Genomic DNA, 56,867 nt, shown 5'->3' with positions numbered 1-56,867 from the left:
GTACGGCTTACATCTCGCGTCCGTTGGTATGGATAACCTGTTTTAACCACGCGTAGCTCTTCTTCGGCACGCGCTTCAGGTCTTTCAGGTCGTGGTTTTCACGGTTGACATAGACCACGCCGTAGCGCTTACGCATGTCGCCCTGAGAGCTGAGAATGTCGATCAACCCCCAGCCGAGGTAGCCGATCACCTCTGCCCCGTCCTCGAACATCGCCTCCTTCATGGCCTCGATATGCGCCCGGTGGTAGTCGATGCGGTAGGTGTCGTCGATCGGGTTTACGCCGTCCCAGGACTCAATCACCCCAATGCCGTTCTCGATCGGGAACACCGGCAGGCGCCAGTCGTTGGCGTAGCGGGTGATGATGGTGCGAAAGCCCAGCGGATCGATCTGCCAGTTCCACTCGGTGGCCTTCAGGTACGGGTTGTTTTTCTCGCCGTGCAGCAGGTAATCGTTCACCGGCGTGCCTTCCGGGATCGCATCGCTGTCCAGCGTTTTGCTGGCGTAGTAGCTGAAGGCCATATAGTCGTTTCTGGTGCGCGCCAGCAGCGCTAAATCCTCGGCGCGATAGATATCGCCAAAGCCCTCCTGCTCCACCACCGCCATCACCGCCGGGCTGTAGCCCTGCCCGGCGAAGACGCGCAGCAGGTTCTGGTTGAGGAATTCGTCGTACTGCTGGGCGCAGAAGATATCGCGCGGCTTGCAGGTGGCCGGGTAGACCAGCTGGTGCGCCAGCATGCCGCCCATCAGCTGGCCCGGTCTGGTCTGGTGCAAATACTCGGTCAGCGCCATGTGCGCCACCATCGTATGGTGCTGCAGCTCGTACAGCTCGCGCAGGGTTTTCTCGCCTTTCATATAGCCCGAAATACGGAACGCTTCCGGCATGTGGAAGATGTTCTGCTCGTTGAAGGTCAGCCAGTACTTCACGCGGTCGCCATAGCAGTCGATCATCTTTTTGCCGTAGCGGATAAAGGCCTCCATCACACGGCGGTCGTTGAAGCCGTTGTACTCCTGCGCCAGCGCCAGCGGCATATCGAAGTGGTAAAGACAAACCATCGGCTCGATGCCGCGGGCGATCAGATCGTCGATAAAATGGTCGTAAAACGCTATGCCTTCGTCGTTGAACGCGCCGTCGCCCTGCGGGCAGACGCGGCTCCATGAAATCTGGAATCGGTAGCAGTTCATGCCCAGATCCTGCATCAGGTCGAAATCTTCCCGGTAGCGGTGGTAGGAGTCGGTCGCGACTTTCCAGTCGGAGATATTCTCCCCGGCTTCGCGAATGTCGTACACCGACATGCCTTTCCCGCCCTCGTTCCAGGCCCCTTCCGTCTGCATGCTGGACACCGAGTTGCCCCATAAAAAATTGGCTGGCAGCTGATTGTTCATATTCACTCCCTATATGACTAGTCATTTAAAATCTCATGACTAGTCATATAGGCGAAGATGAAAGGACGATCAAAGAGGAGGATCGTTTTTTGTGAGATGGATTGAAATAATGACCAGGGAAGTAGCCCCGGCAAGCGAAGCGCCACCGGGGAAAGGAAGGTTATTGTTGTGCAAGCTGATTGCGGCGATATTCTCCCTGGCGCTCCAGCATCCAGCCGGGATACTCGCGAGGCAGCGCGCTCACCGCATCAAGCTGTTTAAGCTCGTCTTTGCTTAAGCGGATCCCGGTCGCGGCGATATTGTCGTCCAGCTGATCGACGCGTTTGGCCCCGATAATCACGCTGGTCACGGCCTTTTGATGCAGCAGCCACGCCAGCGCGATTTGCGCGACGGAGACGCCCTTGCTTTCGGCAATCACGCGCATCACGTCCACGCAGTCGAAGGCGCGATCTTTATCCACCGGCGGGAAGTCGAACGCCAGACGGCGGCCACCGGCTTCACTCTGCCCGTCGCGGCCATATTTTCCACTCAGCAGGCCGCCCGCCAGCGGGCTCCAGACCATCAGCCCGACGCCTTCGCTCTGCATCATCGGCACCAGCTCGCGCTCCAAATCGCGCCCGGCAATGGTGTAATACGCCTGCAGCGACGCGAAACGCGCCAGCCCAAGACGTTCAGAAATACCGAGCGCTTTGGCAATCTGCCACGCCGCCCAGTTCGAGACGCCGATGTAGCGCACGTGGCCGTGCTGCACCAGGTTATCCAGCGCGTAGAGCGTCTCTTCAATCGGCGTTGCGGGGTCAAAGCCGTGAAGCTGGTAGAGATCGATATGATCGAGCTGCAGGCGGCGCAGGCTCTCCTTCACGCTGCTGACGATGTGATAGCGCGAGCTGCCGCGCGAGTTCACCCCTGCCGTTCCCGTTTCGCCGAACGCTTTCGTGGCGACCACCACGCTCTCGCGCGGGATTTTCAGGTTTTTCAGCGCCTGACCGGTGATCTCCTCCGATCGCCCCTCCGAGTAAACGTCTGCGGTGTCGATAAAGTTGATCCCGGCATCCAGCGCGCGGCCCACCAGCTGCTCGGCCTCACTTTGCTGGAGCTGGCCAATCTTGCCCCACATGCCGCCCTCACCGCCGAAGGTCATGGTGCCGAGGCACAGTTCAGAAACGAACAGACCGGTGTTGCCCAGTTTTTGATAACGCATAAGTTATTCCTCGCATGTCGATTGGGTACCCGATAGTTATACCCGCCCCTCAGCCATCGCGAATGTGGCGTTCCTGTCCGTTTCTTGCCCAATCCTCTAAATATTTATCCGCGCGGGGCGTCGCCAAAGACGCTGTAGTCCGGTAATTGCACCTGCTGATACGGCTCCCACCCGCCGCCGAGCGCCTTGTAGAGCGCCACCAGATCGAGCGCGCTCTGCACCTGCGCCTGTGCGCGCTGCTGCTGGGCCTGCGCCAGCTGACGCTGGGCGTCCAGCACGTCGATAAAGCTGGCGATCCCCTGCCGGTAGCTGTCGCTTGCCAGGTCAAAGGCGTTTTGCAGGGCGTCGATCGTTTTTGCGAGACCCGCTTCACGCTGCTGGTCGGTGCGATAGCTCACCAGCGCGTTTTCAACATCGCCGAGCGCGGTCAGCACCGTCTGGCGATAGTCCAGCACCGCCGCACCCTGCTGCGCGCGCGCCACCTTCACGCTGGAGACCAGTCGACCGCCCTGGAAGATGGGAATAGAGACCTGCGGGCCGAAGCTGTAGAAGTGGCTGCTCCAGTCGGTCAGCCAGTTGCTTTCGCTGTTGCGCAGGCCAAACTGCCCGGAGAGCGTAAAGCTCGGGAACAGCTCCGCCACCGAGACGCCGATTTGCGCCGTGGCGGCATGAAGATTCGCCTCCGCTTCGCGCACGTCCGGACGGCGGCGCGCCAGCGTGGACGGAATGCCCGTTTGCACAATATCCGGCAGGGCAGGCATCGGCTGCACGCTTTGCAATTCCGCATCCAGCGCCCCCGGCGGCTTGCCGAGCAGGATCGCCAGGCCGTTCATCGCCTGCCGCTCCTGCGCCTGATATTGCGGAAGCTGTGCTTCAAGGTTGCCTAACTGCGCCCGGGCGTTTTCCACGTCCATCTGCGGCGACAGCCCGCCCCGCTGGCGGCTTTCGGTCAGATCCAGCGTCTGCTGCGCGCTTTTAATCTGGGTGTTCAGCGTGGCGATAATGCTCTGCGCCCCGCGCAGCTGTAGCCACGCGCGCGCCACTTCGGCTTCCAGCGACACCAGCGCGTCGTTACGCTGCTCGATAGCCGCTTTCTGCTGCGCTTCGGCGGCTTCCACCTGACGACGCACCTTGCCCCACAGGTCGATTTCCCACTGGGCGTCGAAGCTGCCCTGGTAGAGATTAACCGGCTGCGTCAGCGGCCCCAGCGCGCCTTTCAGGTTGGGATCGATGCTGTCCACCTGGTCGTAAACGCCGTGAGATTTCAGCTCCCCTTCCAGCCCAAGCTGCTGCCGCGTCGCCTGCAGATTGCCGTTCACCGACGGATAAAACGCCCCGCCCGCCTGGTTAATCTGTTCACGCGCCCCGGCGATGCGCAGCACCGTCTGCTGCAGCGTCAGGTTTCCGGCGATGGCGCGTTCAACCAGGCTGTCGAGCTGCGGCGAGCCGAACGTTTTCCACCAGCGCGGATTGGTCGCGGCGGAGGTGGTTTGCGACTTCACCGCGCTGTCGCCTTTATCGTTCCAGTGCGTGACGGAAGGTGGCGCGGGCTGCTGGTAGTCCGGCCCGACGGCGCAGCCCACCAGCAGCATCATTATCATCAGAGGGTGTAAACGTCTGTGTATCATCAATGTGCTCCTGCACTCCCCTCGCTCTTAACCGGCGAGAGCAACAAACAAAACGGAATCAGTAACAAGGCCACCGCGCTCAGGATGGTGAAGACGTCGATGTAGGCCAGAATGCGTGACTGCTCAATCATGGTCTGGTACATGCGCCCGGTGGCGATGCCGGTGGGATCGCCCACCTGCGTGGTGAAATTCTGGATTGCCTGCGCGCTTTCGCGTATCGCCTGCTGGAACTGCTCGTTAAACGGCGAGGCGTGGTACGCAAGGTGCGCGCTGTGCGCCTGCGCCCGTTCAGTGATGGCAGCCGTCGAGAGCGATATGCCAATCGAGCCCGCCACGTTACGGAACATGGTGAACAGCGCTGCCGCATCGGCGTTCAGCCGCCTCGGAATCGAAATAAAGGCAATGGTGGTCAGCGGCACAAACAGGAACCCCAGCCCAATCGACTGGGCGCTGCGGAACAGCACCAGCGTTTCGAAGTCGATATCCGGCGTCAGCGTGCGCGACCAGAAGAACGACACCGCCAGACAGGTAAAGCCAAAGGCAATAATCCAGCGCGTCTGCACCACCGGCATCAGCTTCAGCACCAGCGGAATAGTTAACACAATCAGCACCGCCCCGGGCGACAGCACCAGCCCGGACCAGGTGGCGGTATAGCCCAGGTCCTGCTGCGCCAGCTGCGGGATCACCACCGAGCTGCCGTAGAGGATCATCGCCATTCCCGCCATCAGCAGGCTGGAAACGGCGAAGTTGCGGTCCTTCATGCAGTGCAGATCCACCACCGGCTTTTTGGCATACATCAGCCAGTAAATCGCGCCGATAATGCCGATAAGCGTTAATACCGCGAAAGTGCGGGTAAAGTTCGAGTTAAACCAGTCTTCGTCTTCTCCCCGGTCGAGCATCACCTGCAGGCAGCCCAGTCCCAGCGCGATCAGGCCGATCCCCGTCCAGTCGATGCTCAGCTTCTCTTTCGATTTGCTCTCCCACGGCGGATCTTCCAGCAGCTGGTAGATCGCCAGCACCGTCACAATCCCCACCGGAATATTGATAAAGAACACCCAGCGCCACGAGTAGTTATCGGTGATCCAGCCGCCCAGAGTCGGGCCGAGTACCGGCGCAACGATAATCGCAATGGAGGACAGACCAAACGCTTTGCCCCTGTCCTCAGGCTTGAAGTAGTCGAGCAGCACCGACTGCTGCGTGGGCTGCAGCCCGCCGCCAAAAAAGCCCTGCATCACGCGGAACAGGATGATCTGCCACAGCTCGGTGGCGATGCCGCACAGGAACGAGCAGACGGTAAACATCACAATACAAATCAGGAAGAACTGCTTGCGGCCAAACACCCGGCTTAGAAACGCCGAGATGGGCAGCACGATGCCGTTCGCGACCAGATAGCTGGTTAACACCCAGGTGGATTCGTCATAGCTGGACGAGAGCGAACCCGCCACGTGGGGCAGCGCCACGTTGACGATGGTGGTGTCCAGAATTTCCATAAACACCGCCAGGGTGACGACAATCGCCACCGCCCACGGATTACTGGCAGGTTTCCAGCTGTCGTGGCTGTGATCCGTCATTCCACCGTCACCTTCGGTGCAACCGACAGCCCCAGCGGCAGCGGTTTGTTCGGATCGAGGCCTTTATCAATCACGATTTTGACCGGCACGCGCTGCACAATTTTGACGAAGTTACCGGTGGCATTTTCTGCCGGGAAGGCGGAGAAGCGTGAGCCGCTGCCCTGCTGGATACTGTCTACGTGGCCCTCAAGCTCCATATCCGGCCACGCGTCTACGGACACGGTGACCTTATCGCCCGGCTTCATGCGCTCAAGCTGCGACTCTTTAAAGTTCGCAACCACCCACACGTTCGGGGAAACCAGCGAGAACAGCGCCGTTCCCGCCTGCACCAGCGTGCCGGGCTGCACGTTGCGTTTGGTGACAACGCCGTCGAACGGGGCGCGGACTTCGGTATAAGAGAGGTTAAGGTTGGCGGTTTCCAGCTGCGCTTTAGCCTGATCGACCTGACGCTCGCGCGCTTCGACGTTGGTTTCCTGCTGGCGGATTTGCAGCTGTACCTGCTCCGCCACTTCCAGCTGCGCCTGGGCGCTCGCCAGCCCTGCCTGGGCGCTTCGCAGCTGAGCGTTCGCGGAATCAATACTTTGCTGGGTGGTCGCGCGCGGGTCAACGCCGCGCTGACGGCGGTACTCCGCCTGCGCGTTTGCCATATCGGCCTGCGCTTTCAGCACCTGCGCTTTGGCTTCGTCACGCTGGGCGGGATATTGCACCTTCGAGAGCGCCAGCTGCGCCTGCGCCTGATGCAGCTGAGCAAGCGCCAGTCCAAGCTGGGCCTGAGCCTGATCGCGCTGCGCGGTGGTATCACGCGGATCGATAACCACCAGCAGATCGCCCTTTTTTACGCGCTGGTTGTCGCGCACGCGCAGCTCGGTGACGTAGCCCGCCGTTTTGGGGGCAATGGTCACCACGTCGCCGTCGGTAAAGGCGTCGTCGGTCGTCTCTTCGTTACGGGTTAAAATCCACCAGACCAGCGCCACGACGACCATTACCACCACGACAATGCCGAGGATAATTAACGGTTTCTTGCCCGGGCGCTTACGCTCATTATTGTTTTTGGCCTGCTCGTCAGCAGGCGGGTTTTGATCTTCAGCCATAGGTCAGCAACGGTCCTGTCAGTGAGCGGCATCACACTATGCCGTTCACTAAAGCTAGGACGTTGCTATACGTTTGCCAGGAAAAACTGACAAATTGCGCACTATATGAGAAGGAATAGTCCGAAACCGATGGCCGCGGCCCAAACCAGCATTGGAATCGACCAGATGTGGAAACGCCACCAGATGCGACGGTCGTTGGCCATACGCAGGGCAATCAGGTTTGCCAGCGAACCGGGCAGCAGCCCGAACCCGCCGATGTTCACCGCCCAGGCCAGGAGCGTATCGGGCGGAACATAGTTGAGCAGGAGAATAGTGGACGGCACGTTGCTGATAAACTGCGACAGGCCAATCGCCGTCAGCCACAGTCCCGGCTGAGACAGCGTGCTGACGCTGTGCAGCACGTTTTGCAGCACCGGAAGCTGAATAAGAAGATGCACATCAATAAACATCGCCATAAAGACCAGCAGAAGCGTCCAGTCCACGCTCACCAGCACGCGACGCGCCAGGACGACAAACCCTGCGGCAACGAGCAGGACGCCCGCCAGCTCATACTTCAGCTCCAGCGCGAGCAGAAAGACGATGTATAACCCGAGACAGCTCCAGACCAGACGAGGCTGCCACTGCGGGCCGGTTGTTCCACTGTGGTACTGCAGCTTTTTATCCGGAAACGCAAACCAGCACACCGCCAGCAGCGACAGCATCATGACCAGCGCCAGAGGGGCCATCTGCCAGGTAAAGGCGGCGAACGACAGACCGGAACGTCCCCAAAGAAGGATATTTTGCGGATTGCCGATTGGCGTCAGAAGTGAGCCTGCATTGACGGCCAGCGCTTCAAAGATGATCAAGCGGCTTACCGGGATCTCGCACAGCTTACGCAGCGTAAGCGTGAGAGGCACGATGATAAACAGCGCCACATCGTTGGTCAGAAACGTCGACAGCACCGCGGCGGAGAACACCATAAACAGGGACAGCCTGCGTTCGGTGGCAAAGCGGCGCACCATTTTACGTCCCAGGACGTCAAAATAGCCGCTTAGCTCGACCCCTTTGGTGAGCATCATCAGGCCGCTCAGGGTAATGATGGTGCGCCAGTCAATCGCGGCGGGCCAGGCGTGTGGGGCAAACGGCACAAAGAGGCTTAACGCTGCGCCAATAAGTAATAAGAGATGGAAGAAACGATCGCGTGCCAGGGCCTGCAGTCCAGGGATTTTCATTCAGCGGAGGGACCATATTTCAGCGTAAATTCACGAAACTTCACCAGCGTCTCTTCGCTAACGTGGTGTTCCATTCCTTCCGCATCCCGGCGGGCGATCTCCGGGCTGACGCCCAGCACCAGTAAAAAATTCTCGACAAGCTGATGGCGCTCGCGGCTCTCCTGCGCGAGTTTCTCCCCTTCCGGCGTCAGAAAAACACCGCGCCAGGGGATCATTTCAATTAAGCCCACGGAGGCCAGGCGTTTTAACATTTTAGCGACAGTTGGCTGAGAAACCCCCAGCCTGGCGGCCATATCGACCTGACGCGCTTCCCCGACCTCGCGGATCAGATCGGAAATGAGTTCGACATAATCGTCAATCAGCTCACGCCGGTGCGCTTCACGGACCTGGCGAAAACCTTCGACATGTTCTTCAACATTCACCAGTTGCGTCGTTTTCCTCATTGTTGGCTTACCTGCGCGACGGTTCATTGTACTTCCTCAGTGGGGTGACGCTTCCAGCGCCCGGTATCGAGAGCGCACATTGTAAACCATCCCTTCACAAGCACAAAAAATTAACGAAATAGCCATAGCTATACAATATAGCCTGTGCTATATCTGTATGTAATGCAGTCACCCTTCACGGATCGAAGGGATCAAAAATCAGGAGGTCTTATGAACGAATTCAAGAGGTGCATGACCGTGTTTACCCACTCTCCCTTTAAAGTGCGCTTAATGCTGTTGAACATGCTGTGCGATATGTTTAACAACAAACCGCATCAGGACGACAAACCTTCCCACTAAGCGGCGTTGCGGTACGCCGCTTCATTTTCCCGTCACAATCTCGCTGTAAACTGGCTTCCAGCCGCCTTATTCCCGATCTTTTTTACGGATTTGCAATCCCCTTCGCAAAACATCTGCTTAGCAACTGTTGATATTATTTAGCGCTCGCACTATCTTCTTGCAGCCCTGCACAATTTGCGGCTCGCTGAAGCGGACCCTCATTCCCTCTCCACGCACTGTCAGGCAGGTTATGACCCTTGACGCCAGGGTGAGCACATGGCGTTTTCATCCATGATAGTGACCTATGAATGTAACCCTGATAGATACCGTTGTGACCCGCAGCCGGGCCTTAAGCCCGTGGACGGGTTTTTACTTTTTGCAGTCATTACTGATTAACTTTGCGCTGGGTTATCCCTTTAGTCTGCTCTACGCGGTGGCGTTCACCTGCGTTCTGCATGTGCTGTGGCGAGCCGCACCGCGCGCGCAAAAAGCGTTAATCGGGATCTGTTCGCTGGTTGCTGCACTCTATTTCCCGTTTGGTCAGGCTTACGGCGCACCAAACTTTAATACCCTGCTGGCGCTGCACTCGACCAATATGGAAGAGTCGACGGAGATCCTGACGATCTTCCCGTGGTACAGCTACGTGGTTGGGCTCTTTATCTTCGCGCTGGGCGTTATCGCCATCCGCCGTCAGTCTGGCGAGAAAAAATCCTGGGGTAAGATCGAAATACTCTGTCTGGTGTTCAGCATTGCCGTGGCCTTTGTCGCCCCCATCCAGAATATTCCTTGGGACGGTAAGCTCAGGCTCATCAATATCGGCTATCCGGTTTTCCGCTTCGTGAAAGACGTCGTTGTAAATAATAAAGAGGTGCTCGACGAACAGGCCCGCATGGCTGAGCTTTCCAATATGAAAGACACCTGGAACGTGCTGGCCGTTAAGCCGAAATATCACACCTATGTGGTGGTGATTGGCGAAAGTGCCCGTCGCGATGCAATGGGAGCCTTCGGCGGACACTGGGATAACACGCCGTTTGCCAATTCGGTCAAAGGCACGCTGTTTACCGATTATGTCGCGGCCAGCGGCTCGACGCAGAAATCGCTCGGCCTGACGCTTAACCGCGTCGTCGACGGCAAACCTCAGTATCAGGATAATTTTGTCACCCTGGCAAACCGCGCGGGTTATCAGACCTGGTGGTTCTCCAATCAGGGACAGATTGGCGAATACGATACGGCCATCGCCAGTATCGCCAGGCGTGCCGACGAAGTGCAGTTCCTGAAGAACGGCGACTTTGAAGCCGACAAAAACACCAAAGACGAAGCGCTGTTGAAAATGACGGCACAGGTCTTCGCCACCCCGCGCACCCAGCCTCAGCTGATCGTCCTGCACCTGATGGGGTCGCACCCGCAGGCCTGCGATCGGACCGGCGGGAAGTACGCGGAGTTCGTGCAGTCCAAAGAGACGTCTTGCTATCTCTACACCATGACGCAAACCGACGACCTGCTGAGCAAGCTGTACGATCAGCTACGCAATACGGGCGACAGCTTCTCCATGGTCTATTTCTCGGATCACGGGCTGGCGTTTAAAGAGCGTGGTAAAGAGGTGCAGTACCTGGCGCACGATGACAAGTTCCAGCAGAACTTCCAGGTGCCGTTTATGGTGCTGTCGAGTGATGATAAAACGCATCGCGTTATTAAAGCGCGTCGTTCAGCTAACGATTTCCTGCAGTTCTTCTCGCAGTGGACGGGGATTAAAACCGAGCAGATAAAAAATGCTTATCCGTTTGTCTCTAACAAGAAAGCTCCCCCAGTGTACGTTACCAACTTCAAGTTACAGAAAGTTGACTATAACCATCTGGGTACGGATATTTTTGATATTAAGAGTAAGTAGCGGTCTGATGCCCTCACCCTGACCCTCTCCCACGGGGAGAGGGAAAAAGATAAAAAAAATCCGCCACATTGGGCGGATTTTTTATTAGCTCACCGGAGTGATTAGAAGCGGTAACCTACGCCCGCGATCCAGGTGCCAACGTCAACGTTGCGGATACGGCTCTGCTCATAGGAGAAGTCCAGAGCAACGTCCTGGATTGGGTTGAACTGCAGGCCTGCGCCATAGGAGAAACCGTAGTCGCTGTTGCTTGCAGTGCGGTTCAGACCCTGGTTTTCGGTCTGCTGGAATTTACCGTAGCCAACACCTACAACACCGTAGATGCTTGCCCAGTCATTCAGACGGTAAGCTGGACCAGCAGTGATACCGTAGTACTGGCCTTTGTTGTATGCGCCGTTTTCAGAACGATCTTTCTCGGTGTAGGTGAAAGAACCGATCACGCCCAGTGGGTTGTTATCCTGCTCGTAGCGATACTTCAGGTTGAAACCGTTAGCTTTGTTCATCACGCCCTGATAGTCGCTCTGAGCGTAACCACCAGTAACAGTAGAAGTAGCAGCTACAGCGGTACCTGCGGAAACAGCCAGTACAGCGGCCAGTGCTGAAAGACATGCAATTTTTTTCATAACCACCTCAAATGTGCTTCAAGTAAGTCCGTAAGTCATAAATATATCAAAAAAAATTGCGAAACTCTTTGTGATTCGTGATGTCTAATGAAACCTTTCCTGTAACAGAACGTTTCCAGCGTCAGCTATCTCTTTCAAATCACATGCAATTTTCACTACTAAATGCGCATAGTGCGCGTACGCGCCGTTACATTCATCCAGATTATTCCTAATCTATCAGGCGATAAATCCACCAGCGCTTAACCATTTTACGGATTTCACGAGGTTTTTTTTCAACAGCGCCTCAACCGTTGCCGCTTATTTCCTTTACACTGCAACCTTTACCTCATTTGACATAAGCTGACAGGAGAAAGGATGCCTGGGTTATCCCGCACGTCGTCGGTCTGGCTGCCGGTCGCAGTCATACTCATTGCCATGTTGTCCATTCAAAGCGGTGCTTCGCTTGCAAAATCACTTTTTCCGCTGGTCGGTGCACCTGGGGTGACGGCCCTGCGTATCGTGCTGGGCACGGCGATACTGGTGGTCATTTTCAAACCCTGGCGTCTGCGCTTCAAAAAGGAGCAGCGTTTACCCCTGCTGTTTTATGGACTCTCCCTGGGGGCAATGAACTATCTGTTCTACCTCTCTATTCAGACGATACCGCTGGGGATCGCCGTCGCGCTGGAGTTTACCGGCCCGCTGGCGGTAGCGCTTTTCTCCTCGCGACGTCCGGTCGATTTTATCTGGGTCGTGCTAGCCGTTCTGGGGTTATGGTTCCTGCTTCCCCTGGGCCAGAATGTCGCTGAGATCGATCTGACGGGCGCAGCCCTGGCGCTGGGTGCAGGCGCCTGCTGGGCTGTCTATATACTCACGGGCCAGCGTGCGGGAGAAGAGCACGGTCCGGCGACCGTCGCGTTGGGGTCACTGATCGCAGCTATCGTCTTTGTGCCCATCGGCATGGCGCAGGCTACCGAATCTATATGGCAATGGTCCGTCATGCCCATCGGGCTGGCGGTCGCGATTCTCTCTACCGCACTCCCCTACTCTCTGGAGATGATTGCCCTTACGCGTCTGCCGACACGCATATTTGGCACCCTGATGAGCATGGAGCCTGCGCTAGCCGCCATTTCCGGGATGGTGTTTCTCGGCGAAACACTCACATTGACCCAGACCCTGGCGCTCTGCTCGATTATCGCGGCATCAATGGGCTCGACGCTCACCATGCGCCCTGAACCTAAAGTTGAGAAGGTTGATATCAGCTAAGGGCATATATTCTGCATGGCTTCCACGCCATGCAGAATAAAGGCCAGAACGACAGTCGTTATAATTTCTTACACACTTTACGCTATTTGCGAAATATCCCTCTGCGTTTACATCCCCATTCAGCAATTAAGATTGATCTGTATCAATTTCAAATTTATCCATTAATTTCAAGTAATTAAATTCTCAACCTCCTTCTCGCTATTAAACCGATAGGCACAGCCAAACCGCAGACAAAAAATCCGGTGCTATACTTAGTTCCGTAATTACCTGGGACATAAACATCAAGAGGATATGAGATTATGAGTACCGCTAAACTGGTGAAAACGAAAGCGTCTAATCTGCTTTATACCCGTAACGATGTATCGGATAGCGACAAAAAAGCGACCATTGAGTTGCTGAATCGCCAGGTGATCCAGTTCATCGATCTTTCGCTGATCACCAAACAGGCCCACTGGAATATGCGCGGTGCAAACTTTATTGCCGTTCATGAAATGCTGGATGGCTTCCGCACAGCACTGGTGACCCACCTCGATACGATGGCTGAACGTGCCGTTCAGTTAGGCGGCGTGGCGCTGGGCACCACGCAGGTGATCAACAGCAAAACGCCTCTGAAGAGTTATCCGCTGGATATCCATACCGTTCAGGATCACCTGAAAGAGCTGGCGGACCGCTACGCGATTGTGGCCAATGATGTTCGCAAAGCGATTGGCGAAGCCAAAGACGAGGATACCGCAGACATTTTCACCGCCGCATCCCGCGACCTGGATCAGTTCCTGTGGTTTATCGAATCTAACATCGAGTAATTACCCTCGCCATGACGCGATGCCGTTCACATAAGCGGAGCGGCACTGTGTTTCACTGAAAAAGGGTTTTTGATATCTTAACCGCCCGCGGCCGACATGGTCGGGGGCGTTTTATTATGAACAACGCTTCCAGATTTCCACGCAGATGTTCCAGCTTTTTCGAGATGGTTCCTGGTGACGCTCTATTTCCAGCACTAGCATGTCCGTCGCTATAAGCCAGGACGCGATCTTGAGCAAGGTGTTAACGTCGGGTCGAGGATAAAAAAACAGCAGAGCGCATAATCGCTCTGCCGCCAAACGCTAATGCTTAATTTTTCGGCGAAAAAAGAGAGCAAGACATATGATACAAATCATATTTTCAATGAATGTTAAAAAAGCAGCCTCGCTGTTGGCCCTTCACTCACCCGAACAGACGAGGAAGCTTGCTGCCCTTACTGTTCAACGATCGAAATAACATTCCCGGTTCGCAGATCTACCCGCGCAGAGACAGTCTCTTTGACTACGCCACCAAAGGCGTTGGTGCCACGGAATGTGGTATCTATCGTGGCATGCGGATCGTCGGTCAGAACCAGATGATACCGTGTGGAGAGGTGTTTGTAGGAGGAATCATCATGCATGTCGGCTTTGATCATGGCCTCTAACGGACGATAAGCCCCGTTCCAACCGCTAAAATTATCCTGGAATGTATCGAAGTTGATGCGTTTTGCCAGCATCTCAGGACTGGAACGATATTCAGTGAAACACCAGTTCGCTATCACGCCAAACGGGGTGTCACCCTGCGTGGTGTAGCTGTTCTGGCTGACGCAGGCATAAAACCCCTCTTCTGACGCGACGGGCACCTGACGATATGCCATATAAGCAGCCACAATCTTGTGTCGCGTATCCTTACGCTCCCTACGATACTCGGTAAGGGTTTTATCGGCATATTTGAAAGGCGGCGGGGAGACATCCGCATTCTGCGGCTGATCCTGTTTTTTCACGACGGCCGGACTGCGGTCGGCCGGTAGCAGGATGGCATTGATTACGCAGAGGCCCAGAAAACCGCCCAGATAAACGGCACTGGCTTGCTTACGACCGGGCATTTTGACCAGCGAAGGTTTAATCAGGCCAATAATAAAGGCCACAAACAGAATAAATGCGATTAAAGAAAGAAAAGTGCTCATCCTTATCCTTTTGACTGTATATATCCATTAAAAAACAACGTCATATTATCAGAAAATAAGATCTAATTAGGGAGTAATTCACTCTTATGCGCCAGCACCGGAAGAGACGTGGCGGTCGTCTTCATTCTGCCGGCAGGATTCTTCTTCGCATCCGCTCGCTGACCTCTCCGCGTCTGAAGCAGATCATCCGGTAAATACCGTGTACACAATCGCCTTTCAAGAAGTGCAGTTATCCCGGGTATGCAATATGATAGGTGATTCATTTTGCAGTGACTTCAATCCGATGCAGGCCAAATGCATCGGTCTTCTTAAAGGGAGTTTTTTGATGAAAGAAAATAAGCACGTCAGCAAATTCGAAGCAAACCATCTCAATCCTGGTGAAGCCGTTCTGCAGTGGGGAGAAGGCTATATCGGCAAAGTGATGGGACAGGGTAAGGACAAACAGCACAACGGTGTACTGATCGTTACGGGCCAGCGAGTGGCATTCTACCGTAAAGGTTTTCTCGGCGAGGTGATTGAGACTATCCCGTTAAAATCCATTACGTCGATTGAACGCAAGTCCACGCTGGGTCACCGGGTCATTCGGATCCATACTTCCCACGACGATCTGGAATTTAAGATGTTCAGCAAGGATGCAGAACTCGCCCTGATTGAGGCGATTGAAGCTGGCCGCGGAGTGAAGACGGAAACACCAATAGCCGAACCGGCTATGACCCATCAGGATCCCTATGAGCAGCTCAAAAAGCTTTCCGAACTCAAAGAGAGCGGGATCATTTCGGAAGAAGAATTCCAGGCCAAAAAAAGCAAATTAATGGAGCTGATTTAACGTTCCTTCCTCCGGGTTAACAGGGGAAATTATTGGATTCCGCAGCCAATTCACCGGAGAACGATTTTTGCTATCTTAATCGCCCTCGGCCTTGCTGGTCGGGGGCGTTTGTTGCCTCACGCCGTAATAGCGGTCCGCGGGAGCGATGTCAGCACCATTTTCTCCACGCCGTGCACCTCACAAGATATCCCTCGGACATATCAGTACTCTGGCAGTGAAGGTTTCTCTTTCCGTGCCTGTTTTGACACTTTCAGTTTCAGCTGCCTGTCCCCTGTGCCATTGGTGAGGGTTTTGCACATCTATGGTGCACAGTTTTTGTCTGCACACCTGCAAAAGTGAACGAAATGTAATAATCACTTCACACAACCGTTAACGGAAGATTGTTTTTTCGTCAGAATTTACGCTAAATATCTCCCCGTCAGTTGAGCCAAACGAAGCGCACCAAAACAGTGCTCCAATTTGGTGCAATAAAAGCTCATTGCCCCATTTATTGTGCAATGCATGACATCATCCCCTTTGCAAAACAATAGCTTGAAAAGTTGGCACGATTTTTTCATTGTGCCACCTGTTCTCGCAGGGGATCGCCCCGTGGATATAAAAGGAAATGCTATGAAGTCTGTATTAAAAGTTTCACTGGCTGCACTTACCCTGGCTTTTGCAGTGTCCTCTCAGGCTGCCGACAAACTGGTTGTGGCGACCGACACGGCGTTCGTGCCGTTTGAATTCAAACAGGGTGATAAATACGTTGGTTTTGATGTGGATCTGTGGGCCGCTGTCGCAAAAGAACTCAAGCTGGATTACACCCTGAAGCCGATGGACTTCAGCGGCATCATCCCGGCACTGCAAACCAAGAACGTTGATCTGGCGCTGGCAGGCATCACCATTACCGATGAACGTAAAAAAGCGATCGACTTCTCTGACGGCTACTACAAAAGCGGCCTGCTGGTCATGGTCAAAGCCGATAATAACGACGTAAAAAGCGTGAAAGATCTCGACGGCAAAGTGGTGGCAGTGAAGAGCGGCACCGGTTCTGTTGATTACGCGAAAGCAAATATCAAAACCAAAGACCTGCGTCAGTTCCCGAACATCGACAACGCGTACATGGAACTCGGCACCAACCGTGCTGACGCTGTTCTGCACGACACGCCTAACATCCTGTACTTCATCAAAACAGCGGGCAACGGCAAGTTCAAAGCCGTGGGCGAGTCTCTGGAAGCACAGCAGTACGGTATTGCCTTCCCGAAAGGCAGCGACGACCTGCGCACGAAAGTTAACGGCGCGCTGAAAACGCTGAAAGAGAACGGCACCTATAACGAAATCTACAAAAAATGGTTCGGTACCGAGCCTAAATAATAAGACGTAAAAATGACGTTCACTCGGGGGCGACCTTTCGCCCCTGCTATTTTTGAAACACGGTAACAGTAACAGGAAATTATCATGCAGTTTGACTGGAGCGCCATCTGGCCTGCCATTCCACTCTTGCTTGAAGGCGCTAAAATGACCCTGTGGATTTCGGTCCTGGGTCTGGTTGGTGGGTTGATTATCGGTCTTGTCGCCGGTTTCGCTCGCACCTACGGCGGCTGGATTGCAAACCACATCGCACTGGTTTTCATCGAAGTGATCCGCGGCACGCCTATTGTCGTGCAGGTCATGTTCATCTACTTCGCCCTGCCAATGGCCTTCAATGACCTGCGCATCGACCCGTTCAGCGCAGCCGTCGTCACCATTATGATCAACTCAGGCGCCTATATTGCGGAAATCACCCGCGGTGCGGTGCTGTCGATTCATAAAGGTTTCAGTGAAGCCGGTCTGGCGTTAGGTCTTTCTCGTCGCGAAACGATCCGCCACGTTATTCTGCCGCTGGCGCTGCGCCGCATGCTGCCGCCGCTCGGTAACCAGTGGATCATCAGCATCAAAGATACGTCGCTGTTCATTGTTATCGGCGTGGCCGAGCTGACCCGTCAGGGTCAGGAGATCATTGCTGGCAACTTCCGCGCGCTGGAAATCTGGAGTGCGGTAGCCGTTGTCTACCTGATCATTACTCTGGTTCTGAGCTTCGTTCTGCGTCGTCTTGAAAGAAGGATGAAAATCCTGTGATTGAATTTAAAAACGTTTCCAAGCACTTTGGCCCAACCCAGGTGCTGCACAATATTGATCTGAACATTAAACAGGGTGAAGTGGTGGTGATTATTGGGCCATCCGGCTCCGGTAAATCCACCCTGCTGCGCTGCATTAACAAGCTGGAAGAGATCACCAGCGGCGATCTGATCGTCGACGGCCTGAAAGTCAACGACCCGAAAGTGGATGACCGTCTGATTCGTCAGGAAGCGGGCATGGTGTTCCAGCAGTTCTACCTGTTCCCGCACCTGACGGCGCTGGAAAACGTGATGTTTGGCCCACTGCGCGTGCGCGGTGCCAGCAAAGCGGCGGCGGAAGCGCTGGCAAAAGATCTGCTGGCAAAAGTCGGCCTGGCAGAACGTGCGCATCACTACCCTTCCGAGCTGTCCGGTGGTCAACAGCAGCGTGTGGCGATTGCCCGCGCCCTGGCGGTCAAACCGAAAATGATGCTGTTTGATGAGCCTACGTCCGCACTCGACCCGGAGCTGCGTCACGAGGTGCTGAAAGTCATGCAGGATCTGGCAGAAGAAGGGATGACGATGGTGATCGTGACCCACGAAATCGGCTTTGCCGAGAAAGTGGCGTCCCGCCTGATCTTTATTGATAAAGGCCGTATCGCGGAAGACGGTAACCCGCAGGAGCTGATTGCGAACCCGCCGAGCCAGCGTTTGCAGGAGTTCCTGCAGCACGTCTCCTGATCGTTCGCTTCACACGTAAGCCGGGCATGCCCGGCTTTTTTACGCCAGATTGTTCCCAAAAATCTCCCTCCTCGCTCCGACTTCTATACTTATCATTTTGTTCGACATTTTCACCGGAGGACGCCGTGCCGTGGATCCTGTTGCTGTTGATAAGCCTGTTTAGTGCGCCATCGTTCGCCGTCGCGATCCCCGGAGTGACCACCGGAACAACCGCCAGCCAGCAAAGTACGCCCCCTCAGGAGCCGGATGTCGAACAGAAAAAAGCCGCCTACAGCGCCCTCGCTGACGTCCTCGAAAACGACACCTCCCGGCAGGAACTCATTGGTCAGCTGCGGAAAGTGGCCGCCACGCCGCCGCAGGCGTCGGTGCCAACCCTCACACCTCCACAAGTGGAGGAGCAAAAAACGGTGCTGGAAAACGTCACCGACGTGAGCCGCCACTACGGGGAAGCGCTCTCCTCGCGCTTCGCTCAGCTTTACCGCAACCTGATTGGCTCACCGCATAAGGCATTTAACCCGCAAACGTTCACCGCCGCCGCCACGCAGTTCCTGATGCTGGCGGGTGCGGTGTTTCTTTTTTACTGGCTGGTGCGCCTGTGCGCGTGGCCGCTGTACCGCAAAATGGGGCATTGGGGGCGCAGGAAAAATCAGCAGAAAAGCAGCTGGCTGCACCTGCCGTTGATGATCGCCTCCGCGTTTATCATCGACTTACTGCTGCTGGCGTTGACGCTGTTTTTAGGCCAGATGCTGGCCGACAGGCTGAATGCAGGCAACAAAACCATCGCCTTCCAGCAGTCGCTTTTCCTGAACGCCTTTGCCCTGATTGAGTTCTTCAAGGCGCTGCTGCGGTTACTCTTTTGTCCGCACGTGCCGGAGCTGCGTCCTTTCTCCATTCGGGACGCGAGCGCAAAGTACTGGGCGCTGCGTCTGAGCGTGCTCAGCGGGTTAATTGGCTACGGTCTGCTGGTTGCCGTGCCGATCATCTCCAACCAGGTGAACGTCCAGTTTGGCGCGCTGGCAAACGTGCTGATCATGATCTGCATTACCGTCTGGTCGCTGTATCTTATCTTCCATAATAAAAAAACCATTACGCAAAGCCTGCTGAATCTGGCCGATCGCTCCCTCTCGTTCTTTAGCCTCTTTATTCGCGCCTTCGCCCTGGTGTGGCACTGGCTGGCAAGCGCTTACTTCATCGTATTGTGCTTCTTCTCGCTGTTTGACCCGGGCAATAGCCTGAAATTTATGATGGGGGCGACGTTCAAAAGCCTCGCCATTATCGGCATCGCGGCCTTTGTGTCGGGGCTGCTGTCGCGATGGATCTCGAAAACCATCACCCTGTCGCCGCAGGTCCAGCGTAGTTACCCTGAGCTGCAAAAACGGGTGAACGGCTGGATGTCGGTATCGCTCAAGGTGGCGCGCATTCTCACCGTCTGCGTGGCGGTTATGCTGCTCCTGAATGCGTGGAGCCTGTTTGATTTCTGGAACTGGCTGCACAACGGTGCGGGTGAAAAAACGGTCGATATCCTGATTCGCATCGCGCTGATCCTGTTCTTCTCCGCCGTCGGCTGGACGCTGCTGGCGAGCCTTATCGAGAACCGCCTGGTATCGGATATTCACGGCAGGCCTCTGCCCAGCGCGCGGGCAAGAACGCTGTTAACGCTGTTCCGCAACGCGCTGGCGGTGATTATTAGCACCATCACCATCATGATCGTGCTGTCGGAAATCGGCGTGAATATCGCCCCGCTGCTGGCGGGTGCCGGTGCCCTGGGGCTGGCCATCTCCTTCGGCTCGCAAACGCTGGTGAAGGATATTATTACCGGCATCTTTATCCAGTTTGAGAACGGGATGAACACGGGGGATCTGGTGACCATCGGGCCGTTAACCGGCACGGTAGAGCGGATGTCCATACGCTCCGTCGGCGTGCGCCAGGACACCGGGGCGTACCACATCATTCCCTGGTCTTCGATCACCACCTTCGCCAACTTTGTGCGCGGCATTGGTTCCGTGGTGGCGAACTACGATGTGGATCGCCACGAGGATGCGGACAAGGCGAAGCAGGCGCTGCGCGATGCGGTAGAAGAACTGATGGAGATGGAGGATATTCGCGGGCTGGTGATCGGAGAGCCGTCATTTGCCGGTATCGTCGGGCTGACGAACACGGCGTTTACCCTGCGCGTGTCGTTCACCACCCAGCCGCTGAAGCAGTGGACGGTGCGCTTTGCGCTCGACAGCATGGTGAAAAAACACTTTGATCTGGCGAACGTGCGGATGCCCGTGCAGACCTATCAGGTATTGCCGCCGCCTGCATCGCCGCTCCCTCCGCAGGAGCCGACGCTTTAACCGAGCCGAGTGGCGGCTTCGCCTTACCCGGCCTACGACGGAGTGCTATTTGCGACGTTTGTTGTTTTCCATAAACGTCCATGCGATAAAGCGGCTCTGTTTCTGGCCCTGCGCCATCTCTTTTTTCACCACTTTTACGGCGCCCGCTTCGGTCAGCGCGCGATAGAGCGGTGGCAGGTTATCCCCCCGGGAAACCAGCGTCGTGAACCACTTCACCTGACGGCCAAACTGTTTGCTTTCCGCAATCATGCGCAGGATAAACGCCACTTCGCCCCCTTCACACCAGAGCTCCTGCTGCTGACCACCGAAGTTCAGCGCGGCATCCTCAGCCTGGCCCAGGTTACGGCGCTTGCGCTCGCTGCCCGCGCGGGCCGATGCCGCCGAATCGTGGAACGGCGGATTACACATCGTGGCGTCATAGCTTTCGTTTTTGTGAATAATGCCGTTGAAGATCGACGCCGCATCTTTCTGACGACGCAGGCGGATGGCGCGGCTTAATCCCGGGTTCGCGCTGATAATCGCCTGGGCGCTGCCAAAAGCCTCGTCACCGATTTCGCTTCCGGTAAAGCGCCACTGATATTCGTGTGCGCCGATCAGCGGGTAAATCAGGTTCGCCCCGGTGCCAATATCCAGAATGGTGGCCTGCTGTGGAACGACACCCTCATTGCCTTCGGCAAGAAGGTCGGCAAGGTGATGAACGTAGTCAGCGCGGCCCGGCACAGGGGGACAGAGAAAGCCTTCCGGAATATCCCAGTGAGCTACACCGTAAAAATGCGCCAGCAGGGCTTTGTTCAGCATTTTAACCGCCTGCGGGTCAGCAAAGTTGACCGAGGGCTCACCCGCTGGGGTCTGAACCAGGTAGTCCTGCAGCGGCGGGCAGCTCAGGCATAACGCGTTCATGTCGTAGCGGCTGCGGTGGCGATTTCGCGGGTGCAATCCCGGCTTTTGGGCAGTCATGGCATTCTCCTTTAAACAGCGGCGTAAGATACCCTTTGCTGGCCCAGCGGTAAATCTTTCTCTGCGACGCTCAAAAAATCGCCACAAATCAAATACCTCTATGTCTATGATCCGTCAGCGGATTGTCAATTTAAATCGTTCAAAAAATAAGCAGATCATCATCAAATATTTGCGCTAAGTCACATTCGTCAGGCTTCTAAACTTAAAGGGAATCACCTGTTGTTTCCTCATGAGGATGTGATTATGAAAAAGTACCTGACCCTTGCTGTTATCGCAGCCGCCCTGGCGACCGCGTCCTTCTCTGCCATGGCCGTTCAGTCACTGACCCAGAGTACCGATACTAGCCAGCTACGTCCTGCGGGCACCGTTTCGGTAAGCCGTGCCAGTAACCTTGACGATCTCCAGGCTAAGCTCGCCGAAAAAGCCCGTCAGGAAGGCGCAAAAGGATTCGTGGTGAACTCCGCTGGCGGTGATAACCATATGTACGGCACTGCGACCATTTATAAATAACCTGTCTCTTCCACAAGACTGCATCTGCCCAACGGGTGCAGTTCTCTTCTCCCTTCGCCTTGATTGTTCATTTTTTAACCCCATAGTAAACGTATGGCCTAAACCGATATCAGGAGGACGCTATGGCTTCCGGCTGGGCAAATGACGACGCTGTTAACGAACAGATCAACAGTACAATTGAAGATGCAGTTGCGCGTGCCCGCGGTGAAATTCCGCGCGGCGAAAGCTTAGCGGAATGCGAAGAATGCGGAGAACCCATTCCGGATGCGCGCCGAAAAGCCATTCCCGGCGTACGGCTTTGCATTACGTGCCAGCAGCATAAAGATTCAAGAAACTCATCACACTCGGGATATAATCGCAGAGGTTCGAAAGACAGCCAGTTACGTTGACTTTGCTTTACCAAAGCTAACCGAGCCCGCGCGTTCCTTTACGCTCACGGTTTTCAGCCAGACGCGTAGCAAAACGTGCCCTTCGTATCGCTTCTGTAAAGCGCATCCGCAAGAAGTGTAAAGCGGTGCTTTGAATTTATTAATATTCAATAAGTTATTTGTCATTCAATTTTTTTGAGCAACCACGTCAATTCTCTTCGATTTTATCACTCGCGAAAAACCGTGATACTTATCACATCGACGGAACATCGTCCCCTTAACAGAAACACCTGCGAGAGATTAATTATGAAAACCATCAAATATGCTGTAGCTGCTGTTGCCCTGTCCGCTCTGTCTTTCGGCGCTTTCGCCGTAGAGCCTGTCTCTTCTACCCAGGCACAGAACATGAACAAAGTCGGTGTGGTCAGTGCTGATGGCGCCACCACGCTGGACGGCCTGGAAGCTAAACTGGCTGAGAAAGCCGCTGCCGCCGGTGCAAACGGATACACCATTACCTCCGCTAACGGCAATAACAAGCTGAGCGGTACCGCGGTTATCTACAAATAATCGACTGAATGAATGCTGTACCCTCGCCATACCCTCTGGTGAGCTGCTCCACCCTCATTGACCCTGTTGTTGTTACCCTTGCTTGCCCGTCCGCCACTGGACGGGCTTTTTTTTGTCTAAAACGCCTGCGCCACACGTTCAAGCCCGGCCTGAACGGATCCCACTTCTCCGGTTGCCAGCAAACAGCAGGCCATCTGCAGCTTGATCGAATGCGGAACAGGAACATTTCCGGCAAGGCACTGCTCAATCCAGTGGGCCGTAGTATGGGGATCTTTAGCCTCAGGCAATATCACACCGGTATTTTCTTCCCCGCGTTCCAGAACGGCGCGCGTACCTGCAGAATCGATCAGCATCACCTGCGGGCAGCGCTGCGGGTTCGCATAAACCTCGCCCTCCGTGCCGTGCATCAGTAACGCCCTTCCGCCAATAGCCTCAAAGAACTGCCCCACGCGCGCCACGTATTCCGGGTGCGAAACGCTGGAGAGACGCAGGGCGGCATCTTCGTCAAACGGCGTGGCCAGTTTCGCCAGCGTGTGCGCGCTGTTACGCACGCCCATGCGCCAGCGCATATCGAGCTGCTTTTCCAGCGGCGGGCAGAGTGTGCCGACCGGGATATAAACAGGCTGATGACCATCCAGCTTCGCCTGCGCCTGACCGGCATGGCGCGTTGGCTCGATGCCCAGCATCCCGAAAATGGTCTCCGTCAGCACGCGGGTGGGATCTTCGCTTACGCCGTGCACCACCACCGGGAACCCCAGCTTGTGTAATAAGATAGCGAGCAGCGGGGTTAAATTTGCCTGCTTGCGCGCGCCGTTGTAGCTCGGGATCACGATCGGCATCGGCTTTGCCACGGGCGGCGTTAAGCGCAGCGTTTGCGCCTGCATGGCTTCATAGAACCCGCGCATCTCCGCCTCACCTTCCCCTTTGATACGCAGCGCGATCAGAATGCCCCCCATCTCCAGGTCGGGGACGTCGCCCTCAAGCATGCGGGTATAAAGCGCATGCGCGGTTTCATGGTCCAGATCGCGGGCATGATTTTTCCCGCGTCCTACCTCTTTGATAATTTTGCGGTAATCCACGACTTCTCTCCTGACAGCATCATCTTGTTAACAATATAGCCCTGATGATTGCCTGGCCGTTAGTGTTTTATCCCCTAACCCAACGCGCTGTTTTAATGAAAAAAAATAAACACAAGCAATTTTTCAATTATTTGTGATTTCTATAGAAGATTCTTAGCCATACATTTTTTGATTAAATAACCAGCGGAAAGTCTTCAAGGGTCAACGGTGAAAACGTCCAGGCAACGTTCGCACCAGTCACATACCAGGATTCACTATGAACAAGGTTGCTTTAGGTTTATTTATCGCCGCAGCAGTAGGATGTTCTGCATCCGCATTTGCGGCAACAAACGGTGAAGGACAGATCAATTTCACCGGAGAAATTATTGATTCAGCGTGTCAGGTGGTTAATGGGTTAAGTAACCCGTTAAACGTTCCGTTAGGCAAAGTCTCTAAAACGGTATTTACCGGTGCGGGCTCTACCAGCACGTTAACGAAGTTCGATATTCAGTTAAAAAACTGTCCGGAAACCGTTACCTCCGCCGCGATTAACTTCGGCGGAACGCCGGATGCGAATAACAACGCGACGCTGGCGTTAACGCCGGATGCGGATGCGGCAACGGGTGTAGCCATTCAGCTGGTTGACGCTTCTGAGCAGCCGGTGAGTCTATATACCCCTTCTCAGCAATATCCGTTAGCCTCCGGTACGGCGGTAAACGATCTGATATTCGGTGCTCGTTATATTCAAACCGGAGCCGCGATCACTGCAGGTCCGGCTAACTCCGTTTCGACCTTCACCGTTATCTATAACTGATATTATCAATCCTGAGATATTAACGCGTTTATACGCGTTAATATCTCTTCTATTATTGAGAAATATTTATGCGCCACGGTTATTTACTGAGCACGCTTTTACTGGCGGCCGCCACTGCACATGCAGGTGTCATTATTAATGGCACACGTCTGGTCTACCAGGGAGATAAAAAGGAATCGTCTCTTGGTCTTTCAAACCCGGATGCAACGGATTATCTGGTACAGTCCTGGGTCGACTCTGGCGGTAAAAACCTGGCCAAAGCCCCTTTCCTGATCACCCCCCCGCTTTTTCGCCTTGATGCGAAAGAGGATAACGTTCTGCGCGTGGTGCGCACCGGCGGTAATTTGCCGGAAGATCGTGAATCCTTGTACTGGCTGAATATCAAAGCCATCCCTTCGTCAAAGCACGTTGACGGGATGAATACCCTGCAAATTGCCATTAATACGCGCATTAAATTGTTGTATCGCCCATCCGCGGTTAAAGGCAAACCGGAAGATGTCGCCAATAAACTTGAGTGGCATCGCGAGGGCAACGATTTGGTTGTCAATAACCCAACGCCTTTTTACATGAATTTCCAGAAGGTGACGCTGAACGGCCAGAAAGTGGATAAAGCCACATGGGCAATACCGGAAACGGAAACGCATTTTGCCTTACCTGGCAACGTCAGCGGCTCCACTGTGGCGTATTCCATTATTACGGATTACGGCAGCATCAGCCAGACCTGGTCGAAATCAGTCCACTAATATCACGCGCGGACAATTACTATAATCATGTACAGCCATAAAAAGCCGTTCACCTGTCGAATTTCATCACTGCTGGTCATTCTCTGTGGCCTGGCACTGGCGATCTTTGCGCAGCAGGTTATGGCTGATGATTATTTTAACCCGGCGCTGCTGGATATTGATAACCCGCAACAGGGTAAGACCGATCTGTCGGTTTACGAAAAAGGGCCAGGGCAGGCACCGGGTAAATATCAGGTCGCCATTTTTATTAATAACAATAAAATTGATACCCGCGACGTCACGTTCACATTGCAAAAAGATTCACACGGCAGCAGTTCACTTCAGCCCTGCTTTAGCCTGAGCGATTTAAAAAGCCTTGGGATCAAAACCCAAAAATATCCGGCGCTGATGGCAAAAGGCCGGTGCGCTGATTTAACCGCCATCCCTGCAGCCTCCGCATCGTTTCACGTTCGCAATCAGCAGCTGCTGCTCAGTATTCCTCAACTGGCCCTGAGCCAGGTTCCACGCGGCTATATCGACCCGAAAGAATTCGACGAGGGGATCACCGCGGGCATTCTCAACTACAGCGCAACCGCCAGCCAGAGCCGTGCGCGTCAGCCGGGCGAGCAGGATAACAGCAGCCAGTACGTTAACCTGCGTCCCGGTTTTAACGTCGGTGCCTGGCGCGTACGCAACTACTCCACGTGGAATCGCAGCACCCAGGGCAAGGAAGAGCAGCAAAAATTCTCCTCCGTTTATACCTACGCCCAGCGCGATATCGTGGCGATGAAGAGCGATCTCACCGTTGGGCAAAGCTCTTCGCCTTCTGATGTTTTTGACAGTGTGCCCTACACCGGCGTGGAGCTTAAATCCGACAGCGACATGCTGCCGGACAGCGAGAAAGGCTATGCACCAATCATTCGCGGCACCGCACACAGTAACGCGCTGGTGATGGTTCGCCAGAATGGCTACGTCATTTATCAGAACACGGTCGCCCCCGGCGCGTTTGAAATTAACGATCTCTACCCCACCGGCAGCAGCGGCGATCTGCAGGTCACCGTGAAAGAGACCGACGGCAGCGAAAGCCATTTCGTGGTGCCGTATGCCTCCGTGCCGGTACTGCAGCGCGAAAAAAACCTGCGCTACAGCGTGACCGCCGGGCGGTACCGTTCTTACGACAACGACGTCGAGAAGACGCCGTTTGCCCAGGGCAGCGCGATCTACGGCCTGCCCTATGGTTTCACCGCTTATGGCGGCGTGCAGCAGAGCAGCCACTATCAGTCCCAGGCGCTCGGCGCCGGGAAAAACATGGGCGATTTAGGGGCGTTCTCCATCGACGTCACCCGCGCGAAAGCCCTGCTGAAAAAGCAGCAGTCCAGCAAGGGCCAGTCCTGGCGAGTGCGCTACAGCAAAGATTTTGCCGGTTCAGGCACCAACTTCTCGCTCGCGGGCTATCGCTACAACAGCAAAGGGTTTTACACCCTGGAAGACACCATGGAGTCATATACCCGCTCTGACGACTGGTCTGCCCCCCAGCAGCGCCGCGCCCGAACCGAGGCCACCGTCGACCAGACGCTGCCTGAAGGCTGGGGATCCGTCACCCTGAGCATGGTGAAAGAGACTTACTGGAGCCAGAACCAGGACATGACCTCCATGAGCGTCAGCTACAACAACAGCTGGCACGGGGTGAGCTACAGCCTGAGCTACAGCATGAACAAGAACACCAACGACAGCGATGAAAACGGCGATGAGGTGACGAACGACAACGAGTTCTCGCTGAGCGTCTCCGTTCCGCTGGACCGCTGGATGCATAACACCTGGGCCACCTACAACCTGAACAATACCAAAGACGGTACCACGCAGAATGTCGGCCTGAACGGCACGGCGCTGAAGGAAGACAACCTCAACTGGAATATCCAGCAGGGGCTGAGCAGTACCGGCAGCGGTAATTCGACCAGCATGAACGCCGATTACAAAGCGACCTATGGCGAAGTGAGCGCAGGCGTCAGTCAGGATAAGTATCAGCAGACCGTTAACGTCGGTTTGCAGGGCGGCGTGGTTGCCCATGCGAACGGGATCACCCTGAGCCAGCCGCTGGGTGAAACCATCGCGCTGGTGAAAGCACCCGGCACGCACGGAACGCATATTGCTAACCAGACGGGAGTAGAGACCGATTTCCGCGGCTATACCGTCGTGCCGTTTGTTACCGCGTATCGCCACAACACCATCGCGCTGGATACCGAAACGCTGCCGGACAACGCTGACGTGACGCACGCGGCGCAGGTGGTGACCCCAACGCGCGGCGCCGTGGTGCGCGCCAGCTTCAATACCCGCGTGGGCAGTCGCGTGCTGATGACGCTCACGCAAAACGGTAAACCGCTGCCCTTTGGCGCAACGGTGACCACGGAGGATAAGGACAGCGAGTTTATTGTCGGTAACGACGGACAGACCTACCTCTCGGGTCTGCCACAGCAGGGGCATCTCGCCGTCTCCTGGGGACAGGATGCGAGCGAGCACTGCGTCGCTGACTATGCGCTAACGGATGAGAAAGAGAAAACCAGCATCATTAACGCTGCCGCGCAGTGTCACTGATCCACCGTTCAGGCTAACGATTATGCAAATGATTAAACAGTGCTTTTTCATACTGGTTCTGGGAACCGCCGCGTTATTTATGCCGCATGCGAAGGCGACCTGTACCTCGCCGGATATGCCAAAAATGATTAATGTCGCGTCAATTTCTGTGCCGACAACGCTGTCCGTTGGCCAGACGATACCCGGTACGGAACAAACCGTTCATGTTGCCGGTCATTGTGATGAAAAGGTCGATAGTGGTCTCGAGATTGTCTCTTGTTACTACGGAACCGGAGCGGAAATTCCAGGGCTGAAAGGCGTGTACGATTCTGGCGTGCCGGGTATTGGCGTGGCACTGAAGAATGAAGACGGTCAGCGTATTAGCGGTGCTGGCGGCGTGCAGTGCGATTCACGCGGAACACCGATTGGCTACGTCTCTTCCGACGGTTCGCAGTCGTTTAGTTTTCAGGTCACGCTTGAGCTGGTCAAAACGAGCGACACCGTCTCATCTGGCACGCTGGTGCAAGCCCAGACCCGGTTCGGTATTGGCGTTTTTGGCCATGAAGGAATTGGGGATCCAAACGATATCTCGTATTCCGGCAACGTCATTCTTCATCAGGTCACCTGCTCCGTCCTGCCGAAAAACCTGACGGTTAATCTGGGTGATTTTCCCGTCAGTGATTTTATGGGCGTGGGATACTTATCCACCCCAGCCCAAAACTTTAACGTCACAGTTAATTGCGATAGCGCCGTGCAGCCAGAAGTGAAAATCACCAGTTCAAACGGATACGACACCGCATTCGAGGGGGTGATCAAACTGACTCAGCAAACCGGGATGGCAACGGGCGTCGGCGTCAGAATGTTATTTGACGACAACATTGCCACCTTTGACACCTACGTTAATACCCGCAGCGAAACCATCGCCAACGAAACGATGACCATACCGTTTGAGGTTCGCTATGAACAGGTCAGCGATGTAGTGACGCCAGGACCTGCCAACACCGTCGCGACGATCACTCTTGCCTATAAGTGAACACCATGAAAAAGACCATTGAGATCCTGCTCCTGGGCTTGTTTTCCCAGGCCCATGCGGATGACATTCAGATCCAGATGACGGGGAATATTTACGCCAACACGTGCGTCATAGACAGCGCCAGCCGCAACCTGACGGTGAACTTAGGCCAGGCTGTTTCCGGTAGTTTTAAAGATGTGGGGGATACCGGCGAATGGAAAGACTTTTCCCTGTCTGTGTCGCATTGTCCGGCCACGCTTGCGCTTGCTACCGCCTTTTTCTACGGCCAGGCAGATAGCGTTCACCCGACAAAATTCGCCAATACTGGCAGCGCGAAAGGGCTTGCGCTGGAGCTGGCTGACCGTCAGGACAAAATACTTATCTCCCCGCAGGCTGCCTTTAACGTCGCCATTAATCCGAGTGACCACACGGCGACGTTTCCGCTCTCAGCACGCTATTACGCCACCTCCATGCCCGTCACCGCTGGCACATTCAGCAGCGTGATTCAGGTGACCTTCACTTACCAGTAGGACCGCGCCCCTTAGCACGGATGCTTTTCTTACGCCCGGCGGTCAGTTTTGCCGGGCGTTTTTTTACCTCCGGCACCTCCGGCTGTTCGATCGGGAAGATCGGCAGCGCGTTCAGGAGCCGTTGGCCGTAATTTTTGGTGAGCAGACGTTTGTCATAAATCACCACCTCCCCCCAGCAGCCGTGGCTACGAATCAGACGCCCGACCTGCTGAATGAGGTTAAACGACGCCGCGGGTAAACTCTGCACCTCAAACGGATAGCGGTTGAGGCTTTTCAGCCACTCCCCTTCGGTGATCACCACCGGGCTGTCGATAGGCGGAAAGGCGATTTTATGGATGTGCACCTGCGTCAGGTAGTCGCCCTTCAGATCCAGACCTTCAGCAAACGACTGCAACCCTACCAGCACGCTGCGCTCGCCGTTATCAATGCGCTTGCGGTGCGTTTCCACCAGCCGGTAGCGCGGCTGATCGCCCTGCACCAGCAGGAGTAGACGCAGATCGGTGACGTGCTCCAGGAAGCGCTGCATCGCGCGCCCGCTGGCAAACAGCACCAGCATGCCGGGGTGCTTTTTACTCTCGACCTGTTCGCGGAAGTAAGCCGCCATCTCCGCAATGTGCTGCTCTTCGCTGTCGATAAGCGGCTCGAATTTCATGCGAGGAATAACCAGCTTGCCCTGCTCGCAGTGGTTAAACGGCGAGTCCAGCGCCACGAAACGATCGCCCGCTTTCTCTTTTAGCCCGCTCATCTCCTGCAGCCTTGAGAAACTGTTCAGGGAGCGCAGCGTGGCAGACGTGACCACCACGTGCGGCACGCTGCGCCAGATCAGTTTTTCCAGCTGATCGGCCACGCGAATGCCTACGCAGTGGAAAAAGAGGTGCACCTGCCCGTCCCGCACGTCGCGGGTGGCCCATTTGGTGACCGGCGCGCCGGAGGCCTGCGCCATCGAGGCCAGCCGCCAGAGCTTGCTCTGCGCTTCAAACATCCCCAGCGCGCGGTTCATCTGCAGCAGAATGCGGTGCAGACGCACCACGTCATGCGAGCCGGTTTTCTCGCTCAGATCGTTCAGGAACATCTCCGCCAGCCCGCGCAGCTTTTCCAGATGCTTCGCCAGCTGCTGGCAGATCTCCATCACCTCTTCCGGTAGCTCACCCATCGCAAAGCGGTGTTCAGCTTCCTGGGTTGCCGGAAGATAAAGATTCAGGATGTTGTTCAGCGACGAAATGAGGCTATAAATCTCTTCGCAGTGGTCGCTCAGCCGCTCGGGCACCGCCAGGGGCGGCGTGGTTTTCGGGCGGAACTGCTCCATGCAGGTCGCCACCAGCTTGCAGAAGAGATCCAGCTGCAGGCGAAACCACGGGGCGGTAATTTCGGCGCTCATCTCCAGCGCGTCCCTCGCCACGTCCGGCAGATGATGGCCTTCATCGAGCACCAGCAGCAGGTTTTTAGGCTCCGGCAGCACCGCTTCGCTCTCAAGCGCGGCCATTACCAGCGCATGGTTGGCGACTACCACTTCCGCCTCCTGAATTTCGCGCCGGGCGACAAAGAACGGGCACTCGCGGTAGTAGTGACAGTTGCGGTTCAGGCAGCTCGCTTTGTCGGTGCTGAGCCTGCGCCATAGGTCGTCGCTTATGGCCTGGCTGGTGTGATCCCGCAGGCCATCCCACTTATAGCCGTCGAGCTCGGCTTTGAGTTTTGCACACTGCTCCTGCTCGGCCTTATTGTTTGGCGTCAGCTCGTCATCCAGAAACGCGAGCAGATCCTGTTGATTCGGCTCGCTGCTGGCCAGCGCCGCCAGGTTACGCGGGCACACGTAACGCCCGCGCCCAAAGGCTGCCGTAAACCGCAGGTCAGGGATGATTTTGCGCAGCAGCGGTAAATCTTTACTGAAGATCTGATCCTGCAGCGCCACGTTGGCGGTGCTGACCACCAGCGTTTTGTCCTCTTCCCGCGCAATCGCGATGCCGGGAATGAGATACGACAAGGTTTTCCCGACGCCAGTCGGGGCTTCAATCGCCAGATGTCGCCCGTCGTCCCCGGCAAGCGTTTTTGCCACGTCAGCAATCATCTGCCGCTGCGGCGCTCGGGGAATAAAGTCGGGGATCTGCTGTTGTAGCGCCTTATACCATGCGCCAATTTGCGCCTTGAGCGCAGCGGTTAAAGCCATTGGAAAACCTGAAATACTGTATAAACAGCCACTATTGTGGCACTTTCTCTTCGCTGCCGCAAAAAGAAAAGCCCGGCTTTACGACCGGGCTTCCAGATTACTGCGGGTTAGCAGGCTTGCGCGGGCGGCGTCGACGCTGCCCATCTCCTGCCGGTTTCCCTTCGCCGCTGCGCCACGGGCTTTCACCCGCCGGCTTAGCATCGTTGTTACGGCGTGGAGGTTTGCCGGATGATTTCGGCGCGCCGCCTTCGGCACGACGCGGCTGCTGACCGCGACCGCCGCCGCCCTGACCGCGTCCACCACCACCCTGACGACCGTTCTGAATCGGCTCGGCTTTGATCGACGGGTCCACTTCGTAACCCGGGATTTCGATGCGCGGGATCTCTTTCTTCAGCAGGCGTTCGATGTCGCGCAGCAGCTTGTGCTCATCCACGCAGACCAGAGAAAGCGCTTCACCGGTTGCCGCCGCGCGGCCGGTACGGCCGATACGGTGAACGTAGTCTTCCGGCACGTTTGGCAGCTCGTAGTTCACCACGTGCGGCAGCTCTTCGATATCCAGGCCACGGGCAGCGATGTCGGTCGCCACCAGCACGCGGATATCGCCGGACTTGAAGTCCGCCAGCGCACGGGTACGCGCGCCCTGGCTCTTGTTACCGTGGATCGCCGCGCTGCGGATGCCGTCTTTATTTAGCTGCTCCGCCAGGTGGTTGGCACCGTGCTTGGTGCGGGTAAAGACCAGCACCTGCTGCCAGTTACCCTGACCGATCATCTGGGAGAGCAGTTCCCGCTTGCGCTTTTTATCAACAAAGTGAACGTGCTGGGTCACCTGCTCGGAGGCGGTGTTGCGACGCGCCACTTCCACTTCCAGCGGGTTATGCAGCAGCTTTTCCGCCAGCGCCTTGATCTCGTCGGAGAAGGTCGCGGAGAAGAGCAGGTTCTGACGACGCGCAGGCAGCTTCGCCAGCACGCGGCGAATGTCGTGAATAAAGCCCATGTCGAGCATGCGGTCGGCTTCGTCCAGCACCAGAATTTCAACCTGGTCCAGCTTAACCGCGTTCTGATGCTCCAGATCCAGCAGGCGACCTGGGGTAGCAACCAAAACGTCAACGCCGCTGCGCAGCTTCATCATCTGCGGGTTGATGCTGACCCCGCCGAAGACCACCAGCGAGCGAATGTTGAGATAGCGGCTGTACTCACGCACGTTCTCACCAATCTGGGCTGCCAGCTCACGGGTTGGGGTAAGAATAAGGGCACGAACCGGACGACGGCCTTTGGCGTGCTGCTGGTTTTTTACCAGCAGCTCTAACAGCGGCAGCGTAAAGCCCGCGGTTTTACCGGTACCGGTCTGGGCGCTGGCCATCAGGTCACGACCCTGCAGGACGGCAGGGATCGCCTGCTGCTGGATTGGGGTTGGCTCAACGTAGCCCTGCTCTGCGATCGCGCGCAGAATTTCTGGGTTCAGGCCAAGGGAATCAAAAGACATAAAAACTCCGAACCGCCCCGACCATCACAGGTGTAGTTTTCAGGGAGATATAACGAATAGGGGAGGACAAAAACCACAATGTCGCGAAGGGGCGGAGTGTAGCAGCTTTTGTGACGTGGCGCATAAAATATCCCTCAGCATTCCCTCGACGTTAGCGTGAATCAGGCATAATCTTAATCAATCGATTGATTAATTCTTAATGCCGCTATGAATACGACACCCACAACAACCAAAGGTGAACAGGCCAAAAATCAGCTTATCGCCGCCGCGCTGGCGCAGTTTGGTGAGTACGGCCTGCATGCGACCACGCGCGATATTGCCGCGCTGGCCGGGCAGAACATTGCGGCCATTACCTACTATTTTGGCTCAAAAGAGGATTTATATCTCGCCTGCGCCGAGTGGATCGCCGATTTCATCGGCACGCAGTTTCACCCGCACGTTGAGGAAGCTACCGCGCTGCTCGGCCAGCCGTCGCCCGATCGCGCCGCCGTTCGCCAGCTTATTCTCAATGCCTGCCACGACATGATCCGCCTGCTGACGCACGACGATACGCTCAACCTGAGCAAGTTTATCTCCCGCGAGCAGCTCTCCCCGACGGTCGCCTACCAGCGGGTACACGATCGGGTGATTGAGCCAATGCACTCGCACCTGACCCGGCTGATCGCCGCCTATACCGGTCGGGATGCCGGTGATACCGAGACAATTTTGCATACCCACGCCCTGCTGGGTGAAATCCTTGCCTTCCGTCTGGGCCGGGAAACCATCCTGTTACGCACCGGCTGGACACAATTTGATGAGGATAAAGCCGCGCAGATTAGCCAGGTCATCGCCTGTCATCTCGATCTGATCCTGCAAGGCTTAACGCAAAGGAGCCTGAAGTCATGAAAAAACCTGTCGCCATCATTCTGGTGGTTGTTGTTTTGCTTGCCGCTGGAGTCGGTGGATGGCTGTGGTATCAGAGCCATCAGGACAAAGGCCTGACGCTGTACGGTAACGTGGATATTCGCACGGTGAACATGAGCTTCCGCGTGGGCGGACGTCTCGCCTCGCTGAACGTGGACGAAGGCGATGCCATTAAAACCGGACAGACGCTGGGGATGCTGGATAAAGCCCCCTATGAGAACGCGCTGATGCAGGCCAAAGCAGGCGTGTCCGTCGCTCAGGCGCAGTATGACCTGATGCTGGCAGGCTATCGCGACGAAGAGATCGCCCAGGCCGCCGCCGCCGTTAAGCAGGCGCAAGCCGCCTATGACTACGCGCAGAACTTCTACGCGCGCCAGCAGGGGCTGTGGAAAAGCCGCACCATTTCCGCCAACGATCTGGAAAATGCGCGCTCGTCCCGCGACCAGGCGCAGGCCACGCTGAAGTCCGCGCAGGATAAATTAAGCCAGTACCGCACCGGTAACCGCGCGCAGGATATCGCCCAGGCGAAAGCCAGCCTTGAACAGGCGCAGGCGCAGCTGGCGCAGGCAGAGCTGGATCTGCACGACACCACCTTAGTCGCGCCGTCTGACGGCATGCTGATGACCCGCGCCGTGGAGCCGGGCAGCATGCTCAGCGCGGGCAGTACCGTCTTAACCCTTTCCCTGACCCGTCCGGTCTGGGTACGCGCCTACGTTGACGAGCCGAATCTCGGCCAGATGCAGCCGGGCCGCGAGCTGCTGCTCTATACCGACGGTCGCCCGGACAAGCCGTATCACGGCAAAGTGGGCTTTGTCTCCCCTACCGCCGAGTTCACGCCGAAAACCGTTGAAACGCCGGACCTGCGCACCGACCTGGTGTATCGCCTGCGCATCATCGTGACCGATGCGGACGACGCGCTGCGTCAGGGTATGCCCGTCACCGTAAAAGTAGACAGCGGGGAACGACATGAATGACGCGGTTATTCAGCTCAACAATCTGGTCAAACGCTTCTCGGGAATGGACAAACCGGCCGTCGCGCCGCTGAACTGCACCATCCAGAAAGGCTATGTGACCGGGCTGGTCGGCCCGGATGGGGCGGGCAAAACCACGCTGATGCGGATGCTGGCGGGGCTGCTGAAGCCGGATGAAGGATCGGCCCGCGTGCTCGGCCTTGACCCGATCGAGGATGACGGTGCGCTCCACGCCATGCTCGGCTATATGCCGCAGAAGTTTGGCCTGTACGAAGATCTGACGGTGATGGAAAACCTCAACCTGTACGCCGACCTGCGCAGCGTCACCGGCGAAACGCGACAGAAAACCTTCGCGCGCCTGCTGGAGTTTACCTCCCTCGGACCGTTCACCGACAGGCTGGCGGGCAAGCTTTCCGGCGGGATGAAGCAGAAGCTGGGGCTGGCCTGCACGCTGGTCGGCGAGCCGAAGGTCCTGCTGCTGGATGAGCCCGGCGTCGGCGTTGACCCCATTTCGCGCCGTGAATTGTGGCAGATGGTGCACGAGCTGGCGGGCGACGGGATGCTGATCCTCTGGAGCACCTCCTACCTTGACGAAGCGGAACAGTGCCGGGACGTGCTGCTGATGAACGAAGGCGAGCTGCTTTATCAGGGCGAGCCGACGACGCTGACGCAGAGCATGGCCGGACGCAGCTTCCTGCTGCACAGCCCGCAGGAGTCCAACCGCAGGCTGCTGCAGCGGGTGCTCAGGCTGCCGCAGGTCAGCGACGGGATGATCCAGGGCCGCTCGGTGCGCATTATTCTCAAAAAAGAGGCCACCGCCGACGACATTCGCCAGGCGCAGGGGATGCCTGAGATCGAGATAGAAGAGACCGCACCCCGCTTTGAGGATGCGTTTATCGACCTGCTGGGCGGCGCGGGTACGTCAGAGTCGCCGCTTGCAGCCATTCTGCATACGGTGGAAGGCACGCCGGGCGAAACGGTGATCGAAGCAAAATCGCTCACCAAAAAGTTCGGGGATTTCGCCGCCACCGATAACGTCAATTTCGCGGTTAAACGCGGCGAGATTTTTGGCCTGCTCGGGCCGAACGGCGCGGGAAAATCAACCACCTTTAAGATGATGTGCGGCCTGCTGGTGCCGACGTCCGGCAAGGCGCTGGTGCTGGATATGGACCTGAAGGTCAGCTCCGGCAAGGCGCGCCAGCATCTCGGGTATATGGCGCAGAAGTTTTCGCTGTACGGCAACCTGACGGTCGAGCAGAATCTGCGCTTTTTCTCCGGCGTGTACGGCCTGCGCGGGCGCGCGCAGAACGAGAAAATCCGCCGCATGAGCGACGCCTTCGCGTTAACCAACATTGCCTCCCACGCCACCGACGCGCTGCCGCTCGGCTTTAAGCAGCGGCTGGCCCTGGCCTGCTCGCTGATGCACGAGCCGGACATTCTGTTTCTGGATGAACCGACCTCGGGCGTTGATCCCATTACCCGCCGCGAGTTCTGGCTACATATCAACAGCATGGTGGAAAAAGGGGTGACCGTGATGGTGACCACCCACTTCATGGACGAGGCGGAGTACTGCGACCGCATCGGGCTGGTGTATCGCGGCAAGCTGATTGCCCACGGCACCCCGGACGACCTGAAAAACCAGGCCGCCGACGATGAGGTCCCGGACCCGACCATGGAGCAGGCGTTTATCACCCTCATCCACGACTGGGATAAGGAGAATGCCCATGCGCAGTAAAGCCCTTTCCTGGCGCAGGGTGCGCGCGCTGTGCATTAAAGAGACGCGGCAGATCGTGCGTGACCCCAGCAGCTGGCTGATTGCGGTGGTGATCCCCCTGCTGCTGCTGTTTATCTTTGGCTACGGCATTAACCTGGACTCCAGCAAGCTCCGGGTCGGGATTTTGCTGGAGCAGCAGAGCGAAGAGGCGCTGGACTTCACTCACGCCATGACCGGCTCGCCCTACATCGACGCCACCATCAGCGACAGCCGGCAGGAGTTGATCCAGAAAATGCAGGCCGGGAAAATTCGCGGTCTGATCGTCATTCCGGTGGATTTCGCCGCCAATATGGCGCGGGCGAATACCGAGGCGCCGATCCAGGTGATCACCGACGGCAGCGAGCCGAACACCGCCAACTTCGTGCAGGGCTACGCGGAGGGGATCTGGCAGCTCTGGCAGATGCAGCGCGCCGAAGACCGGGGCGAGACGTTTGAACCGCTCATCGACGTGCAGACGCGCTACTGGTTTAACCCTGCCGCCATCAGCCAGCACTTTATTATTCCGGGCGCGGTGACGATTATCATGACGGTAATCGGCGCGATACTGACCTCACTGGTCATCGCCCGCGAGTGGGAGCGCGGCACCATGGAGGCGCTGCTCTCTACCGAAGTCACGCGCGTCGAGCTGCTGCTGTGCAAGCTCATCCCCTACTATTTCCTCGGCATGCTGGCGATGCTGCTCTGTATGCTGGTGTCAGTCTTTATCCTCGGCGTGCCGTATCGCGGCTCGCTGGTCGTGCTGTTCTTTATCACCAGCCTGTTTTTACTCAGCACGCTGGGCATGGGGCTGCTCATCTCCACCATCACCCGCAACCAGTTTAACGCCGCGCAGGTGGCGCTGAACGCCGCTTTTCTGCCGTCGATTATGCTGTCCGGGTTTATCTTCCAGATAGACAGTATGCCTGCGGTGATCCGCGCCGTGACCTACATCATCCCGGCGCGCTACTTCGTGAGCACGCTGCAAAGCCTGTTCCTGGCGGGGAATATTCCGGTTGTGCTGATTATCAACACCCTGTTTTTGATGGCGTCGGCGGTGATGTTTATCGGGTTGACGTGGATGAAAACCAAACGGCGGTTAGATTAAGGAGCGCGCATGTTTCACCGTTTATGGACGTTAATACGCAAAGAGCTGCAATCCCTGCTGCGCGAGCCGCAAACCCGCGCCATTCTGGTCTTGCCGGTGCTGATCCAGGTTTTACTGTTCCCGTTTGCCGCCACTCTTGAGGTGACCAACGCCACCATTGCCATTTACAACGAAGACAACGGCAAACATTCCGTCGAGCTGACGCAGCGTTTTGCGCGTGCGAAAGCCTTTACCCACATCCTGCTGCTGAAAAGCCCGCAGGCGATCCAGCCCACCATCGACACGCAAAAAGCGCTGCTGCTGGTGCGGTTCCCGGCGGATTTCTCCCGTAATCTGGATACCTTCCAGACCGCACCGATGCAGCTGATCCTCGACGGACGCAACTCCAACAGCGCCCAGATAGCGGCCAACTATCTGCAGCAGGTGGTGAAGGATTACCAGCAGGAGCTGATGGACGGCAAACCGAAGCCCAACAACAGCGAGCTGGTGGTGCGTAACTGGTACAACCCGAATCTGGACTACAAGTGGTTCGTGGTGCCGTCGCTGATCGCCATGATCACCACCATCGGGGTGATGATCGTGACCTCCCTGTCCGTCGCCCGCGAGCGCGAACAGGGCACGCTGGATCAGCTGCTGGTCTCCCCGCTCGCCACCTGGCAAATCTTCGTCGGCAAAGCGGTGCCGGCGCTGATCGTCGCGACGTTCCAGGCCACTATCGTGCTGGGGGTGGGTATTTGGGCCTACCAGATCCCGTTCGCCGGTTCGCTGGCGCTGTTTTACTTCACCATGGTGATTTACGGGCTGTCGCTGGTGGGGTTTGGACTGCTAATCTCGGCGCTCTGCTCGACGCAGCAGCAGGCGTTTATCGGGGTATTCGTCTTTATGATGCCCGCGATTTTGCTCTCGGGTTATGTTTCGCCCGTCGAGAATATGCCGGTATGGCTACAGGATCTGACGTGGGTAAATCCGATTCGGCACTTTACCGACATCACTAAGCAAATCTATCTGAAGGATGCGAGTCTGGATATTGTCTGGGGAAGTTTGTGGCCGCTACTGGTCATAGCGGCCACGACGGGCTCAGTGGCGTACGCGATGTTTAGACGCAACATTGCGTAGCTTTTTCTCTTTGGTCAGCAACGAGACGACCGCAGGCCCTGCAAGGATTGCCAGACCCGCGAGGGCCAGCAGCAGGTTGTTTTGCAGCACGCGCGACAGCAGCCACAGGACGATCATCGCTGCACCAAAATACCAGGTGGTGGTGAGCTCTTCGAGCACATCACCCACCTCGCGCCAGCGCGCTTCGTGGTGGCGCTGTAAGAACAGCATCGACAGCACGGTGACGCCATAAAGGACGCATAGCCCCAGGCCAACACGCACCAGCGTGCCGCTCATCCAGCCCATCACCAGTACGGCCACGACCAGTAAATGCAACATTATCTGCCAGCAACTCAGGCCAGTTGCGACACGAACACGTTGTTGCCACTTCATGGCTTCTCTCCTGAAGGATTTTTCTCTGCTTAATCAGACTACCGCACTTTACGGAAAATTCCGTAACGCCGCATCTTTTTGTGACGCCGACTACACTTTATTTTCATTGGGATAGTCACTCAGGAAAGAGCTTATGACTCAAAAAATGCAGCATTTCTCGCTTAAGGTGCTGACGATAAACATTCATAAGGGCTTCACAGCATTTAATCGCCGCTTCATTTTACCGGAGCTGCGCGACGCGGTACGCACCGTCAGCGCGGATATTGTCTGCCTGCAGGAGGTGATGGGCGCACACGAAGTGCATCCGCTCCACTTTGAGAACTGGCCCGACACGCCGCACTATGAATTTCTGGCCGACACCATGTGGAGTGATTACGCCTACGGTCGCAACGCGGTCTACCCGGAAGGGCATCACGGCAACGCGGTGCTGTCCCGTTACCCCATTGAGCATTACGAAAACCGCGACGTTTCCGTCGGGGAAAGCGAAAAACGCGGCCTGCTTTACTGCCGCATTACCCCGCCCGACCTCGAGCGACCCGTCCATGTCGGCTGCGTTCATCTGGGCCTTCGCGAAGCCCATCGTCAGGCGCAGCTGAAAATGCTGGCCGAATGGGCTAACGCCCTTCCCGAAGGTGAACCGGTGGTCGTGGCGGGCGATTTCAACGACTGGCGACAGCGGGCAAACCATCCGTTGAAGGTGGATGCCGGACTGGAAGAGATTTTTACTCGCGCTAACGGCAGGCCTGCGCGCACCTTCCCGGTCCGTTTCCCCCTGCTTCGGCTTGACCGCATCTACGTGAAAAATGCCCACGCCAGCAGTCCCACCGCCCTGGCGCTTCTTAACTGGCGACATCTTTCCGACCATGCCCCGCTCAGCGCGGAGATCCACCTATGAAATGTTCCTGGCAGGAAGGCAACCGGATCACGCTGCTGGTCAACGGAGACGAGTACTACCCGGCCGTGTTTAAGGCGATTGATAACGCTCAGCAGAAGGTGATCCTCGAAACCTTTATCTGGTTCGAAGATAACGTCGGCAAGCAGTTGCACAGCGTGCTGCTGCGCGCCGCCCAGCGCGGCGTCAAAATTGAAGTGCTGCTTGATGGCTATGGCTCGCCGGATCTCAGCGATGCGTTTGTGAATGAATTGACCTCCGCGGGCGTGGTGTTCCGCTACTACGATCCCGGCCCTCGCCTGTTCGGCATGCGTACCAATCTTTTCCGCCGTATGCACCGCAAAATCGTGGTGGTGGATGAGACGGTGGCGTTTGTCGGCGGCATCAACTACTCCGCTGAGCATATGTCAGACTACGGTCCGGAAGCGAAGCAGGACTACGCCATTCGCATTGAAGGCCCGGTGGTGCAGGACATCTTACTGTTTGAGCTGGAGAACCTGCCGGGTAAAGAGGCCGCTCGCCGCTGGTGGAGACGCCGCCATCGCCCGGAAGAGAACCGGAAGCCCGGCGAAGCGCAGGCCCTTTTCGTCTGGCGGGACAACGGCGAGCACCGTGACGACATTGAACGTCATTATCTCAAGATGCTCGCCAACGCGAAGCGTGAAGTGATTATTGCTAACGCCTACTTTTTCCCGGGCTATCGCCTGCTGCACGCCATGCGCAATGCGGCCCGGCGCGGCGTACGCGTGAAGCTGATTGTGCAGGGCGAGCCGGATATGCCGATAGTCAAAGTCGGCGCGCGGCTGCTGTATAACTATCTCGTGAAGGGCGGCGTACAGATTTACGAATATCGCCGTCGGCCGCTGCACGGCAAAGTCGCGCTGATGGACGATCACTGGGCCACCGTGGGCTCCAGTAACCTCGATCCGCTGAGCTTATCGCTCAACCTTGAAGCCAACCTGATCATTCACGATCGCCAGTTTAACCAGACCCTGCGGGATAACCTGCAGGCGTTGATCGTTAACGACAGCGTGCGCGTGGACGAATCCATGGTCCCTAAACGTACCTGGTGGAATCTGGGCATCAGCGTGGTGGTGTTCCACTTTCTGCGTCATTTCCCGGCCATGGTCGGCTGGCTGCCGGCGCATACGCCTAAGCTTGCGCAGGTGGACCCGCCGGTACAACCGGAAATGGAAACCCAGGACCGTATTGAAGCGGAAGATGGAGGCAAACCCTGATGTCAAAATCGCATCCGCGCTGGCGGCTGGCAAAAAAGATCCTGACCTGGCTGTTTTTTATTGCGGTCGCGGTTCTGCTGGTGGTCTACGCGCAGAAAGTTGACTGGGAAGAGGTGTGGAAAGCCATCCGCAACTATAACCGGATGGTGCTGCTGGGCGCTGTGGGGCTGGTTATTGTGAGCTACCTGATGTACGGCTGCTACGACCTGCTGGGCCGCGCTTACTGCGGCCACAAGCTGGCCAAACGTCAGGTTATGCTGGTGTCGTTTATCTGCTACGCCTTTAACCTGACGCTGAGCACCTGGGTCGGCGGCATTGGCATGCGCTATCGCCTTTATTCGCGGCTCGGCCTGCCGGGCGGGACCATCACGCGCATCTTCTCGTTAAGCATCACCACCAACTGGCTGGGCTATATTCTGCTCGGCGGGGTGATCTTCACCATCGGCGTGGTGCAGTTGCCCACGCACTGGTACATCGACGAGGCCACGCTGCGCATTCTGGGCATCGTACTGCTGCTGATTATCGCCGTTTATCTGTGGGCCTGCGCCTTTGCCAGACGCCGCCATATGACCATTAAAGGGCAAAAGCTGGTGCTGCCCTCGTGGAAGTTTGCGGTGCTGCAGATGGCCGTCTCCAGCGCCAACTGGATGGCGATGGGGGCCATTATCTGGCTGCTGATTGGCGAGGACGTAAATTACTTCTTCGTGCTGGGCGTGCTGCTGGTGAGCAGTATTGCAGGCGTGATTGTGCATATTCCGGCGGGGATCGGCGTGCTGGAGGCGGTTTTTATTGCCCTGCTGGCCGGGGAGCATGTCTCTCAGGGAACGATTATCGCCGCCCTGCTGGCGTACCGCATGATCTATTACTTCCTGCCGCTGGCGCTGGCAACGGTCTGTTATCTGGTGCTGGAGAGTCGGGCGAAGAAGCTGCGGGCGAAGAACGAGAGGATGTTGGCGAAGTGAATAAGTCGGGTGGGGGGGGGGGGGGGGACCCCCCCCCCGGGGGGGGGGGGGGGGGGGGGGGGGGGCCCCCCGCCCCCCCCCCCCCCCCCCACCCGGCAAAACAACCTTAACGACGGTTGCCGAAAATACGCAGCAGCATCAGGAACAGGTTGATGAAGTCCAGATACAGCGTCAACGCCCCCAGAATTGAGTATTTGCGCAGGTTAGCACTGTCGCGCACGTCAATCTGCTCGCCGATGTTTTTCAGCTTCTGGGTGTCGTAGGCCGTCAAGCCAACGAACACCACCACCCCGATGTAGGTCACGGCCCACATCAGCGCGTCGCTCTTCAGCCACAGGTTTACCAGCGACGCCAGCACAATCCCAATCAGCCCCATAAACAGCATGCTGCCTAAACCGCTCAGATCGCGCTTCGTGGTGTAACCGTAGAGGCTCATCACGCCGAACATCCCGCCGGTCACCACAAAGGTGCTGGCGATGGAGGAGTAGGTGTAAACGATAAAAATACTGGAAAGCGTCAGCCCGGTTAGCGCCGAATAGAGCATAAACAGCGTGGTCGCCATTCCGGCACTCAGCTTTTGCACCAGGCCAGAAAGCACAAACACCAGCGCCAGCTGCGCGATAATCAGCCCAAAGAAGGTGATTTTGCTGGAAAAGATAAACATCATCAGTTCAGGCGTGTTCGCCGCATACCACGCGATAAACGCGGTAAGCAGCAGGCCGACCGTCATCCAGCCGTACACCTGAGCCATATACGTCTGCAGGCCGCTACGGGTCTGCTGTACTATTGAATCGGAACGCGGAAATCGGTCCATGATTCACTCCTGATTAAGTTTAAGTAGACACACACGTTAAGATTAACACATCCACGTAAACCGACTACCAACGGCTGGCGGCTTGTTTATCGCTGTCGCGCGATTCCACCCAGCGGTCACCTTCCGGCGTGGCTTCACGCTTCCAGAACGGGGCTTTGGTTTTGAGATAGTCCATCATGAACTCCCCTGCCGCAAACGCGCTGCCGCGGTGCGCGCTGGTCACCCCGACGAAGACAATCTCCTCGCCGGGCCACATCTCGCCGATGCGGTGAATCACCGTGACGCGGCCAAGCGGCCAGCGGCCCCGCGCCTCGTCGACAATCTCCGCCAGCGATTTCTCGGTCATCCCCGGATAGTGCTCCAGCGTCAGCGCCTTCACGCTGTCACCGAGGTTGTGGTTGCGCACTTTGCCGGTGAAGGTGACAACTGCGCCGTCTTCATCGCGTTCCGCCAGCCAGCTGTATTCGGTCCCCACGTTAAAACGCTCGGGCCCCACCAGAATTCGGGTTTCAGCCATCTTAGCCCCCTGTCACCGGCGGGAAGAAGGCCACCTCATCGCCTTCATTCAGCGGATGGGTGAACTCCACCAGCGTCTGGTTAACGGCGGCCAGCAGCTTGCCTTCGTCCAGCGCCAGCGCCCAGCGGTCGCTTTGTGCCGCAAGATGCGCGCGCAGGGCAGCGACGTTTTCAAAGGACGCGTCCAGCGTCAGGCTGTCGGTATTTACCAGCTCGCGCACCTGGGCAAAAAAGAGCACCTTAATCATGGCTGTCCACCTTAAAATCACCGGATTTGCCGCCGCTTTTTGCCAGCAGGCGAACCGGGCCAATCACCATATCTTTCTGCACCGCTTTGCACATGTCGTAGATGGTCAGCGCGGCAACGGAAGCCGCCGTCAGCGCTTCCATCTCTACGCCGGTTTTCCCGGTTAAGCGGCAGAGTGACTCAATGCGCACGCGGCTCTGCTCCGGCTGCGCCTGCAGGTTCACTTCCACCTTGCTCAGCATCAGCGGGTGGCACAGCGGAATGAGATCCCAGGTGCGCTTGGCGGCCTGAATACCCGCGATGCGCGCGGTGGCAAAGACGTCGCCCTTATGGTGGCTGCCGTCGATAATCATCGCCAGCGTTTCCGGCTGCATAGTGACGAACGCTTCCGCGCGCGCCTCGCGCACCGTTTCGGCTTTGGCGGAAACATCCACCATATGCGCTTCACCGGCGGCGTTAATGTGGGTCAGTTGTGACATAGCTTATTTCTTTAAATGGGGATGGAAATTACACGGACGGGTGCGGGCATCCAGCTGCGGGGCGATGATGTTTTCCCACGCGGTGCGGCAGGCTTTGGTCGAACCCGGCATGGCGAAAATCAGGGTTTTGTTAGCCACCCCGGCAACGGCGCGCGACTGGAGCGTAGAGGTACCAATCTCTTCAAAGGAGAGCATGCGGAACACTTCGCCGAAGCCTTCCACCTCGCGGTCAAACAGCGGGATCAGCGCTTCGGGGGCCTGATCGCCTGCGGTAAAGCCGGTGCCGCCAGTAATCAGCACCACCTGCACCTCATCGCTGGCGATCCACTGAGAGACCTGAGCGCGAATGGCGTAGCGGTTCTCCTTCACGATCGCTTTATCAACGATGCTGTGCCCGGCGTCATGGGCCGCATCGCGCAGCCAGTGGCCGGAGGTATCATCCTCTTCGCCACGGCGGTCGGAAACGGTAAGGATAGCAATGCGTGTCGGGATAAATTCTGCGCTTACCTGACTCATCTTCTGATTCCTTCTTAAGCCTGATTACCCGCCGATGTAGGACAGGTTCTGAGTAATGCCGGTATTGCCCTGATGCAGGAAGTGGGTCTGTTTTTTATGCGTCAGCGCTTCAGAAATGCGTGCTTCAAGCGCGTCCTGCTGCGCATCGTCTTCCAGCAGATCGCGAAGGTCCACGCCGCCGTCGCCGAAAAGACAAAGATGGAGCTTGCCAACGGAGGAGACGCGCAGGCGGTTGCAGCTGGCGCAGAAGTCTTTCTCATAGGGCATGATAAGCCCGATCTCACCTTCGTAATCCGGGTGGCAGAAGACCTGCGCCGGGCCGTCGCTGCGCTGGCGAATCTGATGGATCCAGCCGCGTTTCAGCAGCGCGTCGCGCAGCACCATGCCGGAGATGTGATGGCGACGGAACAGCTCGCTGCCCTCGCCGGTTTCCATCAGCTCAATAAAACGCAGCTGAATGGGGCGGGATTGGATCCACGCCAGGAAGGTATCCAGCTGATGATGGTTCACATCACGCATCAGTACCGTGTTGACTTTGACTTTTTCGAAGCCTGCCGCAAATGCCGCGTCGATACCGTCCATGACCTGCTGGAATTTATCCTGGCCAGTAATGGCGTAGAACTGACGGGCGTCCAGACTATCGACGCTGACGTTGATCGCCGTCAGCCCCGCATCGCGCCAGTTCGCCACGTCACGCGCCATGCGGTAGCCGTTGGTGGTCACGGCAATCTGGCGGATACGTTCATTTTCACGCACGGCGGCAATGATGTCGGGGAAATCACGGCGCAGAGAGGGTTCACCGCCGGTCAGACGCACTTTTTCGGTGCCGAGCTCAGAGAAGGCGCGCGTGACGCGCCGCACTTCATCCACGGAGAGAAAGCCGTTATTGGTGACGCTGCCCGGTTTGTAGCCATCGGGCAGGCAGTAGGTGCAACGGAAGTTGCACACATCGGTAATCGACAGACGTAAGTAGTAAAACTTACGCGCGAAAGCATCAGTAAGTTGTGAAGCCATGTACACCTTTCCAAATCGGGAGGCACAGTCATTTCTTTCTGTACCCTGGTGGCATATTCGCCACGGCCAGAGCGCCATATCTTTCGACACAGGCACAAGGGCTAGAGTGTATGTTTTCAATTTTGAAAACGTGGTTAGGGCGATAGTAGCGCGGAAATTCTGACGGCGCCATTATCGCTTTTCGCTATATAATTATCTATATAGCGAATCAATCCTGCATTTTCGCTACAGAATACCTAAAAATCGCATTTTCACATTGATATACGTCATTTTGCATCGGGTGAGGCATCGTCTTTTAGGGGTAGTTAGGTTACTGTTACGCGATCGAACGTGATAAGGAATACGTATGCGCAATCGCACTTTTGCGGATCTTGACCGAGTGGTCGCTCTTGGCGGAGGACACGGCTTAGGCCGGGTTATGTCCTCTTTGTCGTCACTCGGCTCAAGGCTGACAGGGATAGTGACCACCACCGACAACGGCGGCTCAACCGGGCGCATTCGTCGTGCCGAAGGCGGCATTGCCTGGGGAGATATGCGCAACTGTCTGAACCAGTTAATTACCGAGCCAAGCGTCGCGTCGGCGATGTTTGAGTACCGTTTTGGCGGTAATGGCGAACTTTCCGGGCATAACCTCGGAAATCTGATGTTAAAGGCGCTTGATCACCTGAGCGTACGGCCTCTGGAAGCCATCAACTTAATCCGTAATCTGCTCAAAGTGGACGCATTCCTGATCCCCATGTCTGAACAACCGGTTGACTTGATGGCAATCGACGCCGAAGGGCATGAAGTTTACGGCGAGGTGAATATTGACCAGCTCCTCCTGCCGCCAACGGAGTTAATGACCTATCCGAGCGTACCCGCCACGCGAGAAGCGGTGGAGGCCATCGGGGAAGCGGATCTTATCCTGATCGGTCCTGGCAGTTTTTACACCAGCCTGATGCCCATTCTGCTGGTGAAAGAGCTGGCGCAGGCGCTGCGCCGCACCCCTGCCCCGATGGTTTACATCGGTAATCTGGGACGTGAACTGAGCCCGGCGGCGGCAAGCCTGTCGCTGGCAGATAAACTCAATTTGATGGAGCATTACGTCGGCAAGAAAATCATTGACGGCGTAGTCGTGGGCCCAAAAGTGGATGTGTCAGGGATTGGCGATCGTCTGGTGGTGCAGGAGCCGCTGGAGGCCAGCGATATCAAGTATCGCCACGACCGTCACCTGCTGCGCGAGGCGCTGGAGAAGGCGATTCAGGCGCTGGGTTAGCAAAAACCCCCCGGTGGCGCTGCGCTTACCGGGGGTACAAAAGACGCTAACCCCGTAGGCCCGGTAAGCGCAGCGCCACCGGGCAAAACCCACTCACGATGCCGCGATGAAAAGATCCCGCAGCTGATGTAGCTGGTCGCGGATCTGCGCCGCTTCTTCGAACTCCAGATTCTGCGCGTGCTGCATCATCTGCCCTTCCAGCTCGTGGATTTTCTGCTGCAGCGCTTTCGGCGTCAGCACGACGGTATCTTCTTCCACCACTGAACGCGCCTTGCCGCGACCTTTCGCTTTGGTTTTGGCAATGTTCTGACCCAGCGCCAGAATATCCACCACCTTCTTGTTCAGCCCCTGCGGTGTGATGCCGTGCTCTTCGTTGTATCGCTGCTGCTTCTCGCGACGGCGCTCCGTTTCGCCAATTGCTTTCGCCATCGACGGAGTGATTTTGTCACCGTACAGAATCGCTTTCCCGTTGACGTTACGCGCCGCACGGCCAATGGTCTGGATCAGGGAGCGTTCAGAACGCAGGAAGCCCTCTTTATCCGCATCCAGAATCGCCACCAGCGAGACCTCCGGCATATCCAGGCCTTCTCGCAGCAGGTTGATCCCCACCAGCACGTCAAACTCGCCCAGACGCAGGTCGCGGATAATCTCCATGCGCTCCACGGTATCAATATCCGAGTGCAGATAGCGCACCTTCTCGCCGTGCTCTTCGAGATACTCGGTGAGGTCTTCCGCCATGCGCTTGGTGAGTGTGGTTACCAGCACGCGCTCGTTAATGGCGGCACGGGCGCGGATCTCGGAGAGCAGATCGTCCACCTGCGTCGCCACGGGACGCACCTCGATAATCGGGTCCAGCAGCCCGGTCGGACGCACAACCTGATCGACAACGTCTTCACCGGATTTCTCCAGCTCGTAGTTGCCCGGCGTGGCCGAGACGTAAATGGTTTGCGGTGCCAGCGCCTCAAACTCTTCAAACTTCATCGGACGGTTATCCAGCGCTGACGGCAGGCGGAATCCGTACTCCACCAGCGTCTCTTTACGCGCCCGGTCACCGCGGTACATCCCGCCGATCTGCGGGATCGTAACGTGGGATTCGTCGATCACCAGTAGACCATCTGCTGGCAGATAATCAAACAGCGTCGGCGGCGGCTCGCCCGGCCCGCGCCCGGAGAGGAAGCGCGAGTAGTTTTCAATGCCGGAGCAGTAGCCCAGCTCGTTCATCATCTCAAGGTCGAACTGGGTACGCTGGCTCAGGCGCTGCTCTTCCAGCAGCTTATTGTTCGCCAGCAGCACCTTACGGCGCTCGGCCAGCTCCACTTTGATCTCTTCCATCGCCTGCACGATACGCTCGCGCGGCGTCACGTAGTGCGTTTTCGGGTAAATAGTGAAACGCTGGATCACCGACTCAACGTGTCCGGTCAGCGGGTCGAAGAGCGACAGGCGTTCAACCTCTTCGTCAAACAGCTCGACGCGCAGCGCCATATCGTCCGATTCCGCCGGGAAGATATCGATCACCTCACCGCGTACGCGGAAGGTGCCGCGCTGGAACGCCTGATCGTTACGGGCATACTGCAGCTCCGCCAGACGACGGACGATGGCGCGCTGGTCGATGATCATCCCCTGCGTCAGGTGCAGCATCATCTTGAGATAGAGATCCGGATCGCCCAGACCGTAGATCGCGGAAACCGATGCGACGACGACCACATCGCGACGCTCCAGAAGCGCCTTGGTGGCCGACAGTCGCATCTGCTCGATGTGTTCGTTCACCGAGGCATCCTTCTCGATGAAGGTGTCAGAGCTCGGCACATAGGCTTCAGGCTGGTAGTAATCGTAATAGGAGACGAAATACTCCACCGCATTTTCCGGGAAGAACTCTTTCATCTCGCCGTAAAGCTGCGCGGCCAGGGTTTTATTGGGTGCCAGCACCATCGTTGGGCGCTGGAGATCCGCAATCACGTTGGCGATGGTGAACGTTTTACCCGAGCCGGTTACCCCCAGCAGCGTCTGGTGCGCCAACCCATCTTCCAGCCCCTCTTCCAGACGACGGATCGCCTCAGGCTGATCGCCAGATGGACGGAAAGCAGAATTCAATTTGAACGGTTTACTCATGGGCGACAACCTGATGACGTTATAAGCGGCAGGTGAGTAATTTTACTCGTTGTTGCCAGGAATGCCAGTAAAAAACACTGGATGAAAAACCAGTGGCATGTCAGGATATTTAGCATAACGCCTGAAGGATTGGTGCGATAACGGCCAAAATTTGGACTGTGACAATATAAAACACCAGTCAGGTGAGGTTATCCCCAGAACTTTTTCTTTTTTAACATTTGTCAAGCCAGGTAATGATAGTTTTGTGGCAACGGGTGACACTTTCATGACGGGAATTGCTTTTATCTAAGCAGTTAAATAATAAACGATATTTTCTAAAGCCGCGTTTCGCGTCAATTTGGGCGTAAGCCGCGTCTTCTCTCGCTTATCGCGTGTTTTCTAACTCTAATACACATGGTTATCCACAGGAATAGTGGATAACTGCTTCCAGCCCATGCAGAGTGGCGCTCGGCAAATTCCCGGTTTTTCCCACGAGACGGCAGTAAAAAATTTTTATAGCTCTTTTTTGATGATTAACAGTTGTGTCATTCATAACCAACCGATGGGATCTTGCTCACATTTTCATCATTTCGGGCACTGCACCACAACTCACCACCACCAGCACCGTCGATGTGCAATTCCCTTTTTTCTCAGCCTCTCTGCGGTGACTTATTCCTAAAAAAGCCGTTTTTTTAAACACTTTTCGGTTTCTGGCAGGGGTTTTGCAGACTCAAACTCGAGCCTCACCTACACACATTTTTAAGGAGAGAAAGATGTTGAGTCTGCGTGCTGTGAATCAGTTTTACGGAAGCCAACATACGCTATGGAACGTGAATTTGGATTTTCCGCAAGGGATGTGTACAGGCGTCGTTGGCCTGCCGGGAATGGGGAAAACCACCCTCATGAATTGCATCGCAGGGAGAGTGCCCGTCGAAAGCGGCAGCATCATCTGGCATGAGGCGGGCGCGCCGCCGCGCGACTTGCTTAACCTGCCGCCAGAACAGCGTTCAGGGCCGGGGATAGGCTATGTCCCGCAGGACAGGCGGATCTTCTCCCAGCTAACGATTGAGGAGAATCTGCATATCGCCATGCGGGCGATGGGGAAACCCAACCCGGAAGCGAAAAGTGACGTTTACGACCTGTTTCCGGCGCTCTACGCGTTGCGACAGACCCGCGCCAATGCGCTCTCTCCGGACGACCAGTACCAGCTGGCGCTGGCTAATGCGCTGGTGAACCGTCCTCACCTGCTGATCCTCGATGAGCCTCTGCACGGCGCAGGACACAGCTTCGCCCAGAAGCTGGGGCAGCTGCTGGTGCGCTTAAACCGGGAGTTAGGTATGACGGTGCTGTTAGCGGAGCAGCAGCTGTCGTTTATCCGCCGGGTTGCGGACCGTTTCTGCATGCTCTATCGCGGGCGTAACGTGGCGCAGGGCCACGTTAACGAACTGGATGACGAGCTTATCGCGCACTGGATGTCGCGGGAAGCAAGACGCTGAGATCGAGATAACGCCCGGTTTCGGCATTTTCCGCGCCGTCAGCAAGCCAGGGAATTTCCCCGAGGCACGGGGCGGGAAGTACACGCCTGAGCGTCGCCAGATACTCCTGGTGTCGTTTACCTGGCGCAACCACGTCGTTGGCTATCCAGCCCGCCAGACGCAGCCCGGCCTGCTGTACGGCCTGCGCGGTCAACATGGCGTGATTGATGCAGCCCAGCTTGACGCCAACGACCAAAATGACCGGAAGCTGCTCCGCCTGCACCCAGTCGGCAAACGTCTGCGCGTCCGAAAGCGGCGTAAACCAGCCCCCTGCACCTTCCACCAGCACCCAGTCGGCCTGGCCTTCCAGCGTCCGTAACCCGGCAGACAGCACCGCGAAATCAATCGGACGACCTTCGTCAGCGCTGATTATATGCGGCGAGGTCGGCTCGGCAAAGGTGTACGGATTGACCGCTGAATAGGCGAGTTCAAGCGTGCTGTTACGCTGGAGCGCCAGCGCGTCGGTGTTGCGTAACCCTTCCGGCGTCATCTCGCTGCCGGACGCAACCGGCTTATACCCGGCGGTGTTTTTCCCAAGCTTTCGTGCCGCCTGCAGCAGCGCCGCGCTGGCAACCGTTTTGCCCACTTCCGTGTCCGTGCCGGTAACAAAATAACGTTCAGTCACGTTCGATAACCCCATGAAAAAGTTGATAAGAGAGCGGGAAATGCCCCCGCTGCTGCGGCCAGGCCAGCTCCAGACGCTGCAGCTGGCCCCGGGTCAGCGGTTTTCTCTCCCGCCCGGCATGCAGGTGCGTGGCCCCGATGCCCTTTAGCGAGCGCATCGCGCTGAACGCATCGCTAAAATTGAGGGTGATGGTCTGCACCGTGCTGCGGTAGCGCCAGCCTGCCAGCGCCTGCGTCACCTGCTCATACGATAAAAAGCGGTTAGCGTGCGGTTGCTCATCCACCGCTTTCCACGCCTGATTCAGCTCCGGCAGCGAACTTTCCAGCAGGGTGGTAAAAGCCACCTTCCCGCCCGGTCGCGCCACGCGATAAAGCTCGCGCAGGGCCTGCGGCAGGCTGCTGCACCACTGGACCGCCAGATGACTCCAGACCAGATCAAACTGCGCATCCGCCAGCGGGATCGCCTCGATATCGGCCAGCAGATAGCGATCCGCGGCCTGCCGCTGACGCGCCTCGTCGAGCATCTGCTCTGAGAGGTCGATAGCCGTGACCTGGCTTCCCGCTCCGCGCCAGTAGCGGCTGTTGCTGCCGGGACCACAGCCGGCGTCCAGCACCTGCGAAAAACGGTTCTCGCCAAGCGCGGCCAGAAGCCCCTGCGCGCTCTGACGCTGCAGTTCATCGTGCTGCGAATAGCTCTGCGCGGCGCGACCAAATGCCGCCGCAACGGCCTGTTTATTCACCGGCAACATGGAGCGCCTCCAGCAGCGTCTGGATATCCCGTGCTTCATGCGCCGCCGTCAGGGTTAAGCGCAGCCGCGCGGTACCCGGCGGGACCGTTGGCGGGCGGATAGCGGTCACCCACATGCCCCGCTCGCGCAGCGCCTGCGCCAGCGCCAGCGCGCGGCCGTTTTCGCCGACAATCACCGGCTGGATAGCGCTCTGCGAATCGGGACTGTGGAAGGGCAGCGGCGCCAGCCCCTGGCGGAAGCGGGAGATATGCTCTGCCAGCCGCTGGCGACGTTCATCCCCTTCTGCGCTGCGGATCACCGCCAGCGACGCAGACAGCGCCACCGCCTGCGCCGGGGGCATGCTGGTGCTGTAAATCAGATGTCGGGCAAACTGCAGCAGATAGTCAGCGACGGACTCGCTGCACAGCACGGCGGCGCCGCTGACGCCAAACCCTTTGCCGAAGGTGACAATCAGCAGCTCCGGCTTCACGTTTTGCTGATGCGCGCTGCCGCGACCTTCGTCGCCCATTACGCCAATCCCGTGGGCATCGTCCACCAGCAGCCAGGCGTTTTGCCGCTTTGCGGCCTCGTGCAGCGCGGCAAGCGGCGCGCTGTCGCCGTCCATGCTGAACACCCCTTCCGTGACCGCTAGCTGCTGTCCGTCGCAGGGTTTATCCAGCAGCGCGGCAAGCTGCCCCGCATCGTTATGGGCAAAGCGGCGCAGCTGCGCCGGGCTTAAATTTGCCGCCTCCAGCAGCGAGGCGTGGCTCAGGCGGTCAGCGACAATGCGGTCCTCTTTTTCCATCAGGGCGGTAATGACCGCCTGATTCGCGGCAAAGCCAGAGATAAAAAGCAGCGCGCGCGGGTAGTCGAGCCAGTCGGCAAGCGCTTCCTCAAGCGCCTGATGCGCCGTGGTGTAGCCGCTGACGTGTCCCGAGCCGCCGCTGCCCACGCCAAACCGCTCCGCCCCCTGCTGCCAGGCGCGGACGATGGCCGGATGCTGGCTCAGCCCGAGATAGTCGTTGCTGGAGAAATTACAAAACTGCCGCCCGTCGCGGGTAAGAAAACGGCCCGCGCCGTTTTCCACCACACTGCGAACGCGAAACGCCTCTGCCGCCCGGCGTTCGTCCAGCGCGGTATTCACTCGTGCCTGCCAGGTCATACGGCTGCCGCGTTGTAGAACTGGTCGGTGTCGGCGTTGAAAATCTGCTGCTCCAGCTGCTGCTGTTGCTCGTTATCGCCCGTCAGCACCTCGGTCTGATGCGGGTTAAGCCCCAGCTTGCGGAACAGCTGAACGTCTTTGTCCTCTTCCGGGTTCGGCGTGGTCAGCAGCTTGCAGCCGTAGAAGATGGAGTTGGCTCCGGCCATAAAGCACATCGCCTGGGTTTGCTCGCTCATCTGCTCGCGACCGGCGGAGAGGCGCACGAAAGAGGTCGGCATCATGATGCGCGCCACCGCGATGGTGCGAATAAAATCAAACGCATCCACGTCGTCGTTATCCGCCAGCGGCGTACCCTTGACCTTCACCAACATGTTGATCGGCACGCTTTCCGGCGGGGTCGGCAGGTTCGCCAGCTGCAGCAGCAGGCCAGCGCGGTCTTTCACCGTTTCGCCTAAGCCCACGATACCGCCGGAGCAGACCTTGATCCCCGCGTCGCGCACTTTATCCAGCGTGTCCAGACGCTCCTGATAGGTTCGCGTGGTGATGATGTTGCCGTAAAACTCCGGCGAGGTGTCGAGGTTGTGGTTGTAGTAGTCCAGCCCCGCGGCGGAGAGGCGCTGTGCCTGCTCGTCGTTCAGCGTGCCGAGCGTCATACAGGCTTCGAGGCCCATCTCCTTCACGCCCTTCACCATCTGCTCCAGATACGGCATGTCGCGATCGTGCGGGTTCTTCCACGCCGCGCCCATGCAGAAGCGGGTCGAACCGGCGTTTTTCGCCTTGCGCGCCGAGTCGAGCACCTGCTCCACTTCCATCAGCCGTTCGGACTCCAGGCCGGTTTTGTAGCGCGCACTCTGCGGGCAATATTTGCAGTCTTCAGGACAGGCACCGGTTTTGATCGACAGCAGCGTGCTGACCTGAACGTGGCGGGGATCGAAGTGCTGACGATGCACCTGTTGGGCTTCGAACATCAGCTCAAGGAAAGGTTTGTTGAATAATTCAGTGACTTGCGACATCGTCCAGCGTGCGTGGTGAGCCATCGGGCTTCTCCAAAGGGTTTTGTTAATTTTCGGTTCGGTTTATACTCGTAAACCTAAAACTTTTCAAAATGGTTTACAAGTCGATTATGACCCAGGACGATCTCGCCTTCGACAAGCAGCATATCTGGCACCCTTACACCTCCACCACCCGCCCCCTTCCCGTCTATCCGGTGGCTTCGGCCCACGGCTGCGAGCTGCACCTCGCCAGCGGCGAGCGGCTCGTTGACGGGATGTCCTCCTGGTGGGCGGCCATTCACGGGTACAACCACCCGCGCCTGAATGCGGCGATGAAGGCGCAGATTGACCAGATGTCGCACGTGATGTTTGGCGGAATCACCCATCAGCCCGCGGTGGATTTATGCCGTCGCCTGGTGGCGATGACGCCTGAATCGCTGGAGTGCGTGTTCCTGGCCGATTCCGGCTCCGTGGCGGTGGAAGTGGCGATGAAAATGGCGCTGCAGTACTGGCACGCGAAGGGCGAAACGCGCCAGCGGTTCCTCACCTTCCGCAACGGCTATCACGGGGATACCTTTGGGGCGATGTCGGTGTGCGATCCGGATAACTCCATGCACAGCCTGTGGAAAGGCTATCTGCCGGAAAACCTGTTTGCCCCTGCCCCGCAGAGCCGCTTCGACGGCGAGTGGAACGAGATGGACATGGTCGGTTTCGCGCGGCTGATGGCGGCGCATCGCCATGAAATCGCCGCCGTGATCCTTGAGCCGATTGTGCAGGGCGCAGGCGGAATGCGGATGTACCACCCGGAATGGCTGAGGCGTATTCGCAAGATGTGCGACCGCGAGGGCATTCTGCTGATTGCCGATGAGATCGCCACCGGCTTTGGCCGCACCGGCAGGCTGTTTGCCTGCGAGCATGCGGGTATCGCTCCGGATATTCTGTGTCTGGGTAAAGCGCTGACCGGCGGCACCATGACGCTCTCCGCCACGCTCACGACCCGCCACGTTGCCGACACCATCAGCGACGGCGAGGCGGGCTGCTTTATGCACGGCCCGACGTTTATGGGTAATCCTCTCGCCTGCGCCGTCGCAAGCGAAAGTCTGGCCATTCTGGAAAGCGGCGAGTGGCAGACACAGGTGGCGGCGATTGAGGCGCAGCTGAAAGAGGCGCTGAGCGCCGCCTCGGGCGAGAATTTTGTGGCGGACGTTCGCGTGCTGGGCGCCATCGGGGTGATTGAAACCACCCATCCGGTGAATATGGCGGTGCTGCAGCGCTTCTTCGTGGAACGCGGCGTCTGGGTGCGGCCTTTTGGCAAGCTTATCTACCTGATGCCGCCGTATAGCATTACCCCGGAGCAGCTGCGTAAATTAACCGACGCGGTCGTAACAGCCGTTAACATTCCCGCGCATTTCACGATTTAACCCTATGCATTACACTTGCTGAACGAGCGATCAACGAGGGTAAATCGTATGAAAATCATCAGTAAAGATCTGCGCGACGGTGAAAAACTGCCGGAACGCCACGTATTCAACGGCATGGGGTATCAGGGAGACAATATCTCCCCGCACCTGGCGTGGGACGATGTTCCGGCCGGAACCAAAAGCTTTGTCGTGACCTGCTACGACCCGGATGCGCCTACCGGCTCCGGCTGGTGGCACTGGATTGTGGCGAACCTGCCTGCCGACACGCGCGTCCTGCCGCAGGGCTCTGGTTCAGACCTGGTTGCCCTGCCTGAAGGCGCCATTCAGACCCGCACCGACTTTGGTAAAGCGGGCTACGGCGGCGCGGCGCCGCCAAAAGGGGAAACCCACCGCTATATCTTCACGGTGCACGCGCTGGATGTGGAGAAGATTGAGGTCGATGAAGGGGCGAGCGGCGCGATGGTAGGGTTTAACGTGCATTTCCATTCGCTGGGGAGCGCGTCGATTACGGCGATGTATTCATAAAAAAAGCCGGGTGGCGGCTTCGCCTTACCCGGCCTACATTTCGCACGCGTAGGCCCGATAAGCGCAGCGCCACCGGGCAAAAATTACAGCCCGAAGGTAACAGCCCCACCAGCCGCCCTTCTTCCAGAAGCTGCATCGCCTGGCGCATAAAAAAAGCCGGGTGGCGGCTACGCCTTACCCGGCCTACATTTTGCACGCGTAGGCCCGACAAGCGCAGCGCTACCGGGCAAAAATCACAGCACCGGCGGTAACAGCCCCACCAGCCGCCCTTCTCCCAGAAGCTGTATCGCCTGGTGCATAAAAAAGCCGGGTGGCGGCTTCGCCTTACCCGGCCTACAT

At 57.1% G+C, this 56,867-nt stretch carries 54 protein-coding genes, 1 pseudogene and 1 riboswitch; of the genes and pseudogenes, 29 read left to right on the top strand and 26 right to left on the bottom strand.

Annotation, left to right across the window (positions count from 1 at the left end):
• Positions 1-7: 7 nt before the first annotated feature.
• The 7 genes from AB8846_RS20310 to mntR form a co-directional block, all read right to left on the bottom strand.
• Complete coding sequence (locus AB8846_RS20310; protein ID WP_370733527.1) at positions 8-1,384, bottom strand: glycoside hydrolase family 1 protein; 1,377 nt, start codon at positions 1,382-1,384, stop codon at positions 8-10.
• 160 nt (positions 1,385-1,544) lie between these two features.
• Positions 1,545-2,585, bottom strand: coding sequence for an aldo/keto reductase (locus AB8846_RS20305; protein WP_370733526.1), 1,041 nt, complete (start codon positions 2,583-2,585; stop codon positions 1,545-1,547).
• Between the two features lie 104 nt (positions 2,586-2,689).
• Positions 2,690-4,213: an efflux transporter outer membrane subunit gene (locus AB8846_RS20300; protein WP_370733525.1), complete on the bottom strand. Its 1,524-nt coding sequence runs from the start codon at positions 4,211-4,213 to the stop codon at positions 2,690-2,692.
• Positions 4,213-5,784 carry a DHA2 family efflux MFS transporter permease subunit gene (locus AB8846_RS20295; protein ID WP_063143090.1) on the bottom strand — a complete coding sequence of 524 codons (1,572 nt, stop codon included), beginning with the start codon at positions 5,782-5,784 and terminating at the stop codon, positions 4,213-4,215. Before AB8846_RS20295 ends, AB8846_RS20300 begins: the two co-directional genes overlap by 1 nt.
• Positions 5,781-6,875, bottom strand: coding sequence for an HlyD family secretion protein (locus AB8846_RS20290; RefSeq protein WP_331412929.1), 1,095 nt, complete (start codon positions 6,873-6,875; stop codon positions 5,781-5,783). The genes AB8846_RS20295 and AB8846_RS20290 overlap by 4 nt, the downstream gene beginning before the upstream one ends.
• Before the next feature lie 101 nt (positions 6,876-6,976).
• Entirely contained in the window at positions 6,977-8,086 is a 1,110-nt protein-coding gene (locus AB8846_RS20285) for an anion transporter (RefSeq protein ID WP_370733524.1), read from the bottom strand.
• Positions 8,083-8,556, bottom strand: a complete 474-nt coding sequence (gene mntR, locus AB8846_RS20280) for a manganese-binding transcriptional regulator MntR (RefSeq protein ID WP_023335001.1) — start codon at positions 8,554-8,556, stop codon at positions 8,083-8,085. The genes AB8846_RS20285 and mntR overlap by 4 nt, the downstream gene beginning before the upstream one ends.
• A 183-nt stretch (positions 8,557-8,739) precedes the next feature.
• On the opposite strand from mntR, the gene mntS reads away from it, so the two are divergent.
• A complete protein-coding gene (mntS, locus tag AB8846_RS20275; RefSeq protein ID WP_014831181.1) occupies positions 8,740-8,868 on the top strand; it encodes a manganase accumulation protein MntS in 129 nt (42 codons plus the stop codon).
• Positions 8,869-9,151: 283 nt separating this feature from the next.
• Positions 9,152-10,735, top strand: a complete 1,584-nt coding sequence (locus AB8846_RS20270) for a phosphoethanolamine transferase (protein ID WP_370733523.1) — start codon at positions 9,152-9,154, stop codon at positions 10,733-10,735.
• A 101-nt stretch (positions 10,736-10,836) separates the two neighbouring features.
• Here the strand turns inward: AB8846_RS20270 and ompX are convergent, their stop codons facing one another.
• Positions 10,837-11,355: an outer membrane protein OmpX gene (gene ompX, locus AB8846_RS20265; protein ID WP_024908709.1), complete on the bottom strand. Its 519-nt coding sequence runs from the start codon at positions 11,353-11,355 to the stop codon at positions 10,837-10,839.
• A gap of 354 nt (positions 11,356-11,709) precedes the next feature.
• Between ompX and rhtA the strand changes: the two genes are divergently transcribed.
• The gene (gene rhtA, locus AB8846_RS20260; RefSeq protein WP_247824905.1) at positions 11,710-12,597 is read left to right on the top strand and encodes a threonine/homoserine exporter RhtA; all 888 of its coding nucleotides are present in this window, start codon (positions 11,710-11,712) and stop codon (positions 12,595-12,597) included.
• Positions 12,598-12,896: 299 nt separating this feature from the next.
• Positions 12,897-13,400: a DNA starvation/stationary phase protection protein Dps gene (gene dps, locus AB8846_RS20255; protein WP_010428924.1), complete on the top strand. Its 504-nt coding sequence runs from the start codon at positions 12,897-12,899 to the stop codon at positions 13,398-13,400.
• 26 nt (positions 13,401-13,426) lie between these two features.
• Here the strand turns inward: dps and AB8846_RS20250 are convergent.
• Both AB8846_RS20250 and AB8846_RS20245 read right to left on the bottom strand, forming a co-directional pair.
• Positions 13,427-13,631 (bottom strand): annotated as a pseudogene (locus AB8846_RS20250) (IS4 family transposase); the annotation flags it as partial.
• Between the two features lie 200 nt (positions 13,632-13,831).
• On the bottom strand, positions 13,832-14,563 hold the full coding sequence (locus tag AB8846_RS20245; protein ID WP_032661271.1) for a hypothetical protein: 732 nt from the start codon (positions 14,561-14,563) through the stop codon (positions 13,832-13,834).
• 325 nt (positions 14,564-14,888) lie between these two features.
• Between AB8846_RS20245 and AB8846_RS20240 the strand changes: the two genes are divergently transcribed.
• The 5 genes from AB8846_RS20240 to ybiO all read left to right on the top strand — a co-directional run bounded on the left by AB8846_RS20240 (position 14,889) and on the right by ybiO (position 20,544).
• Positions 14,889-15,389, top strand: a complete 501-nt coding sequence (locus AB8846_RS20240) for an SHOCT domain-containing protein (protein WP_029740617.1) — start codon at positions 14,889-14,891, stop codon at positions 15,387-15,389.
• Between the two features lie 609 nt (positions 15,390-15,998).
• Positions 15,999-16,742 (top strand): glutamine ABC transporter substrate-binding protein GlnH, encoded by a 744-nt coding sequence (glnH, locus tag AB8846_RS20235; RefSeq protein ID WP_023310880.1) that lies wholly within the window; start codon positions 15,999-16,001, stop codon positions 16,740-16,742.
• 84 nt (positions 16,743-16,826) lie between these two features.
• Entirely contained in the window at positions 16,827-17,486 is a 660-nt protein-coding gene (gene glnP, locus AB8846_RS20230; RefSeq protein WP_010428919.1) for a glutamine ABC transporter permease GlnP, read from the top strand.
• Positions 17,483-18,205: a glutamine ABC transporter ATP-binding protein GlnQ gene (gene glnQ, locus AB8846_RS20225; RefSeq protein ID WP_023310879.1), complete on the top strand. Its 723-nt coding sequence runs from the start codon at positions 17,483-17,485 to the stop codon at positions 18,203-18,205. The genes glnP and glnQ overlap by 4 nt, the downstream gene beginning before the upstream one ends.
• A gap of 125 nt (positions 18,206-18,330) precedes the next feature.
• Positions 18,331-20,544: a mechanosensitive channel protein gene (ybiO, locus tag AB8846_RS20220; RefSeq protein ID WP_370733522.1), complete on the top strand. Its 2,214-nt coding sequence runs from the start codon at positions 18,331-18,333 to the stop codon at positions 20,542-20,544.
• 45 nt (positions 20,545-20,589) lie between these two features.
• Here ybiO and rlmF read toward each other — a convergent pair whose 3' ends face one another.
• Positions 20,590-21,501: a 23S rRNA (adenine(1618)-N(6))-methyltransferase RlmF gene (gene rlmF, locus AB8846_RS20215; protein WP_063143096.1), complete on the bottom strand. Its 912-nt coding sequence runs from the start codon at positions 21,499-21,501 to the stop codon at positions 20,590-20,592.
• A gap of 243 nt (positions 21,502-21,744) precedes the next feature.
• On the opposite strand from rlmF, the gene mcbA reads away from it, so the two are divergent.
• The 3 genes from mcbA to ybiJ all read left to right on the top strand — a co-directional run bounded on the left by mcbA (position 21,745) and on the right by ybiJ (position 22,946).
• A complete protein-coding gene (gene mcbA, locus AB8846_RS20210) occupies positions 21,745-22,011 on the top strand; it encodes a DUF1471 family periplasmic protein McbA (RefSeq protein WP_032661263.1) in 267 nt (88 codons plus the stop codon).
• Between the two features lie 122 nt (positions 22,012-22,133).
• Positions 22,134-22,400: a DksA/TraR family C4-type zinc finger protein gene (locus AB8846_RS20205; protein WP_370733521.1), complete on the top strand. Its 267-nt coding sequence runs from the start codon at positions 22,134-22,136 to the stop codon at positions 22,398-22,400.
• A 285-nt stretch (positions 22,401-22,685) separates the two neighbouring features.
• A complete protein-coding gene (ybiJ, locus tag AB8846_RS20200) occupies positions 22,686-22,946 on the top strand; it encodes a DUF1471 family protein YbiJ (RefSeq protein WP_370733520.1) in 261 nt (86 codons plus the stop codon).
• 116 nt (positions 22,947-23,062) lie between these two features.
• Here the strand turns inward: ybiJ and ybiB are convergent, their stop codons facing one another.
• Positions 23,063-24,025 carry a DNA-binding protein YbiB gene (gene ybiB / locus AB8846_RS20195; protein ID WP_370733519.1) on the bottom strand — a complete coding sequence of 321 codons (963 nt, stop codon included), beginning with the start codon at positions 24,023-24,025 and terminating at the stop codon, positions 23,063-23,065.
• A 256-nt stretch (positions 24,026-24,281) separates the two neighbouring features.
• Here ybiB and AB8846_RS20190 point away from each other — a divergent pair, with 256 nt between their 5' ends.
• The 5 genes from AB8846_RS20190 (at position 24,282) to AB8846_RS20170 (ending at position 29,653) form a co-directional block, all read left to right on the top strand.
• Positions 24,282-24,818, top strand: coding sequence for a fimbrial protein (locus AB8846_RS20190; protein ID WP_063143099.1), 537 nt, complete (start codon positions 24,282-24,284; stop codon positions 24,816-24,818).
• 68 nt (positions 24,819-24,886) lie between these two features.
• Positions 24,887-25,561 (top strand): molecular chaperone, encoded by a 675-nt coding sequence (locus AB8846_RS20185; protein WP_063143100.1) that lies wholly within the window; start codon positions 24,887-24,889, stop codon positions 25,559-25,561.
• A 27-nt stretch (positions 25,562-25,588) separates the two neighbouring features.
• Positions 25,589-28,132, top strand: coding sequence for a fimbria/pilus outer membrane usher protein (locus tag AB8846_RS20180; protein WP_370733518.1), 2,544 nt, complete (start codon positions 25,589-25,591; stop codon positions 28,130-28,132).
• 22 nt (positions 28,133-28,154) lie between these two features.
• The gene (locus tag AB8846_RS20175) at positions 28,155-29,144 is read left to right on the top strand and encodes a fimbrial protein (protein WP_370733517.1); all 990 of its coding nucleotides are present in this window, start codon (positions 28,155-28,157) and stop codon (positions 29,142-29,144) included.
• A gap of 5 nt (positions 29,145-29,149) precedes the next feature.
• A complete protein-coding gene (locus AB8846_RS20170) occupies positions 29,150-29,653 on the top strand; it encodes a fimbrial protein (protein ID WP_370733516.1) in 504 nt (167 codons plus the stop codon).
• On the opposite strand, the gene dinG is transcribed toward AB8846_RS20170, so the two are convergent.
• Both dinG and rhlE read right to left on the bottom strand, forming a co-directional pair.
• Positions 29,640-31,817: an ATP-dependent DNA helicase DinG gene (gene dinG, locus AB8846_RS20165; RefSeq protein ID WP_331412945.1), complete on the bottom strand. Its 2,178-nt coding sequence runs from the start codon at positions 31,815-31,817 to the stop codon at positions 29,640-29,642. The genes AB8846_RS20170 and dinG overlap by 14 nt on opposite strands.
• Before the next feature lie 97 nt (positions 31,818-31,914).
• The gene (gene rhlE, locus AB8846_RS20160) at positions 31,915-33,300 is read right to left on the bottom strand and encodes an ATP-dependent RNA helicase RhlE (RefSeq protein WP_370733515.1); all 1,386 of its coding nucleotides are present in this window, start codon (positions 33,298-33,300) and stop codon (positions 31,915-31,917) included.
• 207 nt (positions 33,301-33,507) lie between these two features.
• On the opposite strand from rhlE, the gene cecR reads away from it, so the two are divergent.
• From cecR to AB8846_RS20135, 5 genes are read left to right on the top strand one after another with little or no spacing between them, the layout of a single operon-like run.
• Entirely contained in the window at positions 33,508-34,185 is a 678-nt protein-coding gene (gene cecR, locus AB8846_RS20155; RefSeq protein ID WP_370733514.1) for a transcriptional regulator CecR, read from the top strand.
• Complete coding sequence (hlyD, locus tag AB8846_RS20150; RefSeq protein ID WP_370733513.1) at positions 34,182-35,177, top strand: secretion protein HlyD; 996 nt, start codon at positions 34,182-34,184, stop codon at positions 35,175-35,177. Before cecR ends, hlyD begins: the two co-directional genes overlap by 4 nt.
• On the top strand, positions 35,170-36,909 hold the full coding sequence (locus AB8846_RS20145; RefSeq protein ID WP_370733512.1) for an ATP-binding cassette domain-containing protein: 1,740 nt from the start codon (positions 35,170-35,172) through the stop codon (positions 36,907-36,909). Before hlyD ends, AB8846_RS20145 begins: the two co-directional genes overlap by 8 nt.
• Positions 36,899-38,032 (top strand): ABC transporter permease, encoded by a 1,134-nt coding sequence (locus tag AB8846_RS20140; RefSeq protein ID WP_370733511.1) that lies wholly within the window; start codon positions 36,899-36,901, stop codon positions 38,030-38,032. Before AB8846_RS20145 ends, AB8846_RS20140 begins: the two co-directional genes overlap by 11 nt.
• A gap of 9 nt (positions 38,033-38,041) precedes the next feature.
• Positions 38,042-39,148 carry an ABC transporter permease gene (locus AB8846_RS20135; protein ID WP_023334981.1) on the top strand — a complete coding sequence of 369 codons (1,107 nt, stop codon included), beginning with the start codon at positions 38,042-38,044 and terminating at the stop codon, positions 39,146-39,148.
• On the opposite strand, the gene AB8846_RS20130 is transcribed toward AB8846_RS20135, so the two are convergent.
• Positions 39,110-39,520, bottom strand: a complete 411-nt coding sequence (locus tag AB8846_RS20130) for a YbhQ family protein (protein ID WP_014883088.1) — start codon at positions 39,518-39,520, stop codon at positions 39,110-39,112. The genes AB8846_RS20135 and AB8846_RS20130 overlap by 39 nt on opposite strands.
• Before the next feature lie 133 nt (positions 39,521-39,653).
• Between AB8846_RS20130 and AB8846_RS20125 the strand changes: the two genes are divergently transcribed.
• From AB8846_RS20125 to AB8846_RS20115, 3 genes are read left to right on the top strand one after another with little or no spacing between them, the layout of a single operon-like run.
• Positions 39,654-40,415 (top strand): endonuclease/exonuclease/phosphatase family protein, encoded by a 762-nt coding sequence (locus AB8846_RS20125; RefSeq protein WP_023334979.1) that lies wholly within the window; start codon positions 39,654-39,656, stop codon positions 40,413-40,415.
• The gene (gene clsB, locus AB8846_RS20120; RefSeq protein ID WP_370733510.1) at positions 40,412-41,650 is read left to right on the top strand and encodes a cardiolipin synthase ClsB; all 1,239 of its coding nucleotides are present in this window, start codon (positions 40,412-40,414) and stop codon (positions 41,648-41,650) included. The genes AB8846_RS20125 and clsB overlap by 4 nt, the downstream gene beginning before the upstream one ends.
• The gene (locus AB8846_RS20115) at positions 41,650-42,612 is read left to right on the top strand and encodes a lysylphosphatidylglycerol synthase domain-containing protein (RefSeq protein ID WP_370733509.1); all 963 of its coding nucleotides are present in this window, start codon (positions 41,650-41,652) and stop codon (positions 42,610-42,612) included. Before clsB ends, AB8846_RS20115 begins: the two co-directional genes overlap by 1 nt.
• A gap of 106 nt (positions 42,613-42,718) precedes the next feature.
• Here AB8846_RS20115 and AB8846_RS20110 read toward each other — a convergent pair whose 3' ends face one another.
• From AB8846_RS20110 to moaA, 6 genes are all read right to left on the bottom strand, one after another.
• On the bottom strand, positions 42,719-43,426 hold the full coding sequence (locus AB8846_RS20110) for a Bax inhibitor-1 family protein (RefSeq protein WP_370733508.1): 708 nt from the start codon (positions 43,424-43,426) through the stop codon (positions 42,719-42,721).
• 64 nt (positions 43,427-43,490) lie between these two features.
• Positions 43,491-43,943, bottom strand: coding sequence for a molybdopterin synthase catalytic subunit MoaE (gene moaE / locus AB8846_RS20105; RefSeq protein ID WP_370733507.1), 453 nt, complete (start codon positions 43,941-43,943; stop codon positions 43,491-43,493).
• A 1-nt stretch (position 43,944) separates the two neighbouring features.
• The gene (moaD, locus tag AB8846_RS20100) at positions 43,945-44,190 is read right to left on the bottom strand and encodes a molybdopterin synthase sulfur carrier subunit (RefSeq protein WP_153656188.1); all 246 of its coding nucleotides are present in this window, start codon (positions 44,188-44,190) and stop codon (positions 43,945-43,947) included.
• The gene (moaC, locus tag AB8846_RS20095; protein ID WP_063143113.1) at positions 44,183-44,668 is read right to left on the bottom strand and encodes a cyclic pyranopterin monophosphate synthase MoaC; all 486 of its coding nucleotides are present in this window, start codon (positions 44,666-44,668) and stop codon (positions 44,183-44,185) included. The genes moaD and moaC overlap by 8 nt, the downstream gene beginning before the upstream one ends.
• Positions 44,669-44,671: 3 nt before the next feature.
• Positions 44,672-45,184 carry a molybdenum cofactor biosynthesis protein B gene (gene moaB / locus AB8846_RS20090; protein WP_111963818.1) on the bottom strand — a complete coding sequence of 171 codons (513 nt, stop codon included), beginning with the start codon at positions 45,182-45,184 and terminating at the stop codon, positions 44,672-44,674.
• 24 nt (positions 45,185-45,208) lie between these two features.
• The gene (gene moaA, locus AB8846_RS20085; protein ID WP_370733506.1) at positions 45,209-46,198 is read right to left on the bottom strand and encodes a GTP 3',8-cyclase MoaA; all 990 of its coding nucleotides are present in this window, start codon (positions 46,196-46,198) and stop codon (positions 45,209-45,211) included.
• Positions 46,186-46,319: riboswitch (molybdenum cofactor riboswitch) on the bottom strand. (Overlaps the previous gene by 13 nt.)
• A gap of 225 nt (positions 46,320-46,544) precedes the next feature.
• On the opposite strand from moaA, the gene yvcK reads away from it, so the two are divergent.
• On the top strand, positions 46,545-47,453 hold the full coding sequence (yvcK, locus tag AB8846_RS20080) for a uridine diphosphate-N-acetylglucosamine-binding protein YvcK (protein WP_063143116.1): 909 nt from the start codon (positions 46,545-46,547) through the stop codon (positions 47,451-47,453).
• A 93-nt stretch (positions 47,454-47,546) separates the two neighbouring features.
• On the opposite strand, the gene uvrB is transcribed toward yvcK, so the two are convergent.
• Complete coding sequence (gene uvrB / locus AB8846_RS20075) at positions 47,547-49,562, bottom strand: excinuclease ABC subunit UvrB (RefSeq protein WP_331412960.1); 2,016 nt, start codon at positions 49,560-49,562, stop codon at positions 47,547-47,549.
• A gap of 752 nt (positions 49,563-50,314) precedes the next feature.
• Here uvrB and AB8846_RS20070 point away from each other — a divergent pair.
• Positions 50,315-51,037 (top strand): ABC transporter ATP-binding protein, encoded by a 723-nt coding sequence (locus tag AB8846_RS20070; RefSeq protein WP_370733505.1) that lies wholly within the window; start codon positions 50,315-50,317, stop codon positions 51,035-51,037.
• Here AB8846_RS20070 and bioD read toward each other — a convergent pair.
• The 4 genes from bioD to bioB are packed head-to-tail and all read right to left on the bottom strand — an operon-like array spanning position 51,000 to position 54,627.
• Positions 51,000-51,701: a dethiobiotin synthase gene (gene bioD, locus AB8846_RS20065; protein WP_331412963.1), complete on the bottom strand. Its 702-nt coding sequence runs from the start codon at positions 51,699-51,701 to the stop codon at positions 51,000-51,002. The genes AB8846_RS20070 and bioD overlap by 38 nt on opposite strands.
• Positions 51,694-52,449 (bottom strand): malonyl-ACP O-methyltransferase BioC, encoded by a 756-nt coding sequence (bioC, locus tag AB8846_RS20060; protein WP_370733504.1) that lies wholly within the window; start codon positions 52,447-52,449, stop codon positions 51,694-51,696. Before bioC ends, bioD begins: the two co-directional genes overlap by 8 nt.
• Entirely contained in the window at positions 52,433-53,590 is a 1,158-nt protein-coding gene (gene bioF, locus AB8846_RS20055; protein ID WP_063143121.1) for an 8-amino-7-oxononanoate synthase, read from the bottom strand. The genes bioC and bioF overlap by 17 nt, the downstream gene beginning before the upstream one ends.
• Positions 53,587-54,627 carry a biotin synthase BioB gene (bioB, locus tag AB8846_RS20050; RefSeq protein ID WP_063143122.1) on the bottom strand — a complete coding sequence of 347 codons (1,041 nt, stop codon included), beginning with the start codon at positions 54,625-54,627 and terminating at the stop codon, positions 53,587-53,589. Before bioB ends, bioF begins: the two co-directional genes overlap by 4 nt.
• A 68-nt stretch (positions 54,628-54,695) precedes the next feature.
• On the opposite strand from bioB, the gene bioA reads away from it, so the two are divergent.
• Together bioA and AB8846_RS20040 are read left to right on the top strand one after the other, a co-directional pair.
• Positions 54,696-56,003 carry an adenosylmethionine--8-amino-7-oxononanoate transaminase gene (gene bioA / locus AB8846_RS20045; RefSeq protein WP_370733503.1) on the top strand — a complete coding sequence of 436 codons (1,308 nt, stop codon included), beginning with the start codon at positions 54,696-54,698 and terminating at the stop codon, positions 56,001-56,003.
• A gap of 48 nt (positions 56,004-56,051) precedes the next feature.
• Positions 56,052-56,528 carry a kinase inhibitor gene (locus AB8846_RS20040; RefSeq protein WP_014831139.1) on the top strand — a complete coding sequence of 159 codons (477 nt, stop codon included), beginning with the start codon at positions 56,052-56,054 and terminating at the stop codon, positions 56,526-56,528.
• Positions 56,529-56,867: the final 339 nt, after the last annotated feature.

Origin of the sequence: Enterobacter sp. KB-221C9, from assembly GCF_041320715.1 — a bacterium.
GTDB classification, from domain to species: Bacteria; Pseudomonadota; Gammaproteobacteria; order Enterobacterales; family Enterobacteriaceae; genus Enterobacter; species Enterobacter asburiae_D.
The sequence above is the reverse complement of the archived record's forward strand: the minus strand, read 5'-3'. Positions and strand labels throughout refer to the sequence as shown.

Coding starts and splice junctions, on each gene's coding strand:
- AB8846_RS20310 (WP_370733527.1), bottom strand. CDS start 1,384: ATGAACAATCAGCTGCCAGCCAATTTTTTATGGGGCAACTCGGTGTCC.
- AB8846_RS20305 (WP_370733526.1), bottom strand. CDS start 2,585: ATGCGTTATCAAAAACTGGGCAACACCGGTCTGTTCGTTTCTGAACTG.
- AB8846_RS20300 (WP_370733525.1), bottom strand. CDS start 4,213: ATGATACACAGACGTTTACACCCTCTGATGATAATGATGCTGCTGGTG.
- AB8846_RS20295 (WP_063143090.1), bottom strand. CDS start 5,784: ATGACGGATCACAGCCACGACAGCTGGAAACCTGCCAGTAATCCGTGG.
- AB8846_RS20290 (WP_331412929.1), bottom strand. CDS start 6,875: ATGGCTGAAGATCAAAACCCGCCTGCTGACGAGCAGGCCAAAAACAAT.
- AB8846_RS20285 (WP_370733524.1), bottom strand. CDS start 8,086: ATGAAAATCCCTGGACTGCAGGCCCTGGCACGCGATCGTTTCTTCCAT.
- mntR (WP_023335001.1), bottom strand. CDS start 8,556: ATGAACCGTCGCGCAGGTAAGCCAACAATGAGGAAAACGACGCAACTG.
- mntS (WP_014831181.1), top strand. CDS start 8,740: ATGAACGAATTCAAGAGGTGCATGACCGTGTTTACCCACTCTCCCTTT.
- AB8846_RS20270 (WP_370733523.1), top strand. CDS start 9,152: ATGAATGTAACCCTGATAGATACCGTTGTGACCCGCAGCCGGGCCTTA.
- ompX (WP_024908709.1), bottom strand. CDS start 11,355: ATGAAAAAAATTGCATGTCTTTCAGCACTGGCCGCTGTACTGGCTGTT.
- rhtA (WP_247824905.1), top strand. CDS start 11,710: ATGCCTGGGTTATCCCGCACGTCGTCGGTCTGGCTGCCGGTCGCAGTC.
- dps (WP_010428924.1), top strand. CDS start 12,897: ATGAGTACCGCTAAACTGGTGAAAACGAAAGCGTCTAATCTGCTTTAT.
- AB8846_RS20245 (WP_032661271.1), bottom strand. CDS start 14,563: ATGAGCACTTTTCTTTCTTTAATCGCATTTATTCTGTTTGTGGCCTTT.
- AB8846_RS20240 (WP_029740617.1), top strand. CDS start 14,889: ATGAAAGAAAATAAGCACGTCAGCAAATTCGAAGCAAACCATCTCAAT.
- glnH (WP_023310880.1), top strand. CDS start 15,999: ATGAAGTCTGTATTAAAAGTTTCACTGGCTGCACTTACCCTGGCTTTT.
- glnP (WP_010428919.1), top strand. CDS start 16,827: ATGCAGTTTGACTGGAGCGCCATCTGGCCTGCCATTCCACTCTTGCTT.
- rlmF (WP_063143096.1), bottom strand. CDS start 21,501: ATGACTGCCCAAAAGCCGGGATTGCACCCGCGAAATCGCCACCGCAGC.
- mcbA (WP_032661263.1), top strand. CDS start 21,745: ATGAAAAAGTACCTGACCCTTGCTGTTATCGCAGCCGCCCTGGCGACC.
- AB8846_RS20205 (WP_370733521.1), top strand. CDS start 22,134: ATGGCTTCCGGCTGGGCAAATGACGACGCTGTTAACGAACAGATCAAC.
- ybiJ (WP_370733520.1), top strand. CDS start 22,686: ATGAAAACCATCAAATATGCTGTAGCTGCTGTTGCCCTGTCCGCTCTG.
- AB8846_RS20190 (WP_063143099.1), top strand. CDS start 24,282: ATGAACAAGGTTGCTTTAGGTTTATTTATCGCCGCAGCAGTAGGATGT.
- AB8846_RS20185 (WP_063143100.1), top strand. CDS start 24,887: ATGCGCCACGGTTATTTACTGAGCACGCTTTTACTGGCGGCCGCCACT.
- AB8846_RS20180 (WP_370733518.1), top strand. CDS start 25,589: ATGTACAGCCATAAAAAGCCGTTCACCTGTCGAATTTCATCACTGCTG.
- AB8846_RS20175 (WP_370733517.1), top strand. CDS start 28,155: ATGCAAATGATTAAACAGTGCTTTTTCATACTGGTTCTGGGAACCGCC.
- AB8846_RS20170 (WP_370733516.1), top strand. CDS start 29,150: ATGAAAAAGACCATTGAGATCCTGCTCCTGGGCTTGTTTTCCCAGGCC.
- dinG (WP_331412945.1), bottom strand. CDS start 31,817: ATGGCTTTAACCGCTGCGCTCAAGGCGCAAATTGGCGCATGGTATAAG.
- rhlE (WP_370733515.1), bottom strand. CDS start 33,300: ATGTCTTTTGATTCCCTTGGCCTGAACCCAGAAATTCTGCGCGCGATC.
- cecR (WP_370733514.1), top strand. CDS start 33,508: ATGAATACGACACCCACAACAACCAAAGGTGAACAGGCCAAAAATCAG.
- hlyD (WP_370733513.1), top strand. CDS start 34,182: ATGAAAAAACCTGTCGCCATCATTCTGGTGGTTGTTGTTTTGCTTGCC.
- AB8846_RS20145 (WP_370733512.1), top strand. CDS start 35,170: ATGAATGACGCGGTTATTCAGCTCAACAATCTGGTCAAACGCTTCTCG.
- AB8846_RS20140 (WP_370733511.1), top strand. CDS start 36,899: ATGCGCAGTAAAGCCCTTTCCTGGCGCAGGGTGCGCGCGCTGTGCATT.
- AB8846_RS20135 (WP_023334981.1), top strand. CDS start 38,042: ATGTTTCACCGTTTATGGACGTTAATACGCAAAGAGCTGCAATCCCTG.
- AB8846_RS20130 (WP_014883088.1), bottom strand. CDS start 39,520: ATGAAGTGGCAACAACGTGTTCGTGTCGCAACTGGCCTGAGTTGCTGG.
- AB8846_RS20125 (WP_023334979.1), top strand. CDS start 39,654: ATGACTCAAAAAATGCAGCATTTCTCGCTTAAGGTGCTGACGATAAAC.
- clsB (WP_370733510.1), top strand. CDS start 40,412: ATGAAATGTTCCTGGCAGGAAGGCAACCGGATCACGCTGCTGGTCAAC.
- AB8846_RS20115 (WP_370733509.1), top strand. CDS start 41,650: ATGTCAAAATCGCATCCGCGCTGGCGGCTGGCAAAAAAGATCCTGACC.
- AB8846_RS20110 (WP_370733508.1), bottom strand. CDS start 43,426: ATGGACCGATTTCCGCGTTCCGATTCAATAGTACAGCAGACCCGTAGC.
- moaE (WP_370733507.1), bottom strand. CDS start 43,943: ATGGCTGAAACCCGAATTCTGGTGGGGCCCGAGCGTTTTAACGTGGGG.
- moaD (WP_153656188.1), bottom strand. CDS start 44,190: ATGATTAAGGTGCTCTTTTTTGCCCAGGTGCGCGAGCTGGTAAATACC.
- moaC (WP_063143113.1), bottom strand. CDS start 44,668: ATGTCACAACTGACCCACATTAACGCCGCCGGTGAAGCGCATATGGTG.
- moaB (WP_111963818.1), bottom strand. CDS start 45,184: ATGAGTCAGGTAAGCGCAGAATTTATCCCGACACGCATTGCTATCCTT.
- moaA (WP_370733506.1), bottom strand. CDS start 46,198: ATGGCTTCACAACTTACTGATGCTTTCGCGCGTAAGTTTTACTACTTA.
- yvcK (WP_063143116.1), top strand. CDS start 46,545: ATGCGCAATCGCACTTTTGCGGATCTTGACCGAGTGGTCGCTCTTGGC.
- uvrB (WP_331412960.1), bottom strand. CDS start 49,562: ATGAGTAAACCGTTCAAATTGAATTCTGCTTTCCGTCCATCTGGCGAT.
- AB8846_RS20070 (WP_370733505.1), top strand. CDS start 50,315: ATGTTGAGTCTGCGTGCTGTGAATCAGTTTTACGGAAGCCAACATACG.
- bioC (WP_370733504.1), bottom strand. CDS start 52,449: ATGTTGCCGGTGAATAAACAGGCCGTTGCGGCGGCATTTGGTCGCGCC.
- bioF (WP_063143121.1), bottom strand. CDS start 53,590: ATGACCTGGCAGGCACGAGTGAATACCGCGCTGGACGAACGCCGGGCG.
- bioB (WP_063143122.1), bottom strand. CDS start 54,627: ATGGCTCACCACGCACGCTGGACGATGTCGCAAGTCACTGAATTATTC.
- bioA (WP_370733503.1), top strand. CDS start 54,696: ATGGTTTACAAGTCGATTATGACCCAGGACGATCTCGCCTTCGACAAG.
- AB8846_RS20040 (WP_014831139.1), top strand. CDS start 56,052: ATGAAAATCATCAGTAAAGATCTGCGCGACGGTGAAAAACTGCCGGAA.